The sequence below is a fragment of the Roseovarius indicus genome (assembly GCF_008728195.1).
Taxonomy (GTDB): Bacteria; Pseudomonadota; Alphaproteobacteria; order Rhodobacterales; family Rhodobacteraceae; genus Roseovarius; species Roseovarius indicus.
On the sequence record NZ_CP031598.1, the window covers coordinates 445,363 to 500,502 of the forward strand.

General features: G+C 66.8%; 52 protein-coding genes, 1 tRNA gene and 1 riboswitch (1 of these 54 only partly in view). Of the genes, 22 read left to right on the forward strand and 31 right to left on the reverse strand.

All coding sequences use genetic code 11. The annotated features are described in order from the left end of the window. Positions 1 to 365: the 5' portion of a GNAT family N-acetyltransferase gene (locus tag RIdsm_RS02175; RefSeq protein ID WP_057816246.1), read on the reverse strand. Its footprint begins 94 nt before the window's first position; 365 of the gene's 459 nt are visible here — the first part of the coding sequence; the start codon lies at positions 363 to 365; its stop codon lies off the left edge, out of view. Beyond that, positions 365 to 1,423 (reverse strand): cobalamin biosynthesis protein CobW, encoded by a 1,059-nt coding sequence (gene cobW / locus RIdsm_RS02180; protein ID WP_057816245.1) that lies wholly within the window; start codon positions 1,421 to 1,423, stop codon positions 365 to 367. Before cobW ends, RIdsm_RS02175 begins: the two co-directional genes overlap by 1 nt. A 58-nt stretch (positions 1,424 to 1,481) precedes the next feature. Here cobW and RIdsm_RS02185 point away from each other — a divergent pair, with 58 nt between their 5' ends. Next, entirely contained in the window at positions 1,482 to 1,808 is a 327-nt protein-coding gene (locus RIdsm_RS02185; protein ID WP_057816244.1) for a DUF1636 family protein, read from the forward strand. A gap of 119 nt (positions 1,809 to 1,927) precedes the next feature. Here RIdsm_RS02185 and RIdsm_RS02190 read toward each other — a convergent pair whose 3' ends face one another. From RIdsm_RS02190 to RIdsm_RS02200, 3 genes are read right to left on the reverse strand one after another with little or no spacing between them, the layout of a single operon-like run. Further along, the gene (locus tag RIdsm_RS02190; RefSeq protein ID WP_057816243.1) at positions 1,928 to 2,419 is read right to left on the reverse strand and encodes a hypothetical protein; all 492 of its coding nucleotides are present in this window, start codon (positions 2,417 to 2,419) and stop codon (positions 1,928 to 1,930) included. Between the two features lie 58 nt (positions 2,420 to 2,477). Further along, entirely contained in the window at positions 2,478 to 3,170 is a 693-nt protein-coding gene (locus tag RIdsm_RS02195; protein WP_057816242.1) for a CbtA family protein, read from the reverse strand. A gap of 3 nt (positions 3,171 to 3,173) precedes the next feature. Next, positions 3,174 to 3,338, reverse strand: coding sequence for a CbtB domain-containing protein (locus RIdsm_RS02200; protein WP_074940378.1), 165 nt, complete (start codon positions 3,336 to 3,338; stop codon positions 3,174 to 3,176). 36 nt (positions 3,339 to 3,374) lie between these two features. Further along, a riboswitch (cobalamin riboswitch) is annotated at positions 3,375 to 3,598 on the reverse strand. 247 nt (positions 3,599 to 3,845) lie between these two features. On the opposite strand from RIdsm_RS02200, the gene RIdsm_RS02205 reads away from it, so the two are divergent. Beyond that, positions 3,846 to 7,301 carry a chromosome segregation SMC family protein gene (locus RIdsm_RS02205; protein ID WP_057816241.1) on the forward strand — a complete coding sequence of 1,152 codons (3,456 nt, stop codon included), beginning with the start codon at positions 3,846 to 3,848 and terminating at the stop codon, positions 7,299 to 7,301. A gap of 477 nt (positions 7,302 to 7,778) precedes the next feature. On the opposite strand, the gene RIdsm_RS02210 is transcribed toward RIdsm_RS02205, so the two are convergent. The 6 genes from RIdsm_RS02210 to RIdsm_RS02235 form a co-directional block, all read right to left on the reverse strand. Beyond that, a complete protein-coding gene (locus RIdsm_RS02210; RefSeq protein WP_057816240.1) occupies positions 7,779 to 8,888 on the reverse strand; it encodes a THUMP domain-containing class I SAM-dependent RNA methyltransferase in 1,110 nt (369 codons plus the stop codon). 78 nt (positions 8,889 to 8,966) lie between these two features. Further along, positions 8,967 to 10,136, reverse strand: coding sequence for a lytic murein transglycosylase (locus RIdsm_RS02215; RefSeq protein WP_057816239.1), 1,170 nt, complete (start codon positions 10,134 to 10,136; stop codon positions 8,967 to 8,969). Between the two features lie 72 nt (positions 10,137 to 10,208). Continuing rightward, positions 10,209 to 11,126: an adenosylcobinamide-phosphate synthase CbiB gene (cbiB, locus tag RIdsm_RS02220; RefSeq protein ID WP_057816238.1), complete on the reverse strand. Its 918-nt coding sequence runs from the start codon at positions 11,124 to 11,126 to the stop codon at positions 10,209 to 10,211. Beyond that, entirely contained in the window at positions 11,123 to 12,058 is a 936-nt protein-coding gene (locus tag RIdsm_RS02225; protein WP_057816237.1) for a threonine-phosphate decarboxylase, read from the reverse strand. The genes cbiB and RIdsm_RS02225 overlap by 4 nt, the downstream gene beginning before the upstream one ends. A 4-nt stretch (positions 12,059 to 12,062) precedes the next feature. Beyond that, positions 12,063 to 12,440, reverse strand: a complete 378-nt coding sequence (locus tag RIdsm_RS02230; protein ID WP_057816236.1) for a DUF1636 family protein — start codon at positions 12,438 to 12,440, stop codon at positions 12,063 to 12,065. A 121-nt stretch (positions 12,441 to 12,561) separates the two neighbouring features. Next, positions 12,562 to 13,770, reverse strand: coding sequence for a bifunctional alpha/beta hydrolase/OsmC family protein (locus RIdsm_RS02235; RefSeq protein ID WP_057816453.1), 1,209 nt, complete (start codon positions 13,768 to 13,770; stop codon positions 12,562 to 12,564). A gap of 44 nt (positions 13,771 to 13,814) precedes the next feature. On the opposite strand from RIdsm_RS02235, the gene RIdsm_RS02240 reads away from it, so the two are divergent. Together RIdsm_RS02240 and RIdsm_RS02245 are read left to right on the forward strand one after the other, a co-directional pair. After that, complete coding sequence (locus RIdsm_RS02240) at positions 13,815 to 14,723, forward strand: endonuclease/exonuclease/phosphatase family protein (protein ID WP_143100490.1); 909 nt, start codon at positions 13,815 to 13,817, stop codon at positions 14,721 to 14,723. Between the two features lie 137 nt (positions 14,724 to 14,860). Beyond that, on the forward strand, positions 14,861 to 15,541 hold the full coding sequence (locus RIdsm_RS02245) for a GGDEF domain-containing protein (protein ID WP_057816234.1): 681 nt from the start codon (positions 14,861 to 14,863) through the stop codon (positions 15,539 to 15,541). Between the two features lie 9 nt (positions 15,542 to 15,550). On the opposite strand, the gene dddP is transcribed toward RIdsm_RS02245, so the two are convergent. Next, positions 15,551 to 16,894 (reverse strand): dimethylsulfonioproprionate lyase DddP, encoded by a 1,344-nt coding sequence (gene dddP / locus RIdsm_RS02250; RefSeq protein ID WP_057816233.1) that lies wholly within the window; start codon positions 16,892 to 16,894, stop codon positions 15,551 to 15,553. Positions 16,895 to 17,001: 107 nt separating this feature from the next. Continuing rightward, positions 17,002 to 18,048, reverse strand: a complete 1,047-nt coding sequence (hemE, locus tag RIdsm_RS02255; protein ID WP_057816232.1) for a uroporphyrinogen decarboxylase — start codon at positions 18,046 to 18,048, stop codon at positions 17,002 to 17,004. 97 nt (positions 18,049 to 18,145) lie between these two features. On the opposite strand from hemE, the gene hemC reads away from it, so the two are divergent. After that, complete coding sequence (hemC, locus tag RIdsm_RS02260; RefSeq protein WP_057816231.1) at positions 18,146 to 19,105, forward strand: hydroxymethylbilane synthase; 960 nt, start codon at positions 18,146 to 18,148, stop codon at positions 19,103 to 19,105. Positions 19,106 to 19,170: 65 nt separating this feature from the next. Here hemC and RIdsm_RS02265 read toward each other — a convergent pair whose 3' ends face one another. Beyond that, positions 19,171 to 20,583, reverse strand: a complete 1,413-nt coding sequence (locus RIdsm_RS02265) for an FAD-binding oxidoreductase (RefSeq protein WP_057816452.1) — start codon at positions 20,581 to 20,583, stop codon at positions 19,171 to 19,173. 142 nt (positions 20,584 to 20,725) lie between these two features. Here RIdsm_RS02265 and RIdsm_RS02270 point away from each other — a divergent pair, with 142 nt between their 5' ends. Both RIdsm_RS02270 and RIdsm_RS02275 read left to right on the forward strand, forming a co-directional pair. Then, positions 20,726 to 21,232, forward strand: a complete 507-nt coding sequence (locus tag RIdsm_RS02270) for a glutathione peroxidase (protein ID WP_236553228.1) — start codon at positions 20,726 to 20,728, stop codon at positions 21,230 to 21,232. Between the two features lie 58 nt (positions 21,233 to 21,290). Continuing rightward, a tRNA-Met gene (locus tag RIdsm_RS02275) sits at positions 21,291 to 21,367 on the forward strand. A gap of 35 nt (positions 21,368 to 21,402) precedes the next feature. On the opposite strand, the gene RIdsm_RS02280 is transcribed toward RIdsm_RS02275, so the two are convergent. Then, a complete protein-coding gene (locus RIdsm_RS02280) occupies positions 21,403 to 22,881 on the reverse strand; it encodes a flavin-containing monooxygenase (RefSeq protein WP_057816229.1) in 1,479 nt (492 codons plus the stop codon). Between the two features lie 363 nt (positions 22,882 to 23,244). Between RIdsm_RS02280 and RIdsm_RS02285 the strand changes: the two genes are divergently transcribed. Further along, positions 23,245 to 25,926: a bifunctional acetate--CoA ligase family protein/GNAT family N-acetyltransferase gene (locus tag RIdsm_RS02285; protein WP_057816228.1), complete on the forward strand. Its 2,682-nt coding sequence runs from the start codon at positions 23,245 to 23,247 to the stop codon at positions 25,924 to 25,926. A gap of 10 nt (positions 25,927 to 25,936) precedes the next feature. Then, entirely contained in the window at positions 25,937 to 26,857 is a 921-nt protein-coding gene (locus tag RIdsm_RS02290) for a histone deacetylase family protein (RefSeq protein WP_057816227.1), read from the forward strand. A 4-nt stretch (positions 26,858 to 26,861) separates the two neighbouring features. Here the strand turns inward: RIdsm_RS02290 and RIdsm_RS02295 are convergent, their stop codons facing one another. Further along, positions 26,862 to 27,755: a LysR family transcriptional regulator gene (locus RIdsm_RS02295; RefSeq protein ID WP_057816226.1), complete on the reverse strand. Its 894-nt coding sequence runs from the start codon at positions 27,753 to 27,755 to the stop codon at positions 26,862 to 26,864. Positions 27,756 to 27,867: 112 nt separating this feature from the next. Between RIdsm_RS02295 and RIdsm_RS02300 the strand changes: the two genes are divergently transcribed. After that, complete coding sequence (locus tag RIdsm_RS02300; RefSeq protein ID WP_057816225.1) at positions 27,868 to 28,632, forward strand: class II aldolase and adducin N-terminal domain-containing protein; 765 nt, start codon at positions 27,868 to 27,870, stop codon at positions 28,630 to 28,632. Positions 28,633 to 28,647: 15 nt separating this feature from the next. On the opposite strand, the gene RIdsm_RS02305 is transcribed toward RIdsm_RS02300, so the two are convergent. Beyond that, positions 28,648 to 29,172 carry a YqgE/AlgH family protein gene (locus RIdsm_RS02305; RefSeq protein WP_057816451.1) on the reverse strand — a complete coding sequence of 175 codons (525 nt, stop codon included), beginning with the start codon at positions 29,170 to 29,172 and terminating at the stop codon, positions 28,648 to 28,650. A gap of 187 nt (positions 29,173 to 29,359) precedes the next feature. Here RIdsm_RS02305 and RIdsm_RS02310 point away from each other — a divergent pair, with 187 nt between their 5' ends. Continuing rightward, a complete protein-coding gene (locus RIdsm_RS02310; protein WP_057816224.1) occupies positions 29,360 to 30,175 on the forward strand; it encodes a protein-disulfide reductase DsbD domain-containing protein in 816 nt (271 codons plus the stop codon). On the opposite strand, the gene RIdsm_RS02315 is transcribed toward RIdsm_RS02310, so the two are convergent. From RIdsm_RS02315 to RIdsm_RS02350, 8 genes are all read right to left on the reverse strand, one after another. Further along, positions 30,154 to 33,561, reverse strand: a complete 3,408-nt coding sequence (locus RIdsm_RS02315) for an efflux RND transporter permease subunit (protein WP_057816450.1) — start codon at positions 33,559 to 33,561, stop codon at positions 30,154 to 30,156. The two genes, RIdsm_RS02310 and RIdsm_RS02315, sit on opposite strands and share 22 nt — an antisense overlap. Before the next feature lie 4 nt (positions 33,562 to 33,565). Then, a complete protein-coding gene (locus tag RIdsm_RS02320) occupies positions 33,566 to 35,023 on the reverse strand; it encodes an efflux RND transporter periplasmic adaptor subunit (protein WP_057816223.1) in 1,458 nt (485 codons plus the stop codon). Between the two features lie 104 nt (positions 35,024 to 35,127). Then, on the reverse strand, positions 35,128 to 35,670 hold the full coding sequence (moaB, locus tag RIdsm_RS02325; RefSeq protein WP_057816222.1) for a molybdenum cofactor biosynthesis protein B: 543 nt from the start codon (positions 35,668 to 35,670) through the stop codon (positions 35,128 to 35,130). 7 nt (positions 35,671 to 35,677) lie between these two features. After that, a complete protein-coding gene (locus RIdsm_RS02330) occupies positions 35,678 to 36,298 on the reverse strand; it encodes a LysE family translocator (RefSeq protein WP_057816221.1) in 621 nt (206 codons plus the stop codon). Continuing rightward, the gene (locus tag RIdsm_RS02335; RefSeq protein ID WP_057816220.1) at positions 36,298 to 36,891 is read right to left on the reverse strand and encodes a metallophosphoesterase family protein; all 594 of its coding nucleotides are present in this window, start codon (positions 36,889 to 36,891) and stop codon (positions 36,298 to 36,300) included. The genes RIdsm_RS02330 and RIdsm_RS02335 overlap by 1 nt, the downstream gene beginning before the upstream one ends. Then, positions 36,888 to 37,694, reverse strand: a complete 807-nt coding sequence (locus RIdsm_RS02340; RefSeq protein WP_057816219.1) for a uracil-DNA glycosylase — start codon at positions 37,692 to 37,694, stop codon at positions 36,888 to 36,890. Before RIdsm_RS02340 ends, RIdsm_RS02335 begins: the two co-directional genes overlap by 4 nt. A 48-nt stretch (positions 37,695 to 37,742) precedes the next feature. Next, complete coding sequence (locus RIdsm_RS02345) at positions 37,743 to 39,182, reverse strand: UdgX family uracil-DNA binding protein (RefSeq protein WP_057816218.1); 1,440 nt, start codon at positions 39,180 to 39,182, stop codon at positions 37,743 to 37,745. Continuing rightward, complete coding sequence (locus RIdsm_RS02350) at positions 39,182 to 40,417, reverse strand: putative DNA modification/repair radical SAM protein (protein WP_057816449.1); 1,236 nt, start codon at positions 40,415 to 40,417, stop codon at positions 39,182 to 39,184. The genes RIdsm_RS02345 and RIdsm_RS02350 overlap by 1 nt, the downstream gene beginning before the upstream one ends. A gap of 112 nt (positions 40,418 to 40,529) precedes the next feature. Between RIdsm_RS02350 and RIdsm_RS02355 the strand changes: the two genes are divergently transcribed. From RIdsm_RS02355 to RIdsm_RS02390, 8 genes are all read left to right on the forward strand, one after another. Then, complete coding sequence (locus tag RIdsm_RS02355) at positions 40,530 to 41,483, forward strand: aspartate carbamoyltransferase catalytic subunit (protein ID WP_057816217.1); 954 nt, start codon at positions 40,530 to 40,532, stop codon at positions 41,481 to 41,483. Then, positions 41,480 to 42,019: a hypothetical protein gene (locus RIdsm_RS02360; RefSeq protein ID WP_057816216.1), complete on the forward strand. Its 540-nt coding sequence runs from the start codon at positions 41,480 to 41,482 to the stop codon at positions 42,017 to 42,019. Before RIdsm_RS02355 ends, RIdsm_RS02360 begins: the two co-directional genes overlap by 4 nt. After that, complete coding sequence (locus tag RIdsm_RS02365; protein ID WP_057816215.1) at positions 42,016 to 42,456, forward strand: hypothetical protein; 441 nt, start codon at positions 42,016 to 42,018, stop codon at positions 42,454 to 42,456. Before RIdsm_RS02360 ends, RIdsm_RS02365 begins: the two co-directional genes overlap by 4 nt. Next, the gene (locus tag RIdsm_RS02370; protein WP_057816214.1) at positions 42,453 to 42,980 is read left to right on the forward strand and encodes a hypothetical protein; all 528 of its coding nucleotides are present in this window, start codon (positions 42,453 to 42,455) and stop codon (positions 42,978 to 42,980) included. Before RIdsm_RS02365 ends, RIdsm_RS02370 begins: the two co-directional genes overlap by 4 nt. After that, positions 42,977 to 44,251: a dihydroorotase gene (pyrC, locus tag RIdsm_RS02375; RefSeq protein WP_057816213.1), complete on the forward strand. Its 1,275-nt coding sequence runs from the start codon at positions 42,977 to 42,979 to the stop codon at positions 44,249 to 44,251. Before RIdsm_RS02370 ends, pyrC begins: the two co-directional genes overlap by 4 nt. After that, positions 44,251 to 44,859, forward strand: a complete 609-nt coding sequence (gene plsY / locus RIdsm_RS02380; protein ID WP_057816212.1) for a glycerol-3-phosphate 1-O-acyltransferase PlsY — start codon at positions 44,251 to 44,253, stop codon at positions 44,857 to 44,859. The genes pyrC and plsY overlap by 1 nt, the downstream gene beginning before the upstream one ends. Before the next feature lie 32 nt (positions 44,860 to 44,891). Beyond that, positions 44,892 to 45,110, forward strand: a complete 219-nt coding sequence (locus RIdsm_RS02385) for a hypothetical protein (protein WP_057816211.1) — start codon at positions 44,892 to 44,894, stop codon at positions 45,108 to 45,110. 399 nt (positions 45,111 to 45,509) lie between these two features. Beyond that, entirely contained in the window at positions 45,510 to 46,439 is a 930-nt protein-coding gene (locus RIdsm_RS02390; RefSeq protein ID WP_151175234.1) for an IS110 family RNA-guided transposase, read from the forward strand. A 95-nt stretch (positions 46,440 to 46,534) separates the two neighbouring features. Here RIdsm_RS02390 and RIdsm_RS02395 read toward each other — a convergent pair whose 3' ends face one another. The 5 genes from RIdsm_RS02395 to RIdsm_RS02415 form a co-directional block, all read right to left on the reverse strand. After that, complete coding sequence (locus RIdsm_RS02395; protein WP_057821502.1) at positions 46,535 to 47,209, reverse strand: DUF6639 family protein; 675 nt, start codon at positions 47,207 to 47,209, stop codon at positions 46,535 to 46,537. Positions 47,210 to 47,343: 134 nt separating this feature from the next. After that, positions 47,344 to 48,714, reverse strand: coding sequence for a glutamate--cysteine ligase (locus RIdsm_RS02400; RefSeq protein WP_057821500.1), 1,371 nt, complete (start codon positions 48,712 to 48,714; stop codon positions 47,344 to 47,346). 67 nt (positions 48,715 to 48,781) lie between these two features. Next, the gene (locus tag RIdsm_RS02405) at positions 48,782 to 49,312 is read right to left on the reverse strand and encodes a hypothetical protein (RefSeq protein WP_057821498.1); all 531 of its coding nucleotides are present in this window, start codon (positions 49,310 to 49,312) and stop codon (positions 48,782 to 48,784) included. Further along, complete coding sequence (locus RIdsm_RS02410; RefSeq protein ID WP_057821496.1) at positions 49,303 to 50,166, reverse strand: GNAT family N-acetyltransferase; 864 nt, start codon at positions 50,164 to 50,166, stop codon at positions 49,303 to 49,305. Before RIdsm_RS02410 ends, RIdsm_RS02405 begins: the two co-directional genes overlap by 10 nt. Continuing rightward, the gene (locus RIdsm_RS02415; RefSeq protein WP_057821494.1) at positions 50,160 to 50,891 is read right to left on the reverse strand and encodes a 16S rRNA (uracil(1498)-N(3))-methyltransferase; all 732 of its coding nucleotides are present in this window, start codon (positions 50,889 to 50,891) and stop codon (positions 50,160 to 50,162) included. Before RIdsm_RS02415 ends, RIdsm_RS02410 begins: the two co-directional genes overlap by 7 nt. A gap of 12 nt (positions 50,892 to 50,903) precedes the next feature. Here RIdsm_RS02415 and ubiA point away from each other — a divergent pair, with 12 nt between their 5' ends. The 3 genes from ubiA (at position 50,904) to RIdsm_RS02430 (ending at position 54,256) form a co-directional block, all read left to right on the forward strand. Continuing rightward, positions 50,904 to 51,869, forward strand: coding sequence for a 4-hydroxybenzoate octaprenyltransferase (gene ubiA / locus RIdsm_RS02420; RefSeq protein WP_057821492.1), 966 nt, complete (start codon positions 50,904 to 50,906; stop codon positions 51,867 to 51,869). Between the two features lie 61 nt (positions 51,870 to 51,930). Then, positions 51,931 to 53,943, forward strand: coding sequence for an OmpA family protein (locus tag RIdsm_RS02425; protein ID WP_057821491.1), 2,013 nt, complete (start codon positions 51,931 to 51,933; stop codon positions 53,941 to 53,943). Then, positions 53,930 to 54,256, forward strand: coding sequence for a hypothetical protein (locus RIdsm_RS02430; protein ID WP_057821489.1), 327 nt, complete (start codon positions 53,930 to 53,932; stop codon positions 54,254 to 54,256). Before RIdsm_RS02425 ends, RIdsm_RS02430 begins: the two co-directional genes overlap by 14 nt. Before the next feature lie 15 nt (positions 54,257 to 54,271). Here RIdsm_RS02430 and RIdsm_RS02435 read toward each other — a convergent pair whose 3' ends face one another. Then, positions 54,272 to 54,991, reverse strand: a complete 720-nt coding sequence (locus RIdsm_RS02435) for a helix-hairpin-helix domain-containing protein (protein ID WP_057821487.1) — start codon at positions 54,989 to 54,991, stop codon at positions 54,272 to 54,274. Positions 54,992 to 55,140: the final 149 nt, after the last annotated feature.

The window sequence follows — 55,140 nt, forward strand, 5'->3', positions numbered from 1 at the left end:
TAGAGTCGCACGGCGGCGTCCAGCGCCTCCGCCGTCTCCAGCCGCAGCAGCGGCAGGCCAAGCGCGCGCGCCTCGTCCTCCAGCGCACGCAGGATGGCGGCGGCCACGCCCCGGCCGCGGGCGGCATCGGCGGTGAACATGCTCTTCACCTCGCCATAGCCGTCCTTCAGCGCCAGCGCGCCGGTGCCCAGCGTTTCCGCCCCCTCGCGCGCCGCGAAGAACCGCACATCGTCGCCGCGCAGCGCCTCGAAGTCGAGGAAGTAGTTCTCCTCCGGCTCGAACATCTCGCGCATCAGCGCATGGCTCGCCTCGAGGATCGCCCTCGGCCCCGGCGCCAGCGGGTCGGCCCGCTCGACGATAAGCATCAGGCCTGCAGCGCGGCTTCGATCGCCGCCCGGTCAAGGCCCGCCTGGCCGATCACCACCAGCCGCGTCTCGCGCGCGTCCGCGCCGAAGGGCCGGTCGAAATAGGTGTCGATCCGCGGCCCCACGGCCTGCAGCGTCAGACGCATGGGCTTGCCGGTCACCGCCGCAAACCCCTTGAGCCGCAGGATGTCATGCTGCCGGATGATGCCCGCCACCTGCTCGGCAAAGGCGGCCGGGTCGGCGATCTCCTCGCGCGCCACGACGAAGCTTTCGAACTCGTCATGGTCATGCTCGTGGTGATGGTCGTGATCGTCGTCATCGTCGTGGTGATGGTGGTGATGCAGCTCGTGCCGCGCCTCCATATCCGTCTCGGCGCCGATCCCCTGGCCCAAGAGCACGTCGACCGGCAGCGCCCCCATCGTGGCCTTGACCACCTGCACGCCATCCCGGCTGTCCGACCGCAGCTTGCCCACAAGCGCGCCCGCCTCTTCCTCGCCCAGCAGGTCGGCCTTGTTCACCACGATCATGTCGGCACAGGCGATCTGGTCCTCGAACAGCTCCGACAGCGGCGTCTCGTGGTCGAGGTTCTCGTCCAGCGCCCGCTGCGCATCCACCGCCGCCACGTCATGGGCAAACCGTCCCTCGGCCACGGCCTTGCCGTCGACCACGGTCACCACGCCATCCACCGTCACCCGGGTGGAAATCTCGGGCCAGTTGAACGCCCGCACCAGCGGCTGCGGCAACGCCAGCCCCGAGGTCTCGATCACGATATGATCCGGCGCATCAGGACGATCCAGAAGCTTCTGCATCGTCGGCACGAAATCCTCGGCCACGGTGCAGCAGATACAGCCGTTCGACAGTTCCATCACGTCATCCTCGTCGCAGTTCTCGATGCCGCACCCCTTCAGGATGCCGCCATCGACGCCCAGATCGCCGAACTCGTTGATGATGAGCGCGATGCGCTTGCCGTTGGCATTCTCCAGCATGTGCCGGATCAGCGTGGTCTTCCCGGCGCCGAGGAAACCGGTCACCACGGTTGCGGGGATCTTGGCGGGCATTCGTGAAGCTCCTTCCGAAAAGCTTGTCAGCGGTGCGGCGATCGCCTAGGCGAACCCCATGCACCGGATCGTGGTCTGTTCAACATGCGAGGGAAGTGACGGCAAGGGCTTTGCCGCCACCCTGCGCGCGGCCCTGGCCGAGCGCGGAATGGATTTCGAGGTGCAGACGCATGACTGCCTGTCGAACTGCGCTCGCCCCCTGTCTATGGCCTTCACCGCGCCGGCCAAGGCCACCTATCTCTTCGGCGACATCGCCCCCGAAACCGACCTCGCCGACACGCTGGCCTTCGCCGGTCTCTACGCCGACACCCCAGACGGCTGGATCGAAGACGCCCGCCCTGCCGGCCGCCTGCGCTTCTGCCTCATCGGCCGCGTCCCGGCCTGAAACAAGGCGCCCCCCCGGGGCTTCTTCTGGCCGGAAATATCCCGGGGGAGGCGTTGAAACCCGACCGGGTTTCAACGTCGGGGGCAGCGCCCCCATTCCGACGCCGGCCAAACAGAACATCACTCGATCACCAGCGTCTCGGTCACCTCGAGCGGCTCTCCTCCGACGGCCAGTTGCGTGTGATCGTTGGCATTGAGCGTCACCCGGATCTCATGCTCCCCCACCGGCAGCGCCGACAGGTGGAACCACGGCGCATAGGCGCGGGCGATCTTCACCCCGTCGACATAGACATGCGCGTGACCGTGCCCCGGCACATGGTCGCCGTTCACCGCCTCCGGGTCGAAGGTGAAATTCTCGACGATGATCTCAAGGTTTCGGCTCTGGGCACCGTCCGGGTGAAAGGCAATCGACAGCGCCGGCGCCGGGCTTTCCGCCTCGGTCAGCGTGGCATGGGGGTCGGCCCCGTCACCGTGGTCATGGGCCGAATGGTCATGCACCGCGTCCTCATGTGCGTGCCCCTCGACCTGCGCACCGGTGGAGGCGGCCAGAAGGAACCCCGCGCCGGTTCCGAAGAACAGGCCGATGATCAGGAAAATGAACGTCTTCGGCATGCAGCATCCCCTTTGGAACAACCGGGCGGCGCGGTGGCCGCCCGGTCAGGACAACATTTCACGCGGTCGCGGTCTCGCCCTCGGCCTCGCGTTGCCAGAAATACCCGGCAAGGCCGCCCAGCACGGCCCAGACGGCAAAGCCGACCCCGAGCGCCCGGCTGGCAAACAGCGCGGCGATCTCCGGCGGCACCGGCCCTGCGAAACTCGCGGGATGCGGCGCGCCGATCACGTGCGGCGCCAGGATCAGCACCGCCGCCGCGCCCCAGGCGGGCAGCCCCCGTCCGAAACCGATCATCGCCAAGCCAGCGCCGGTGGCGGCAACCGTGCCCCACCACCAGACCTGCCGCGCGCCAAGCTCGGCCGCGGCCACGCCGGGCACCTCGGGTGGCAGCGAAAAAGCCGGTGCGAACTGGAACGCGAGGAACCCCGCGATGCCCCAGATCAGCCCGGTGCGCCCGTTGATCGTCACGCCCCGCTCATCCGCCATCGCCATCGCGGCCACGAGGATCAGCCCGTAGCCCACGTAGATCAGCGCCGAGAACAGCACGCTCATCCCGTCGCGCACCGGGTCGAAACCCGGCAGCTCGGGATGGGCCGAGACAGCCTCCGCGCCGAAATGGACAAGATCACCCCCTTCGTACAGCTCCGCATGCAGAAGCACCGGCTGGACGAACGCCAACTGCAACGCGGCCGCGATCAGCCCCGCGCAGAATCCAGCGAACAACGCGCTGGTCAGAAGTCTCTGAAACATGGCTCAGTGGCAGGGAAAGCCGGTGGCGTGGCGCACGTCATGCGCGGCGTCATGCAGGGCAGCGGCCTGAACATGGCCGGCCAGCGTGACGATGCCAAAGCCCAGGACAATGGCGGTCAGGGCCGGCAGAACGATCGATTTCGAAGCGGATTGAACCAGTGCGGTCATAGTCTTTTCTCCTTCCTTGCCTCTCACCCGAGGCGTGGATTGCATCACGCAAAGGCTGGTCTCCTGGCTCGCGGGTCATAGCCGATCCTGCCGCCTTCCCAAGGCCGTTCGGCCCGGTGGCATGTGGCAGGGGGCTCACCGCTTACAGTCGCGGGGGCGGCTGACGCATGGGCTCCCGAATTGGGTCCGCCGTCACGTCATTCCCGATTTATCCCCGAGTGCTTTGCACCCATATGGGGACCCTTGCACCCTCCGGTATGAGCCTCGCCCGCCGTTGCGTCAAGGCAATTTGCGACATGTCGGCACAGGGCGGCGCCATCACGCGGCACGCGTCGCCATGGGCCGAACCCCGCCGATTTTGCCGCGCAACGCGCAATATCTTGTGGATAAGACGCCCTGATAGCCCATATCCGGGGCAAATCCCGTTGACAGGTCGCCCTTGCCTCTCTCTCATTGGTCCCCAAGACCGGAATCACCGGCGCGTCACCGGGCACAAGGGGCAAACCAGTGCAGTTCTCGAAACTCAGGCTGACGGGCTTCAAAAGCTTCGTCGACCCGACCGACCTCTACATCCAGAACGGCCTCACCGGCGTGGTGGGCCCGAACGGCTGTGGCAAGTCGAACCTGCTCGAAGCCCTCCGCTGGGTCATGGGCGAGAACCGGCCCACCTCGATGCGCGGCTCGGGCATGGAAGACGTGATCTTCGCCGGCGCCGCCTCCCGCTCGGCCCGCAACTTCGCCGAGGTCTCGATCCATATCGACAATTCCGACCGCCTCGCGCCCGCCGGCTTCAACGAAACCGACCATCTCGAAATCATCCGCCGCATCACCCGCGACGTGGGCTCGGCCTACAAGGTCAACGGCAAGGATGTCCGGGCCCGCGACGTGCAGATGCTCTTCGCCGACGCTTCCACCGGCGCCCATTCCCCGGCGCTTGTGCGCCAGGGGCAGATCTCCGAGTTGATCAACGCCAAGCCCAAGGCCCGCCGCCGCATCCTCGAAGAGGCCGCCGGCATCTCCGGCCTCTACCAGCGCCGCCACGAGGCCGAGCTGAAGCTGAACGGCGCCGAACAGAACCTCACCCGCGTCGACGACGTCATCGAACAGCTCGCCACCCAGCTGGCCCAGCTCGAACGCCAGGCCCGCCAGGCCGCCCGCTACCGCAAGATCGGCGAAGACCTGCGCCATGCCGAGGGCCTCCTCCTCTACCGCCGCTGGAAAGAGGCCGACGAGGCCCGCGCCGCGGCCGAGGAACAGCTCCGCGAACGCACCTCCGACGCCTCCCGCGCCGAGGCCGCCGCCCGCGAGGCCGACCGCATCCGCACCGCCGCCGAGGCCGCCCTGCCGCCCCTGCGCGAGGAAGAGGCCATCGCCGCCGCCATCATGCAGCGGGTACAGGTCGCCATCGATTCGCTCGACGAGCAGGAGGCCAACGCCCGCGCGCGCATCGAAACGCTGGAATCCCGCATCACCCAGCTCGCCCGAGATATCGAGCGCGAGGAAAGCCTCAACCGCGACGCCGGCGAAACCATCGCGCGCCTGGAAGAAGAGGCGCAGGAACTCGAAGACGCCTCGCATGGCCACGACGACAACCTGGCCGAGGCGGCACAGGAATCGCACGACGCCGCCACCATCCTGCAAGAGCGCGAAACCGACCTCAGCCAGCTGACCGAAGACGTGGCCCGCCTCTCGGCCCGCCACCAATCGGCCCAGCGGACGGTCGAGGACTACAGGAAAACCCTCGAGAGAAGCGAAGCGGAAGCCGCCCGCGCCCGCACCGCCGCCGAAACCTCCCGCGAGGCGCTGGACAAGGCGAAGGCCGATTACGACGCCGCCCAGCAGGAAGAAGCCAAGGCGGTCAAGACCGCCGAATCCGCCGAGGAAACCCTGACGCTGGCCGACGAGGCCCGCGCCGAGGCGCAATCGCGCGAGGCCGACGCCCGCGCCGAACGCTCCGAGGCCGAGGGCGAGGTCAATGCGCTCTCCGCCGAGGTCTCGGCACTCGCCCGGCTCGTCGACCGCGACACCGCCGAGGGCGGCCAGATCCTCGACGCGCTGACCGTCACGCCGGGCTACGAAAAGGCCCTCGGCGCGGCGCTCGCCGACGACCTGCGCGCGCCGGAAGTCGAGGCCGACGGCCCCTCCGGCTGGACCCGCCTGCCGGGCTACCCCGAGCCGCAGCCCTTGCCCGATGGTGTGTCGTCCCTCTCCGATCACGTCACGGTGCCGGACGTCCTGCAACGCCGGCTCAGCCAGATCGGTCTCGTCGAACCTGAATACGGCCCCCGCCTTCAGGCCGAGCTTCTCCCCGGCCAGCGTCTTGTCAGCACCGAAGGCGACCTCTGGCGCTGGGATGGCTACCGCGCCTGGGCCGAGGATGCGCCCTCGGCCGCCGCCCTTCGCCTGCAACAGCTCAACCGCCTCGAAGAACTCAAGCAGCAGCTCGCCCACGCCACCGCCCGCGCCGAGGGCGCCAGCGGCGCGCACGAGGCCCTGCGCAAGCGCCTCGCCGAGCTGACCGAGGCCGACAAACGCGCCCGCGAGGCCCGCCGCGCCGCCGATACCGCCGTCAACGACGCCAGCCGCGCCCTGTCGCGCGCCGAGGCCGACCGCAACCTCGCCCAGTCGCGCCTCGAATCCCTCGGCCTCGCCGTCACCCGCCACGAGGAAGAGGCGCTCTCCGCCCGCAAGGCCCTGAACGAGGCCGAGGCGGCGCAGAACGCGCTGGAAGACCTCGACGAGGCCCGCGCCGGCGTCGACGACGTCAAGATGACGGTCGAGGCCGCGCGCATGACCATGATGGCCAAGCGCTCCGCCCATGACGAGCTGCGCCGCGAAGGCGAGGCCCGCGCCAAGCGCGCACAGGAGGTCGCCAAGGAAGTCACCGGCTGGCGAAACCGTTTGGAAACCGCCGAGAAGCGCAGCGCCGAGCTGGCCGAGCGCAAGACCGCCTCCGAAGAGGAACTCGCCGAGGCACAGGCCAAGCCGGCCGAACTCTCTGCCCAGCGTGACGACCTCTCCGGCCAGATCGCCAGCGCCGAGAAACGCAAGGCCGAGGCCGCCGACGCCCTCTCCACCGCCGAGGGCAACCTGCGCGAGGCCGTTGCCGCCGAGCGTGACGCCGAGCGCGCCGCCTCCGACGCCCGCGAGGCCCGCGCCCGCGCCGAGGCCCGCGCCGAAGCCGCCGTCGAGGCCCGCGATCACGCCGCCGAGCGCATCGAGGAAGAGCAGGAAACCACTCCCGCCGACCTGCTCGAGCAGCTTGACGCCGACCCCGACAACATGCCCGCCGCCGACGCCATCGAGGCCGACGTCAACCGCCTCAAGCGCCAGCGCGACGCGCTGGGCGCCGTGAACCTCCGCGCCGAGGAAGACGCCAAGGAGGTGCAGGAAGAGCACGATTCCCTCACCGCCGAGAAGGCCGACCTCGAAGAGGCGATCCGCACCCTTCGCAACGGCATCGCGTCGCTCAATCGCGAGGGCCGCGAACGGCTGCTGACCGCCTTCGAGCAGGTCAATTCCAACTTCTCCATGCTCTTCCAGCACCTCTTCGGCGGTGGCGAGGCCAACCTCGTGATGGTCGAAAGCGACGACCCGCTCGACGCCGGACTCGAGATCATGTGCCAGCCCCCGGGCAAGAAACTGGCCACCCTGTCGCTCCTCTCGGGCGGCGAGCAGACGCTGACGGCATTGGCGCTGATCTTCGCCGTCTTCCTCGCCAATCCCGCCCCGATCTGTGTGCTCGACGAGGTCGACGCGCCCTTGGACGACGCCAACGTGGGCCGCTTCTGCGACTTGCTCGACGAGATGTGCCGCCGCACCGAAACCCGCTTCCTCATCATCACCCACCACGCGGTGACGATGAGCCGGATGGATCGCCTCTTCGGCGTGACCATGGGCGAAAAGGGCGTCAGCCAGCTCGTCTCGGTCGACCTCAAGAAGGCCGAGCAGATGGTGGCGTGAGGGGAGGTTTTACCTCCCTAAAATCTTAAACGTTCCTTCACTCCGCGCGGCCAAACTCCGCCTCGCTGCAATCCATTGCAGTGAGAGGAGGTGATGAACCTGAGCGAAAACGATTTCCGAAAGTGGATGGTGCTCCTCGCGGCGGCAACGCTGATCGTGACCATCATCCGCCTTTGGATTGGGGTCTGACCCCGAAACAAGGAAAGACCCTGCGGAGTCGCACCTCCGCAGGGTCGACTTTTTTGGTGATGAACCTGAAAAGCGATTTCCGGTGTCCCGTTATGATGCGATTTCTCTAACACAAAGTAAACCAAGAGACCCGGATCGTGGTTAATGCCCTGCCTGCGCAACGCGCGCAGACTTAACCGTGCCCCCCGCCGATAAAAACACCGACGTAATACCGACAAAATACCGACGTTATACCGACAGGCCGAATCCCTGAAAAATCAGCCCGTTAACCCCGATTCGCCCCGTTTTCTAAGGCAACGGCCCCGTCTGGTACAATTTCACCTTCAGCCCCCCATGCGGCACCGGCGCCCCACCCGGCTTGAACGTCAGTCCGGTCGCCTTCGCCAGGCCCCCTTCCGAGGTCACGATCCCGACCCGCCAGCCGGAAAACCGCTCCTTCAACGTCTTCCCCAGCGCGCCATACAGCGCATAAAGAAGCTTCTTGTTCCCGATCCGTCCGCCATAAGGCGGGTTGACCATCACCAGTCCCGGCGGTCCGTCCGGGGCCATCCGGTCGCTCACCGCCATCTGCTCGAACCGCGTGAACGCCGCCACGCCGGCCCGTTCCGCGTTGGCCGCTGCGGATTTCACCGCCCCCGCATCCCGATCGCTGCCGTGGAAAACCATTTCCGTTCCGACGCTTGGCACCTGTTTCATCTCTGCCCAGGCCTGCGGATCGAACCCCGCCAGGTCCTCGAACGCAAAACGCCGCGACCGCCCGGGGTGCAAGCCCGCCGCCATCTCCGCCGCCTCGATCACGAAGGTGCCCGACCCGCACATCGGATCGACCACCGTCTCCGAGCCATCATACCCGCATTGCCGCAAGAACAGCGCCGCCAGCGTCTCCCGCATCGGCGCCTTGCCGACGGCCTCCTTGTGGCCGCGCCGGTGCAGCGGCTCGCCCGACGTATCCACCGAGAAGGTGCAGAAATCATCCTCGATCCGCACCATCACGCGAAGCGACGCCTTGGCATCCACCGTCACGCCCAGCTCTTCCGCCAAGGCCCGTTCCACCCGCTGCTGCGCCGCCTTGTCGTGATAGATCCGCGACGCGTGACAGCTCGCCTCCACCTTCACCGGCACATCCGCCCGAAGCACGTCGCCCCAGGGAAACTTCCGCGCCCGCTTGTCCAGCTGCGCAAGGTGCATCGCCCGGAACCCGCCGATCCGCGCCAGCACCCGTCCCGCGCCCCGCAGCACGAGGTTGGCCCGCCACACCTCCGGCCAGCCACCCTGCACTGTCACGCCCCCCGGCACCTCTCCGGTCACGTCGAACCCGGCGGCGCGCGCCTCGTCGGCCAGCACTGCCTCCAGCCCCGGCGGCGCGGCCAGGAATATCTCGAACGCCTCTCCGCTCATCGGATGGCCCCTGCTTCTTCTTGGGTCAAGTATCCCGGGGGTCCGGGGGCAGCGCCCCCGGAATCTGTCGCGTCAGCCTTACAACCGGTTCAAAAGCGCCTGCGTCGGCCAGGCATCCGCCGGCATCCCCAATTCCTGCTGCACGTCCTGCACCGCCGACCGCGTGCCCGCGCCAAGGATGCCGTCGATCTTCCCGACATCATAGCCCCGCGCCGCCAGCTTCTGCTGCAGCACCTTCATCTGCCCGCCCGACAGCCCCGGCTCGGGGTTGCCCGCGTCGAAGACCGGCCCGCCTTCCAGCCGGTTGGCGAAATAGGCTGCGGTCAGCACGTAGGTGAACGACTGGTTCCATTCGAAATAGACGCTGAAATTCGGGTAGGCGAGGAAGGCCGGCCCCTTGTGCCCCTCGGGCAGGATCAGGCTGGCCGGCAGGTTCCGCTGGATCTGTCCATGTCGCGGCGTGACGCCAAGCCCGGCCCATTCCGCGCCGGTTTTCTGCGTGCGCAGACCCGACTGCGACCAGTCCATGCTCTGCGGCACGTCGACCTCCTGCAGCCACGGCTCGTTCGCGCGCCAGCCCAGCGATTGCAGCATCTTGCCCCCCGACATCAGCGCGTCGGGCGCCGAGGTCTTCAGGCTCACATGCCCGTCGCCGTCGCCGTCGACCCCGTTCTCGATGATGTCCTCGGGCAGCATCTGCACCATGCCGATCTCGCCTGCCCAGGCGCCGGTGGTGGTGGCCGGGTCGAAATCGCCGTGTTCGTAAAGCTCGAGCGCGGCATAGACCTGCGGCCGGAACAGCTCGGGCCGGCGGCAGTCATGGCTCAGCGTGACCAGCGCGTTGAGCGTGTTGAAGTTTCCCTGGAACCCCCCGAAATCGGTCTCGAAGGCCCAGAAGGCCAGCAGAACGCCGCGGCTGACGCCGAACTCGCGCTCCACCCTGTCGAAGACATTCGAAAACTGCTGGGCCTTGGCGCGCCCGGTGTTCAGCCGGTTCTGGCTGATCAGCTGGCGTGCGAACTCGGTAAAGGGTTTCTGGAAGAACCCCTGCCCGCGGTCGGCATTGATCACCTTCTGGTCGAACCGCGCCGAGGCGAAGAACCGGTTGACGGTGGCCGGGTCGTGCCCGCGTGAAATGGCTTCCTGTTTCATGGCGTCTACGAAACCGGCAAAAGAGCCGCCGCATTGCTGTGCCGTGGCCCCGCCCGCCGTCAGGATCAGGGCCGCGATCAGGAAAAACTTTCTCATGAGTACCTCGGTCAATAGGACAGTTCGGCCAAGCCTAGGCTATCGGCCATCCGTTGCAAACCTGTTTGCGCATCACGTCGCGCAAAGCAGCGCACCCGCCGCTACTAGGCCAAGCCCGGCACCCCAGACCCGCCAGAGCAGGCGGACCGCCTTATCGATTTCCCCGGCGCCGATCTCCCGTCGTCCGGCCGCGTTGACGAAGGGAAATTCCTGCATACGCCCGTCATAGGAGCGTGGGCCTGACAGCGCCACGCCAAGCGCCCGCGCCGCCGCCGCTTCGGGCCATCCGGCATTGGGCGAGCGGTGCTGGCGGGCCTCGGCCACGATGGCGGGCCAGTCGGCAAGGCGGCCGTGAAGGGCTGCAATCATCAGCGCCGTCAGCCGGGCGGGCACGAGGTTCAGCAGGTCGTCGAGCCGCGCCGCCGCCCAGCCGAACTCGGCATATCTGTCGTTGCGATATCCGATCATGCTGTCGGCGGTGTTGGTGATCTTGTATAGCAGCAGTCCCGGCAGTCCGAAGACCAGGAACCAGAGCGCCGGCGCAACCACCCCGTCGCTGAAGTTCTCGGCCGCCGATTCGATGGCAGCGCGGGCAACGGCCGGGTCGTCCATTTGGCTGGTATCGCGGCCGACGATCTGCGCCACAGCCACCCGCCCGTTGCCGACCGAGACGCGCAGCGCATCGGCCACTGCGCCCACGTGCTGCACCAGCGACTTTTGCGCAAGAAAGATTGCGGCGACGATCACCTCGATCAGCCAGCCCAACTCCCGAAACAGCGTGCCGAGCAATAACGCGCCCAGCCCCAGCCCCGCCATCACCAGCACGCCCTTCAGCTTGCGCCCGTTGCCGGAATTGAACCGCCGGTCGCACCATCCAACGGCCCGGCCCATCAGCACCGCCGGATGCGGCAGCCGGTCCCAAAGCCAGCGCGGCTCGCCCAACAGGGCGTCCAGCGCCATCGCCAGCGCCAGGACGGCGGCGTTGGTCATATCGCCTGTTCCAGCCTTGCCCAGCTGTCCGGCGCCGGCAGGCCAAGGCGGATCCAACTGTCGGAATAGGGGAAGATGCGGCTCCAGACATGGTGCTGCGCCAGCCGGTCCTGCCACGCGGCGGCATCATCGACCCGGTAGAGCCGGAAAAGCGAGGTGCCGCCCACCACGCCGGCCCCCGCCCGCACCATCAGCGCGTCGAGATGCGCGGCATCCTCGTTGAGCCGCGTGCGCGTGTCGGCGGCCCAACCCCTGTCACTCAGCGCCATCGTGCCGATGGCCAGCGCAGGGCCGGACACGGCCCAGGGCCCCAGCATCTCGCGCAGCCGGTCGATCAGCGCCTGCGGCCCGATGGCAAAGCCAAGGCGCAGCCCCGCCAGACCCCAGAACTTCCCGAAGCTCTTGAGGATCAGCGTGCCTTCACGGTCGGCATAGCTGACCAGCGACTGGTAGGGCGAGACATCGCAGAAGCTCTCGTCGATCACCGTGAAGGGCGCCCCGAGATCGTCGGAGGAATACCACCCGCCCGTGGGGTTGTTGGGATGCACCAGCACCCGCGCGTCGGGGGTGTCGTCACCCTCGCGCCAGCCATGGGCGGCGAAGGCGGCGGCGTGCTCGTTATAGGTCGGCGCCGGGATATGTACGCGCCCCGCCGGCGCAAGGCCGGGGATCCTGGCAATCAGGCTCGAGGCTCCCGGCGCGGCAAGGATGGCGGCATCGTCCGGCACGCCCCAGAACTCCCGTGCCGCGTCGATGAGCCCTTGCTGCGCCGCGCGGTCGGGCAGGGCGGTCCACACGCCGGCCTCCAGCGCCGGAACAGGGTAGGGCACCGGGTTGATCCCGGTCGACAGGTCGATCCAGTCCGCGCGTCGCCCGCCATACCGCGCCACCGCGTCGTCCACCCCGCCGCCGTGATCGCGCCCGCCCGCCATCGACCTAGCCCTCGTCCGTATCGGGCAGGGGCGGGTGACGGGTGATAAAGTGTCCCTTAACCTCTTGCGGCCATTCCCGGAACGGCACCCGCCCGGTGTCGCTTTGGGCATGCATCTCGGCATAGGCGACCACGGCCTCGGCCGCCGCCTCGGTCGGCTCGAACCGGCCCAGCGTATAGGCCAGCTTGCCGGGCGCCTGGATGGCGATGTTGCACCCATGTGCGCACCCCATCAGGCACGACACCCGGCGGGTGCGCACCGCGCGGCCCGCGGCGTGGCTCTCGACAAGCTCTGCCATGTCCTCGCCATGCGGCCGGTCATGGGTCTCGGCGGTCCAGTCGTCGCGCTTGCAGGTGTCGCAGATGGTGATCCACGTGGTCATGCGCCGTCCTTCCAGTTACGGGGCTTGTTGAAACGGATTTGAGACGCCCGCACAAGGCCCGCCGGAACCGGAATGACACGAAACTTTAACGATTTGTAAACACTCGCGCGCAACGCACGGTCTATTCCAGCTCTGTCACCACTTCGGAACTCCGCTCCAGCGTCCGGTGCACCGGGCACTTGTCGGCAATCTCCAGCAGCTTCTGGCGCTGCTCTTCGCTCAGATCCCCCTCCAGCCGGATCACCCGGCGAAAGCGGTCGGGCTTGGCGCCGGGCTGGCTGGCATCCTGCGCATGCACCTTGTCATGGCTGATATCCACGCTCACCCCGTCCAACGGCCACCCCTTGCGCCGGGCATACATCCGGATCGTCATCGACGTGCAGGCCCCCAGCCCCGCCGACAGGAACCCGTAGGGCGTCAGCCCCTTGTCAGTGCCGCCATAGGCCTCCGGCTCGTCCGCCAGAAGGTGGTGCTTCGGCCCGGCATTGACGTCCTGCAGAAACCCCTCCGGGTCGGCCTCGGTCACCCGCACCACGCCTTCAGGCGCGCCCGGCGGCGGGCAGGGCGCCTTGAGGTCGAGGTAATGGGCGGCCCAAGCGGCGATCACCCCGGCGGCATACTCGGCATCGTCGGGGGCGGTGATCAGGTGGTCGGCCTCGTCCAGCGTGACGAAGCTCTTCGGATGCTTCGCGGCCAGGAAAATGTCCGAGGCGTTCTCGATCCCCACCACGGCATCGCGCGGTGCGTGCAGCACCAACAGCGCCTTTTTCAAGCGCGCAATCTCACCCTCAAGCGACTCGGCGCGCACATCCTCGACAAACCCTTTCCCGATCCGAATGGGCCGCCCGCCAAGATGAACCTCGGCCGCGCCCTCCTGTTCGATCGTCTCCAGCGCCCCGCCGAAGTTGTGCGTCACGTGGCCCGGGTCGAACGGCGCGCCGATCGTCACCACCGCCCGCGAACTCTCGATCTGCCGCGCCGCCTTCAGTACCGCCGCCCCGCCAAGGCTGTGCCCGATCAGCAGCGACGGCGCCATATCCCGCGCCTTCAGCGCCTCGGCCGCGCGCACGAGATCCTCGACATTCGACGTGAACGAGGTGTTCTCGAACTCGCCCTCGGAATGGCCCAGCCCGGTGAAATCGAACCGCAACACGGCAATGCCCGCGCCCGCCAGCCGGGCAGAGATGCGCCGCGCGGCGGGAATGTCCTTGGAACAGGTGAAGCAATGCGCGAAAAGCGCGGTGGCCAGAACCGGCCCCTCGGGCAGATCGAGCCGCGCCGCCAGCTCGTCTCCCGAATGACCGGTGAAGGTGAATCGTTCGGTCGGCATCGCCATTCCTTTCCTTGGGTAGGCTCAAAGGGTAGGAAGCCCGCGTGGCCCGCACCAGACATGTAACGGCGCTGTCACGTCAAGGTGAGATGGTGAAAACACTTGTGAGGATCCTGGCGGCGCTGGCGCTGAAGGCGCTCGGGCTGAGCTTTGCGGGCGCCCTGCACCCGGTGGGCGACAGCCTCGCGGTGTTCCGCGTCGGGCTGGCCTTTCTGGCGCTCCTGCTGGTGCTGGGCACGGGCCTGCCCCGCGGCTGGCGGCTGACGGGCGTGGCGCTTTGCCTTGCCGCGTCCGGTAGCGTGTTCTGGCACAAGCTGCCCCCGGCCGAGCCGGGGCCGCTGATCCTCTACCAGAAGAACATGTTCCACCGGAATTCCGATATCGAGGGGCTGGCGCGCGATATCCTGGCCGTCTCCCCCGATATCGTCACGCTGCAGGAGGTCTCGGTCGAGAACGAAGCCCTGCTCGACCTGCTATGGGATGCCTACCCGAACCAGCATCTCTGCCGCTACACACCGCGAAGCGGCATTGCCGTGCTGACCCGGCTCGAGACGTCCGGCACGCCCTTCTGCAGCGAGAATATCGGCCTTGCCGGCGTCGAGGTGCAGACAGACAGCGGCCCGGTCTGGGCCATGGCGCTGCATTCGGCATGGCCGTACCCGGGCATCCAGCCAGGGCAGATGGCGTGGCTTTACTGGTATCTCGGGCAGGTGGATCGGACGGCGGTCATCGGTGGCGATTTCAACATGGTGCCGTGGTCGCACACCCTGCGCCGCGTCGCCGAGACCAGTGGCCTGGAACGGGCGGGGCCCTCGCGTCCGACCTTCCAACTCGGGCCGGCGCCGCTGCCCATCGACCACGTCTTCGCCCCATATGGCGGTCGCACCGAAGCGCGCGGCCTGCTTGGAAGCGACCATCGCGGCATCGTCGCGCATGTGTCCGTCACGGACTAGGTCTCGCAACTCTTCCGAAAATGCACGGCAGTTTCCCCGGCTTCGGCCCGGCGGCCTTTCAGATTTCTTAACTGGCCTGCGCCATTCCTTACCCGGTCGGCGAAGTGGAGTGCGCTGTGCAATTACGTCTGAAACATATGCGCGATGTGCGGGTCTTTGCCGCCGCGATCACGGCGGTGGCGCTTGCGGGCAATTTTGCCCTGCAAAGCCTGATGTATCCGGCCGATGTCGTGGGTGGCCTGCGGTTTTCCGGGTCAATCATCACCGTCGCGCTGGCCCTGCCGATCTCGTTTTTCGTCGGTCTGCGGCTGCGGGATATCTACCGCCTGACCGTCAGCCTCGAAGCCGCGCGCGACCGGGATCCGCTGACCGGCGCCCTCACCCGCCCGGCCTTCCACCGCTGCGCGGCAGAGATGGGCGGCGTTCCGGCGACCCTGATCGTGGCCGATATCGATCATTTCAAGGGGTTCAACGACCGCCTCGGTCACTTGGCCGGGGATGCGGCCCTGCGCCACGTGGTCGAGGTCCTCGGCCGCAACAGCCGCAAGGAAGATCTGCTCGCCCGCTTCGGGGGCGAGGAATTCCTGATGCTCCTGCCGGGTACCACACCCGGCGAAGGGCAGCGCGTGGCCGAGCGCCTTTGCGCACGGTTGCGGAACAACCCGGTCCTGATCGACGGGGCCGAGCACCCCGTCACCGCCAGCTTCGGCGTCACCGAAGTCAAGACGGCGCAAGATCTGGGGGCTGCCATAGGCCGCGCCGACGCGGCGCTCTACGCCGCCAAGCGTGGCGGGCGCGACCGGGTCTGCAAGGGGTAATGCCGGCCCTTACCGTTCGCCCATCAGCGCCGGATCGAACGGGTATTTCGTCAGGTTCTCGTAGCCGTCCTCGGTGATCAGCACCTGGTCTTCCAGCTTGATCGAGAAATCCCCGCCGACTTCTCCCACCAGCGCCTCGACGCAAAGCGTCATGCCCGGCACCAGCGGATAGTCGAACGCCCCGTCGACGGCCTTGTCCGGGTAACAGACCAGCGGCCATTCATCACACAGCCCCACGCCATGCATCAGGCAGCCGTATTTCTGCGCCTGGTACTTGTCGTCGAGCACATGGGTGTTCGCGGTCAACTCCGGAATGGTGACACCCGGTTTGAGCATTTCCATGTTGGTCATGATGTGCTCATGCGCGTGCTGCATGGCATAGACCATGTCGGGCCGGGGCTTTTCATCGCCGATCCACCAGCTGCGCGAGATGTCGACACAGATGCCGTAGCTGCCGATCAGGTCGGTGTCGAACGATATGATCTCGTTATTCTGCGCCAGACGCGGCCCGCATTCCTGGAACCACGGATTCGAGCGGGGGCCCGAAGCCAGAAGCCGGGTCTCGATCCACTCGCCGCCGCGCTTGATGTTCTCGGCATGCAGCACGGCCCAGATCTCGTCTTCCGAGGTCTGCCCGGCGGGGACGTTGGTGCGGGCATAGGCCTCCATCGAGGCGACGGCGACCTCGCAGGCGTGGCTGGCACAGCGCATGGCGAGAATTTCGTCCGGCCCTTTGACCGACCGGCATTTCTCGGTCAGCTCCTCGCCCTCCATGATCTCGAACCCCTGCGCCTCGAGCGCGCGCAGCCCGTGCAGCATGATCTTGTCGACGCCAAGCCGCTTGTTCCCCGGCGCGTGCTGCTCCAGCAGGATCCGCACCTCGTTCGAGAAGATATCGGCGGCCACGTTCACCTTGTCGCCCCGGTCGAAATAGAACAGGTCCGCCCCGCTGCGCTGTTCCCGCACCAGCGGGTTGAAGGTGCTCAGGAAGGGCGAGTTCTTGTAATCCCACATCACCATGTAGCCATCGGCACAAAGCAGCAGCGCCCGGAACGGGTTATGCGTGTTCCACAGCTGCATGTTGGTCGAGTCGCTGGCATAGCGGATGTTCAGCGGATCGAAGACCAGAAGCCCGGCATAGCCGCGCTCGACGATATGCTGCGTCAGCCGCTCCCACCGGTAACGCCGCATCGCCTGCAGGTCGGGCAGTTGCAGCCCCGCCATCTCCCATTCGCGAAAGGCCAGCTGCGTCGGCCCGATCTCGATCCGGTCCGCATCGTTTGGGGTGTTGTCGCCCAGAACGGCGCCCTTGGTCGGGTCGATCTTGCGGGTGTCGCGGTAATGGGTGTTCATCTGGCCGGTCTCCTTGGTGAGACCAGCCTGCCTTGAAAAACGTCACATGCGCGCGACTGAATGCGACGCGAAAAATGTCGGATTAAGGCAGCCGTTGAGGGTCGGTTTCAGCCGCCACGCCCCATGCCCCGCACCGTGTCGATCATCAGTTGCACATTATCGGGGTCCGCATCCGGCGTGATCCCGTGACCGAGGTTGAAGATATGCGGCCCGCCCCGGAACGCCTCGACGATATGCCGGGTCTCGCGCACCAGATCGTCGCCGCCGGTGACCATGTGCGACGACTTGAGGTTGCCCTGGACGCAGCCCGAAACCTGCACGTTCTCGGCCGCCCATTCCGGTGTCACGGAATCGTCGACCGCCACACAGTCGGCGCCGGTGGCGGCGTGGAAGCCGATGTATTTCTCGCCCGCCTGCCGGGGGAAGGCGATAACGGGAATGTCGTTATGCCGCGCCTTCAACTCGGCAACGATGCGCTTGGCCGGGGCAGTGGCGTATTTGTCAAAATCCTCGCCGCTCAGCGACCCTGCCCAGCTGTCGAACAGCTTGACGCATTCCGCGCCGGCCTCGATCTGTGCCGAAAGATATTCGATCGTCGCCTCGGTCAGCCGGTCGATGATCGCCTCGAAGAGCGGCCGGTTCTCGGCCTTCAGCGCATGCGCCGGCCCCTGGTCGGGCGTGCCGCGCCCGGCGATCATGTAGGTCGCCACGGTCCATGGCGCCCCGGCAAAGCCAATGAGCGTGGTCTCGGAGGGCAGGGCGCCCGACAGGTTGCGCACCGTCTGGTAGATCGGCGACAGCGTCTCATGAATGTCCGAGGCCGGTTTCAGCGCGTCGAACTCGGCCTGCTGCGTGATCGTCGACAGCCGCGGCCCTTCGCCCGTGACGAACCACAGATCGGCCCCTAACGCCTGCGGCACCAGAAGGATATCGGCAAACAGGATCGCCCCGTCGAAGCCGTAACGGCGAATGGGTTGCAGCGTGACCTCGGTCGCCAGGTCGCTGTTATAGCACAGCGAAAGGAAATCCCCCGCTTCGGCCCGGGTGGCGCGGTATTCGGGCAGGTACCGCCCGGCCTGCCGCATCATCCAGATCGGCGGTACATCCTGCGCCTCGCCCGCCAGCGCCTTCAGGATCGTCTTCGTCGCAGCCATCTGGAGCCTCCCTTTCGGCCACGTGGTCACCCCCCGGCGTCACAATGTCAAGCACCCCGCGCTTGTCAGGCGCGGTTTACAGGTCTAGACCGGCGCCATGACACAGGATTTGCCCTCTCCGACCCGTCCCCTGAAACTCGGCACGCGCGGCTCGCCGCTGGCGCTGGCGCAGGCGCACGAGACGCGCGACAGGCTGGCCGCGGCGCATGACCTGTCGCCCGAGGCGTTCGAGATCGTCGTCATCAAGACGACGGGCGACAACCGCGCGATGATCGCCTCGGACACGCCGTTGAAGGAACTGGGCGGCAAGGGGCTTTTCACCCGCGAGATCGAAGAAGCGCTCCTGTCGGGCGAGATCGACATCGCAATCCATTCGATGAAGGACATGCCGGTGGAGCAGCCCGGCGGGCTGCTGCTCGACACCTACCTGCCGCGCGAGGATGTGCGCGATGCCTTCGTCTCGCCTGGCGCGGCGGGGCTCAAGGATCTGCCGGAAGGCGCCAAGGTCGGCACTTCGTCGCTGCGCCGGCGGGCGCAGGTGCTGGTGCGCTATCCGCATCTGGACGTGGTGCAGTTTCGCGGCAACGTGCAAACCCGGCTGAAAAAGCTCGACGATGGCGTGGCGGCCTGCACATTTCTCGCCATGGCGGGGCTGAACCGGCTGGGCCGGCCTGAGGTGGCACGGGCGGCGATCGCTCCGGAAGAGATGCTGCCTGCCGTGGCGCAGGGCGCCATCGGGATCGAGCGGCGCAGCGATGACATACGCGTGGCCGACATGCTGGCGGCGATCCACGACGGGGTGACGGGCCAGCGGCTGGCGGCGGAACGGGCCTTCCTCGCCGCGCTCGACGGGTCCTGCGAGACGCCGATTGCGGGGCTTGCGGAACTGGATGGCGGCACGCTGCGGCTGCGCGGTGAAATCCTGCGGCCCGATGGCAGCGAATGCCTCTCGGACGACGCCAGCGCGCCCATCGAGGACGGCCCGGCGCTGGGCGCCGAAATGGCGCGCAAGCTGCTGGAACAGGCGGGACCGGGTTTCTTCGACTGGCGCGAGTGACGGCTCATCGCGCCCTTGCAGGCGCGCCTCGCGAGACCGCCCGAAAGGGCGGATGAGCGGCCCTGTCAGGGCAGCACTTTGCCCGGGTTCATGATCCCATTGGGGTCGAGCGCCCGCTTGATGGTGCGCATCACCTCCATCGCCACCGGATCCTTGTAGCGCCCCATTGCCGGCAGCTTCGACAACCCGATCCCGTGCTCGGCCGAGAACGACCCGCCCAACGCGATGGTCTCTTCCTCCACCGCCTCGCCCATGGCGCGGTGAATATCGGTGTCCGTGGTTTCCGGCCACGCCGCGAAATGCAGGTTGCCGTCGCCCATATGCGCCACGTGCAGGAAGTCGACCCCGGGGTCGAGCGCCCTGGCCCGCGCCTTGGTCCGTTCCAGCAGCTCCTGCATCCGGTCGAGCGGCACGGCAATGTCGTTGTCGACGATCGGATCACGCAGGCGCGAGACCTCCGCCGCCGCCTCGCGGCGCGCCCACATCTCGGCCCGCTGCGCATCCGATTTGGCGACCACGGCATCGACCACCGCCCCGCTTTCGTACAAACGCCCCAGCACGTCTTCGAGATGCGCGGCAATCGGCACTTCGCCATCCGGTCCCGGTTCGGCATCCCGGGCGGCCAGCGCACCGACCTCGACAAGGATGTTCACCTCGTGACGTTCCTCGAAGGGCGGGCGGGCATCGGGAAAGCGCTTGAGATGCGCGTCGATATAAGCGCCCGGCATGTATTCGAACGCCTCCACCGCGCCGCCGGTCTCGGCCTGCAGGATATGCAACAGCTCCAGCCCCCGCGTCACATCCGGCGCCGCGACCATCGCGGTCGCATAGGCGCGGGGCTTCGGGAAAAGCTTCACGACCGCGGCAGTGATCACCCCCAGCGTCCCTTCCGCCCCGATCAGCAGGTCGCGCAGGTCATAACCCGAGTTGTCCTTGTGCAGCGCGCTCATCAGGTTCATGACCTCGCCCGTGGGCGTCACCGCCTCGATCCCGAGGCACAGGCCCCGCGTGCTGCCATAGCGCACCACGTTCGACCCGCCCGCATTGGTCGACAGCGCCCCGCCGATCATGGCCGAGCCGCGCGCACCGAAGGTCAGCGGAAAGATCAGGTCATGCTCGGCCACGGCCTCGTGCAGCGACGACAGGATCACGCCCGCCTCCACCGTTGCGGTGCGACCCTTGGGGTTGATGTCGCGGATGGCCGACATCCGGGCAAGCGACAGCATGATCGCCCCTTCGGCATTGGTGCCCTTGACCAGCCCGGTATTGCCTGAAACCGGCACCACGGGCACACCCGCCTCGTTCGCCAGCCGGATGATGGCCGCGACCTCCTCCGTGTTGGCCGGCTTGACCACGGCCAGCGGCGTCCAGTGGTACATGTCGGCCCAGTCCTGTGACCAGGGGGCGGCGTCCTTGCCGGTCAGCACGTGGGTCGGGCCGGTGATGGCGGCGAGATCTTCGAGGATGCGGTCTGTCATGGCGGCAATCTGCTTCAGTGTCCGGCCAAGGGCAAGCGGGGAGTGGACAGGCGCTGCCGCCGCGTTATCTTCCCGCTCAAACCTGCCTTCGGAGACCGTCATGATTGCCGCCATTGCCCCCCGTTCGATACTTGTTCTGCTCATGTCCCTGCTTCTGAGCGCCACCGCCGCGCTGTCGGCGCAGCGAGACTGGCAGTTCGACTCGATCGACGGCGGCACGCTGTCGCTGGCCGACTGGGCGGGAAAACCGGTTCTGGTGGTCAACACGGCCTCGCGCTGTGGCTTCACGCCCCAGTATGACGGTCTGCAGGCGCTTTACGACACCTACCGCGAGCAAGGGCTCGTGGTGCTGGCCGTGCCCTCGCAAGATTTCAAGCAGGAGCTGGCCAGTGACGAACAGGTCAAGGATTTCTGCGCGCTCAACTTCGACCTCGACCTGCCGATGACCACGATCACCCCGGTACGGGGCGAAGGGGCGCACCCGCTCTACAAGTGGCTGGCCGACAGCGCAGGCTGGGAGCCGTCGTGGAATTTCAACAAGGTGCTGCTCGCGCCGGACGGGTCGGTGGCAGGCACCTGGGGCTCGGCCACGCTGCCGGAATCGGCGGCCATCACAAGCCGGATCGAGGCGCTTCTGCCACAGGGATAAACCGGGCCAATTCGGGCTTGACGGGACCGCCGGGCTGCCTTACCTAGCGCCACGGCTCGGCGGAGTAGCTCAGTTGGTTAGAGCAGTGGAATCATAATCCATGTGTCGGGGGTTCAAGTCCCTCCTCCGCTACCAATTCCCTGGAAACTGAACCCGATCACTGCCGCGCCTCAGCGCGTGGTGAAGTCGCGTAGATTCGGGCGTCGCGTTAGCCACCAGTACTTGAACGTGCCCGCCGACCAGTTGTTGATGATCTTGCCCGTCGCGGTCTTGTACCAGCTGGTGCACCGGCCGGCCCATGCCGTGCGGGCCAGCTCGCGCTCCTGAACCTCGCGCCGGCGGTCGAGCGCCCCCTGCGTCACTTCGATCTGACTGTCGCCGCGCCCGCGCACGCGGGCAATGGCACGCAGGACGTACCGGATCTGGCATTCCAGCATGAAGACAATCGAGTTGTGACCGAGATTGGTGTTCGGCCCATAGAGCAGGAAGAAATTGGGAAAGCCCGGCACGGCGATGCCCAGATAGGCTTCCGGTCCGCCGCTTTTCTCCCACGTCTCGGAAAGCGTTTGCCCGTCGCGGCCCTCGACCTCCATTCCCGGCAGGAAATCCCGGGCGTGGAAACCGGTGGCCAGCACGATGCAGTCGGCCTCGATGTGCTGCCCGCCCTTGGTCCGAAGCCCGTCCGGAGTGAGCGTTTCGACCTGACCGGTGACAAGGCTCACGTTGTCGCGCTGAAGCGCCGGGAAATAGTCGTCGGCCAGCAGGATGCGGCGGCAGCCCAGCGGGTAATCCGGTGTCAGCTCGGGCGCCAGGTCGCCGGCCTCGGCCGCGATATGCTTGCGGGTTTCCTCGGTCTGCCGACGTGACTGGCGCGACCCGTCGATGAATTCCGGCCAGCTGCGCTCCCACTGCCAGTAGATCGACCAGCGGTAGAGCCTTTGCAGAAGGGGAAGGGCGCGGAAGCGCCGCTTCTCGTGGGGCTCGAACGGGCGGTCCCCCTTTGCTACCAGCCAGTTGGGCGAGCGTTGCAAGACGGTCAGGTGCTTTGCCACCTGTGCGATCTGCGGAATCGCCTGGATGGCGCTGGCGGCATTGCCGATCACGATCACGCGTTTGCCAGCGAGGTCGTACTCCGGATCCCACTGCGCCGTGTGCATGAGCTTGCCGCCAAAGGCATCGCGCCCCGCGAAATCGGGAATCATCGGCTGGTTCAACTGGCCGACGGCCGAGACCACGAAGCGCGCGGTAAAGGTTGCCCCGTCCTCGGTCGTGACGGCCCATTTCCCCTGCGCGTCGTCCCAACACGCACGGGTGACCCCCGCGCCACAGCGCAGGTGGTCTGTCACCCCGAACCGCTTGGCCGTATCCCGCAGGTACGACAGGATCTCCGGCTGCGTCGCATAGATGCGCGACCAGTCGGGGTTCATGGCGAAGGAATAGCTGTAGTGGTGCGATTGCGTATCGCAGGCGCAGCCGGGATAGATGTTGTCCCGCCACGTCCCGCCAACATCGCCGGCCCGCTCCAGCACCAGCACCCGCAGCCCGGCCTTCAGCGCCTTGGCTGCCATGCCGATGCCGCCAAACCCCGCCCCGATCACGATCAGGTCGAGCGGCGGGCCTGTCATCCCGTCTGTTTCAGGTGCCTGCATTCTGCCGTTCTCCAGATACTGGCCGGCAGGCTACATGGTTTTCCCCGAGGCTCAATCACCCGGGCAGGCGAAGCGGCCCGCCTGCCGTAATTTTCAGCAGGGCATCAGGGCGGTCGCAATGGTGCGCGCCGTCAAGGACGGTTCCGACGGCAGGAAACAGGCTCGCCGCGCCGCGCCCGGTCAGGGGCTGTGATGAAATCAGCACCTTTCCGGGCTTCCGTCGCGATGGCGAGGCGCGCGCTTGACTCAGGTCAAGGCAAAGGGTCGTCTGGGGCGCGATGGCTGGCACGCCCGGCGCGTCGCGCGGTTGTCATTTCCGTGCGGTTCAACGGGCCGGCACAGCCCTTGACCGGAGACCGCGCGATGGATCGCAGCCCCCTCAGCCCGATGTTCAACCCCGAGTCCGTGGCCGTGTTCGGCGCCTCGGAAAGCAAGACCTCGGTCGGCGGCCGCGTGTTCTCGAACATCCTGCGGGCCGGCTACGAGGGCGAGTTGATCCCGGTGAACCCGAAATACGAAAGCGTTCACGGCATGACCTGCGTGCCCGACATCTCGCGGCTGGCCAGGCCGGCCGACCTTGCGGTGATCGCGACACCGGCGGCCGTGGTGCCCGAGATCATCCGCCAATGCGGCATGGCCGGCACCACCAACGCGATCGTGCTGTCGGCGGGCTTCGGCGAAGGTGGCAGCCCCGGCCAGGACAACGCCCGCAAGCTCGAGATGGCGGCGCGCAAGGCGGGGGTGCGCTACCTCGGGCCCAACTGCGTCGGCATGGTGCGGCCCTGGCTGAACCTCGACACCACCTTCCTGCGGTCCGAGACGCCCAAGGGCCGGCTGGCGCTGGTCTCGCAGTCGGGCGCGCTCATATCCGCGATTTCCGATTGGGCCGGCCCGCATCACCTTGGCTTTTCCGCGCTGGTCTCGCTGGGCAACTCGCTCGACGTGGATTTCGGCGACGTGCTGCATTTCCTCGCCACCGACCCCAAGACCTCGGCGATCCTGTTATACGTCGAAGGCATCCATGACGCGCCCTCGTTCATATCGGCCCTGCGCAACGCCGCGCGAACCAAGCCGGTGATCGTGCTCAAGGCCGGGCGCCATACACAAAGCTCGAACGCCGCGCACACCCACACCGGCGCGCTGATCGGCGACGATGCGGTGTTCGACGCCGCGCTCGCACGGGCCGGCGCCGTGCGCACGCGCACCTTCGGAGAGCTTTTCGCGGCGGCCGAAATCCTGTCGCCGGGCAAGCGGGCCAACGGGAAACGGTTGGGCATCATCACCAACGGGGGCGGTGCCGGGGTGCTGGCTGCAGACCGGGCCGGGGACCTCGGTGTCGAACTGAGTGCACCCTCGGAGGAGACGTTGAAGAAACTCGACGCCGTCCTGCCGCCCTACTGGTCGCGCGCCAACCCGATCGACATCCTGGGCGATGCCTCGCCGGAACAGTTCACCGCCGCGGTAAGCGCGGCCCTGGAGGATTCGAATTTCGACGGCGTGCTTGCCATGCTGACCCCGCAGGCGATGACCGAGGCGACAGCCGCGGCGCAGGCGGTGCTCGACGCGATCCCGGCCTCCAACCGCAAGCCGGTGCTGGCCTGTTGGATGGGCGAAACGGCGGTGACCGAGGGGCGCAAGCTGCTGTCCTCGTCCGGCATCCCCGATTTCACCACGCCGGAAAAGGCGGTCGAGGCGTTTTCCTACCTTGCCCAGCACCATCGACACCGGCGGCTCGCCAACGAGGTGCCGGGCCCGCTGCATGACGACAAGCCGCCGGATCTTGAAGGCGCGCGGATGATCGTCAACGGGGCGCTGTCGGATGGCCGGACAATGCTTTCGGATATCGAATCAAAGGCCCTGCTGCGCGCGTTCCACGTTCCGATCAACATCACCATCGAGGCCGCCACAGCCTCCGACGCGCTGATTGCCGCTGAAACGGTGGGCTACCCGGTCGCGGTCAAGATCAACTCGCCGCAGATCACCCACAAATCCGACGTCGGCGGCGTGCGCCTCGGCGTGGGCTCCGCCATCGAGGTCAAGCAGGCGGTGCGCGAGATCACCCTGGCGGCCCAGCGGCTGCGCCCCGAGGCGCGGATCAAGGGCGTCACGATCGAGGCGATGGCCCATGTCGAGGATGCGCGTGAACTCGTGATCGGCGTCAGTCGCGACCCGATCTTCGGGCCTGCCATCCTGTTCGGGGCCGGGGGCACGATGGTCGAGATCCTGCGCGACAGCGCCGTCTCGCTGCCACCGCTGAACGAGGTGCTGGCGAACCGGCTGATCAACCGCACCCGCGTGGCCCGGCTGCTGGATGCGTTCCGCGACCGGCCGGCAGTCGACCGGTCCGCGGTGATCGACGTGCTGCTGCGCGTCTCCGACATGGTCTGCGAATTGCCCCAGATCGTCGAGCTCGACATCAACCCGCTGGTGGCGGGTCCGGGCGGCGTGCTGGCCGTCGACGCCCGTATCCGGCTGGCGCGGCCGCCGTCCAAGGACGGCCCCTATGATCACGTCGCCATCCATCCCTACCCCCGGCATCTGGTCACCAGTGATTTCCTGTCCGACGGCCGGCCCCTGACCATCCGGCCGATCCGCCCCGAGGATGCGGAATCCGAAGCCGCCTTCGTGCGCGACCTGTCGGTCGAGGCCAAGCGGTTCCGCTTCATGGGCACGGTGAACGAGCTGTCCGAGGAAATGCTCGCCCGTTTCACCCAGATCGACTATCGCCGCGAAATGGCGCTGGTGGCCGTCGTGGGCGAAAACGGCAGCGGGGAACAGCATGGCGTCGCCCGCTACGTCATCAACCCCGACAACACCAGCTGCGAATTCGCCATCGTCGTGTCGGACAAGATGCAGGGCCACGGTCTTGGAACGCGTCTTATGAAGGGGCTGTTCGACGCGGCGCGCGACCATGACCTCGACAAGATCGAAGGCTCGGTCCTGCGGGAGAACACACCGATGCTGCACCTGATGGAGGAGCTTGGCTTCACCGTCACACCCGACCCCGACGACCGGGATGTCGTGATCGTCGAACGCTGGCTCTGAGGAGGGCGCCATGCTCGGATTCATTTCTCATCCGTCGTGCCACCACCATGATGCGGGGCCGATGCACCCGGATACGCCGGAGCGGCTGGATGCCATCAACAACCAGCTGATCATGTCGGGGCTCGACTATGTCATCCGGCACTACGATGCCCCCGAGGTCACGCGCGAACAGCTCGAGGGCGCGCATGACCCCGACTACATCGCCCGGATCTTCGAATCGGCGCCGGGGCCCGGCGAAAGCGTCGAGATCGACGGCGATACGATGATGTCGCCCGGAACGCTGCCCGCCGCCCTTCATGCGGCAGGGTCCGGCGTGATGGGGGTCGACCTGATCATGAAGGACGAGGCCAACCCGGTGTTCTGTGCCATTCGGCCGCCGGGTCACCATGCCACCCATGACACCGCGATGGGGTTCTGCCTGTTCAACAACATCGCCGTCGCCGCGGCACATGCCTTGAAGACATATGGGTTCAAGCGGATCGCCATCCTCGATTTCGACGTGCACCACGGCAATGGAACCGAGGAGATCTTCCATTCCGACCCGCGCATCCTGTTCTGCTCGACCTTCCAGCACCCGTTCTACCCTTTCACCGGGCATGAAAGCGACTCGACCAATCTTGTCGACGTGCCGCTGCCCGCAGGAACCGGCGGCGAAGCCTTCCGCGAGGCAATCCGCGAGCACTGGCTTCCGGCACTGGAGACCTTCGAGCCGGAGTTCCTGTTCCTCTCGGCCGGGTTCGACGCGCATATGCTCGATGACATGTCCGGTCTGTCGCTGACCGAGAACGATTACCGCTGGCTCACGACCGAACTGGTCGGCGTGGCGGGCCGGCACGCTCAGGGCCGCATCCTGTCGATGCTGGAGGGCGGCTACGAGCCCGGCCCGCTTGCCCGCAGCGTCGTGGCCCATGTCAACGCGCTGATCGGGTAACCGCTCAGCCGGTGAAGGCATAGGGGCAGGCCGCAACTTCCTCCGACAGCCAGTCGGTAAAGGCGCGCGTCGCTGGCGTCTGCTCGTGCTGGGGGGGCGGCAGAAGGAAATAGCCCTCGGGCAGCGGGGCCGTGTCGCCGAACGGCTCGATCAGCCGGCCCGCCTCGACAAGGTCATGGGTCAGCGTCTCGTGCCCCATGGCCATACCCGCCCCGTGAAGCGCCGCCTCGATCGCCACCACGTAGGTCGAGGACAGGTTCACGCCCCGGGCCTCGTCGAACGGCCGCCCGGTATGCCGCGACCAGGATTCCCAGTTTCCCATGATGCCCGCACAGTCGAAAAGCCGCGCCCGGGCGAAGTCGGGGGCACCGCCCATGTAATCCGGGTGACACACGGGCCGGCAGACATCCCATGTCAGCCGCGTGGCGTCGCCCGACATGTCGCCCGGCCGGCCGAAGCGGATCTTTATCGCCGCATCGCGGGCGTGTATCTCGGGATCCCACAAGGCGGTGACGATGTTCAGCACCAGCCACGGATGCGCGGCGTAAAGCCGGTGCAGGCGGGGCGCCAGCCAGTACACCGAAAAAGCCATGTTGCATTGCAGGATCAGGGCGTTGTCGCGGTCGCCGCCGATGAACGACCGCGTCCCGCGGGCCAGCACGTCGAAGGCCTCGCGCACCGTGGGCAGATAGTTCGCCCCCGCCTCTGTCAGTTGAAGCGCCCGCGTGCGCCGGATGAACAATTCACGCCCGAGATGGTCCTCGAGATTGCGCACATGCTGGCTGACGGCTGACTGGGTCAGGTTCAGCTCCTGCGCTGCAACTGTAAACGACAGGTGCCGCGCCGCGGCCTCGAAGGCGCGCAGCCAGGTCAGCGGGGGAAGTGATCGGCCGGTCATGAGTGACGCACGACATATCCATTAATTTTCTTAATGGCATGCCGCCGAATCCATCGTTTGTAAAGCCCGCCCCGGGCTGGCACCTTACCGCAAAGGATAACAGGAGACCCAGATGACAAGCGCCGCCCAGACCGCCCACACCCCCAACATCTCGAATTGGCAGGAGCGCGTCGAGCTGACAGCCGCCTTCCGCTGGACCGAACGCCTCAACATGCACGAGGCCGTGGCCAACCATTTATCTCTGGCGGTGAACGAGGACGGCACGCAATTCCTGATGAACCCCAACCAGGTGCATTTCAGCCGCATCAAGGCCTCCGACCTGCTGCTCATAGATGCCAACGACCCCGAAACGCTGAACCTGCCCGGCGCACCCGACCCGACGGCATGGGGCCTGCACGGCGCGATCCACCGTCAATGCCCGCATCACCGTTGCGTCATGCACGTGCATTCCATTCATGCCACGGTGTTGGCGAGCCTCGCCGACAGCACCCTGCCGCCCATCGACCAGAACTGCGCCACCTTCTTCAACCGCTACGTGATCGACGACGGCTATGGCGGGCTGGCCTTCGAGGAAGAGGGCGACCGCTGCGCCTCGCAACTGCAGGACCCCAAGAAGACCGTCATGATCATGGGCAACCACGGCATTCTCGTGATGGGCGCCACCGTGGCCGAGACCTTCAACCGTCTGTACTATTTCGAGCGCGCCGCCGAGACCTATATCCGCGCGCTTCAGACGGGCCAGCCGCTGCGCGTTCTGTCGGACGAAATCGCCGAGAAGACGGCGCAGGAGATCGAGGATTACCCCAGCCAGGCCGACCGTCACCTTGCCGAACTGATGGCGATCCTCGACGAGGAAGGCTCGAACTACGCCAACTGATCCCGGCGCGGGGCGTTACGCGCGCCCCGCCTCCGCCGACAGGGTCAGGGCGCTGATGCCGAGTTTCTTCAGCGCCGCCTCCCATTTCATCGCGTCGGGTGTTTCGAACACCAGCTCGGCATCGGCCTCGCAGGTCAGCCAAGCGTTCTGTGCGATTTCGCCTTCAAGCTGACCGGGCCCCCAGCCGGCATATCCCAAGGTGATGATGGCATGCCCCGGCCCACGGCCCTGGGCCAGGTCCTCGAGGATGTCGAGCGTTGCGGTCATGGCGAAATCATCGGTCACGTCCAGTGTCGAGATCGACGAGTGATAGCCGTAATCGTGCAGCACGAAGCCGCGCCCGTGTTCCACCGGGCCGCCGAAATGCACCGCGATGTCCCGGGCGTCGTCGCTTTGAGAGATTTCAAGCTGTTCGAGCAGATTGGTCAGCCTCAGGTCGTCGGTCGGCTTGTTGATCACAAGCCCCATCGCGCCTTCCTCGGAATAGGCGCACATGAATATGACCGAATAGGCAAAACGCGGATCGCCCATTTCCGGCATCGCAATCAGCAGCTTTCCGTTCAGGTCAATCTCGCTCAAACTGAATCTCCACAAGTGTCTGTTCCCTCAATGATGGGGGTTGGCCTGCCCTAGTGCAAGCATGCGATAAGACACGCCGCTGGAATCCCGCGGGCGCCTCGCCGTAAAGTGACTTGGCATTTCAACGCTTTTCGCCCATTTCAGGTTCATGATGTCTAAAGCTTTCCGCTTTTTCGCTGCCGCCTTTTGCGTGGTGCTGTCGCTGGGGCCCGCGCGCGCCCAGCAGGGGTCGGACCTTGTTGAGATGCGCGTGCTGCCCGGGTGGCGCACGGCCAGCGGCGTGCACGTGGCCGGGCTCGAGGTGCGGATGCGACCGGGGTGGAAGACCTACTGGCGTGCACCCGGCGACTCGGGCATCCCCCCACAGTTCGACTGGCGCCGCTCCGGCAACCTGACCGGGGTCGAGATCGTCTGGCCCACGCCCACCGTGACGGTCGAGGACGGGCTGCGCACCATCGGTTACAAGGATTCGGTGATCCTGCCGATCCGCGTGGCGCCGGGGCAGGCGGGGCGCGACGTGAGGTTGAACGGCAAGATCGAGATGGGTGTCTGCAAGGATGTCTGCGTGCCGGTCGAACTTCAGGTGACGGGCACGCTGCCCGGAAACACCCGCAAGCCCGACCCGCGCATCGCCGCGGCCCTGGCCAGCCGGCCGTATTCCGCGAAGGAGGCCAAAGTGGCCCGCGTCTCCTGCCGCATCTCGCCCATAGAAGACGGTATCGGCCTGCGCGCCGAAATCGACATGCCCCGCACCGGCGGCAACGAGACCGCCATCGTCGAGGTCGACGACCCGCGCATCTGGGTCTCTCCGGCCAAGACGGCACGACAGGGGGGGCGGTTGGTCGCCGAGACGCGGCTTTACCACGTCGAGGGCCGGTCTTTCGCGCTGAACCGCTCTGGCATCCGGATTACCGTGGTCGGCAAGTCGCGGGCGGTGGATATTCAGGGCTGCCCGGCCGGCTGACGCTGCTTCACGAGATAGGTCAGCCCGGCCCCGATCAGCACCAGCAGCACGATAAGCATCGCCCCCGCCAGGTAGAGCCCAAGTGCCGCCACCATCGGCGACGGTCCTGCCAGCATCGGCAAGGCCTGCGTGAACAACGGCGGCAGCGCGCCGGAGACGAGCGTCACGCCCATTGTAACCGCCAGCCACGCCACGATGGCCGCAAGTGCCCCGACGACAGCGAGGCGAACCGAGGCAACCGGCACAGACAGCGCCCGGCGCAACGCCCCCGTGCGACGCTTCAGATCGTGCTGGATAGCGATCAGCGAAGGCACCAGCAGAAGCACCAGTACCATCCCGAAGCCTAGCCCGTAGACGAGGGTGATGACCGTGGGTTTCAAAAACTGCGCCTGTTGCGACCGCTCGAACAGCAGCGGCGCCAGCCCCAGCACGGTCGTCAGCGTGGTCAACATCACCGGCCGCAACCGGTCGGCCACCCCGTCGATGATCGACGGAATGACGCCGCGATCCTTGGCATATTCGTCGATTGTGGTGACCAGCACGATCGAGTCGTTGATGATGATGCCGGTCATGCCCAGCAGACCCACAACCGTGAACATCGACAATGGCACATCCCACACCCAGTGCCCATAGATTGTGCCAATCAGGCCGAAGGGAATGACCGCCATCACCACCATCGGCCGTGTCCAGCTGGCAAAGACCCAGGCGAGGACAAGATAGATGCCCGTCAACGTCAGTACCAACCCGAGGCGGGCATCGTTAAGGAAGTCGTCTTCCTGCTCCGACAGCCCCGAAAGATCCCACTCGACCTGGTGGGTGGCGGCGATCTCGGGCAGGATGTCCTCTTCCAGCGCCTCCATGATCTCCGACGCGCGCGAGGCATCGTCTTCCGAGATATCCCCGGTCACGCTGATCAGCCGCAGCCCGTTTTCGCGCCGCACGGTGGAGAACCCGGTGCGCCGGTCGACGCTGACGATATCGGCCAGCGGCACGTAGGTGCCGGACGGCGTGCGCATCTGCATCCTTTCGAGGAAATCGGCGGTCAGCTCCCCCTCGGGCAGCTCGACCCGCACCTCTGCGCTGCGCGGGCCGTCGGGGTAGGTGGCGGCTTCGATACCCGTCAGCCGGTGCCGCAACACGCGGCCCAGCTCGTCGATGGTAAAGCCAAGCGCCTGCCCCTGCGGGGTCAGCTCGAGGATCAGCTCTTCCTTGTCGTAGGCGAGGTTGTCCTCGACCGCCGAAACCTCGGGGAAGCGCGAAAGCGCCGTTTTCAAGGCTTCCGACGCATCCTTCAGCGTATCGGCGGTCGCGCCGTAGAATTCCACGTCAAGCGCATCGCCCCCAGGCCCCGAACGCCAGCCGCGGAAGCTGACCGTTTCGGCCATCGGGTGCGGTTCGACACGGTCCTGCAACTCGCCCACGAAGGCGAAGCTGGAATAGGGGCGCAGGTCGGCGTCGATCAGTTCGATGGAAATTCCGCCCAGCTGGTCGGCATCCTTCGTGTCCGACCCGGCAAGGCCCCGGCCGGTATTGCCGCCAATCTCGGCCAGCACGAAGGCCAGCGGGTTGCGGCCGTACCGTTCCTCGTATTCCGCCCCCAGCTCCTCGGTTGCGCGCTGCATCTCGCGCATCATCTCGATCGAGTCCTGGCGTGTCGCACCGGGTGCCATCATGAAGTTGCCGGTGACGCTGCTTTGCTCGGGCGCGTTGAAGAACCGCCAGGTGACGTCACCCTTGATGAAAAGGGCAGCCTGCGAGGCGAGTACCACGATGATACCGGCGCAGACGACATACCGCGCCCGGATCACCAGCCCGATGAAAGGCCGGAACAGCCGGTCCCGCACCCAGACGAACCCGCGGTTCACAACTCGGCTCGGCATGTCGTACCAATGCGCCTTGGCCGAATGGGCCAGCGCGTGCGACATGTGATTGGGCAGGATCAGGAAGCATTCCACCAGCGAGGCGAAAAGCACCACGATCACGGTGAAGGGGATGTCGATGATCAGGTCGCCGAACCGCCCGCCGATGGCAACCAGCCCGAAGAAGGCGATCAGCGTGGTCAGCGTGGCCGAGAAGACCGGAAGCGCCATGCGGTGCGCCGCCCGTTCGGCGGCCTCGGCCGGGGCTTCGCCCAGCTTCCGCACCCGCGCATCGGCATGTTCGCCCACGACGATGGCGTCGTCGACCACGATGCCCAGCGTGATGATCAGTGCGAAAAGCGAGATCATGTTGAAAGTCAGCCCGCCGATATACATCATCGCAACGGCCGCCAGCAGGGCCACCGGAATGCCGGCCGCCACCCAGAAGGCGGTGCGCGCGTTGAGGAAAAGAAACAGTAGCAGCACAACCAGCCCCAGCCCGGTCAGCCCGTTGTCGAGCAGCAGGTTCAAGCGCCCGGATATCGCCTCGGCCCGGGTACGGATCAACGACAGCTCAACCCCTTCGGGCAGCGTGTTCTCAAGCGCCGCGGCGACCTCTTCGACCCGCTCCTGAATGGCGATGGCGTCGCCCTGGGCCGACCGGTCGACCCGCACCGACATGGCCGGGTTCGGCCCGACGAAGTATTGCCGGTCCCTGTCGACACCCTCGACCCGCACGGTCGCCACGTCGCCCACGGTCAGCTTGGTCCCGTCGCGATTCGAGCGCAGGACGATGGCGGCAATCTGGTCGGCGTCTCGTTTCTCGACCCCGGTGCGCACGCGGGTGTTCGAGCCTTCCACGTCGCCCGCCGGGTTGGCGTCTACCTCCGCGCCAATGGCGGCGGCGATCTCGGCCATGGTGATGTCATAGGCGATAAGGTTCGTCGACGGCACCTCGATGATGGTCTCGGGGGCGGCTACCCCGCGGATGGTTGTGCGGGTCACACCCACGTCGAACAACCGTGTCACGAGCTCGTCGGCGAAAAGGCCAAGCTGCTCCGTGCCCACCGGCCCGGTCAGAACCACATCGGTCACCCGGTCACGCCAGGCCCCGCGCCTGACCTCTGGCTCCTCGGCGTCCTCGGGCAGGGTGGTGATGGTGTCGACGGCCGCCTGTACCTCGTCGGCGGCGCGGCTCATGTCCCATCCGGGCTCGAACTCCATGCTGATCGTGGCCGCATTCTCGCGGCTGTTGGCCTCGGTGCTCTCCACGCCTTCGACGGCGAGCAGAACCGGTTCGAGCAACTGGACGATGGCGTTGTCGACATCCTCGGCGCTCGCGCCTTCCCACATGACCGAGACGCTGACGCTGTCGATGACCACGTCGGGGAAGAACTGAGCGCGCATCTTCGGCAGAGCAGCCAGGCCCAGCACGACGAGCACGACAAGCAGCAGGTTGGCGGCGGTGCGGTGGCGCGTGAAGTACGAAAGCACGCCGGCCACGCGGGGAGAGGGGGCGCGGGCCAAGGCGTCAGCCCCCCATCCGGCGTTCAAGCCGTTCGACGACGCGGGCAGGCACGCGGGTCTGTTCCAACTGGCCCAGCAGGCGGCGCTTGACGGCGGCGCTCATGTCGCCGCTGGCCTGCACGAATTCCATCAGCCGTTCGCGGCGGGCGGCGGTCAGTTCCAGCGTGCCGGGGTCTTCCGCCTCGGCCTCTGCGCCCGGATTGAGAGGGCGAACCTTGATGCCCTCGCCCAGAAGCGGCGTGCGTTCCACCACGACACGCGCGCCGGGCAGCGCGTCGCCGCGCACGAGAATATCGTCACCCTGCCGCCGCATGACAGTGACGGCCAGGGTTTCCAGGCGGTTCTCCTCGTCCAGCACAAGCACGTTGCCATCCGGCCCCAGCGAAGAGGCCGGCAAGCGCACGACCTGCTCGAGCGGCGGCTCCTCGATACGGACGGTGACGAAATCGCCGGGTTTCATTGCCGGGGCCTCGTATAGCCGCGCGAACAGAAGCCGCCCGGTGCTGCCTTCGCCCACGGCGGCACCTTCCCGGCTGATCACGCCCTTGGCTTCGAGGTCGAGGCCGTAAACGCTGAGAAGGGCACTCACAGGCGCCTTCAGCAGGTCGCCGGAGTCGTTCAGCAAGCGGCCATATTGCGGAGTCGAGACGCGAAAGGACACTTCGAGCGCGTTGCCATCGACCAGCGTGCCGATCTGCTCGTTGGCCGAGACAAGCCCGCCCTCGACCACCGAGACATCGCTCAGCGTGCCGGAAAAGCCCGCGACAATGCGGGTATCCTCCAAACGCCGCTCGGCCTCGTCGAACGCAATCCGGGCCCGCGCCAGGCCGGTCTCGGCCTGGTCGATCCGGGCCTCGGCCACGGCCAGCGCCTGACGGCGGGCGATGACGGCCTGCCGCGCCTGCGCGGCGGCCAGTTCCGCGGTTTCCACCGCCGCCGAGGTGCCGACGCCGCGATCCTCGAGATCAACCTGCCGCTGATAGGCCTTTTCCTGCAGAGTGGCCTGTTCCTCGGCCGCGGCCAGCTCATCCTGCGCCAGTTCCAGCGCGCGCACGGCCTCTTTCTTTTCGGCCTTGGCGTCGGTCAACTCGCTCTCGGCGCGGTTCAGGGCAAACTCCGCATCCGCCGGGTCGACCTGCGCCAGAAGCTGGCCTTCCTCGACCACGCCGCCCTCTTCGAAATTGTCGGCCAGCGTCACCAGCGTGCCGGTCGTCTTGGCGCGAATTTCCAGCGTCCGGCGGCTCTGAATCTCGCCATAGGCGGTCAAAACCGGTGTAACCGTCTGTTCCCGCGCATCGACCACGTTGACGGCAAAAACCCGTTCGCGCCGCTCGGGCATGCGCGGCTCGTCCGCCATCCGTTCCTGCACGGCGGAAAAAATGATCTGGCCGGCATAAACCAGCAGACCCAGCGTCAGCGACAGCAGGAACAGGCCGGTCAGGCTTTGACGAAGAAAACGCATACGGGTGACTCAAACCCCTGAAAACTTGGCCCTTCGGGCATGACAAGACTGTAGGGAGATTGGCCGAAAAGGCCAAGCTCGCAGGGGTTTTACGTGCGTCGCGGCTATTTCCGTCGCAGATGTTCGTCAAGACGTGGCATAATTTCCACGAAATTGCAGGGGGCGTGGCGATAATCGAACTGCGGCTCGAGAATTTCGTCCCATGCATCCTTGCAGGCGCCGGGGCTGCCGGGCAGGGCGAACAGGTATGTCCCGCCCGCAACGCCGCCCGTGGCGCGCGACTGCACCGCGCTGGTGCCGATCTTCTTCATCGAGACGATGGTGAAGACCGTGCCAAAGGCGTCGATCTCCTTTTCGTAGATCTCGCGATGCGCCTCGACCGTCACGTCGCGCCCGGTCAGGCCGGTGCCGCCCGTCGAGATCACCACGTCGACACGGTCGTCATTCACCCATTCGCGCAGTTGCTCGACAATCTGGTCGCGCTCGTCGCGCACGATCATCCGATCGGCCAGGATATGCCCCGCCGCCTCGATCCGGTCGACCAGCGTGTTGCCGGATTTATCGTCGGCGGCATCGCGCGTGTCGCTCACGGTCAACACGGCGATACGGACAGGGATGAACTCCTTGCTTTCGTCGATGCGGCTCATTTTGGTGTCAGGTCCTTTCGATCAGGGCGAGGCGAAGGGCGAGGCCCGTGAAAATGGCGGCGCAGACATAGCCTATCCCACGCGAGAACGCGGGGGACTGCGTCATCTTGCGCCCGAGGCCGCCGGCGAAGATGCCGACGGCGGCATTGACGACGAACCCGCCCGCGGCAATCACCGCACCAAGGATCAGGAATTGCCCCAGAACGCTGCCCTTCGCCGGGTCGATGAACTGCGGCAGGAAGGCCAGCACGAAAAGGATGACCTTGGGGTTGGTGAGGTTCACGACCATCCCGTCGCGGAAGGCGCGGGCGGGGCGGACCTTCGGTGCGTCCCCGGCCTGCGGCGGGTGGCGCAGGGCGCTGTAGGCGAGCCAGAGCAGGTAGGCGACACCGACCCAGCGGATCACGTCGAAGAGCCATGGCAGAGTGGCCACGGCGGCACCGAGGCCAAGCCCGGCGAGCGTGACATGCACCATCCCGCCCAGCACGATGCCGGCACTGGCGGCAATTGCCGGAACCGGCCCGGCGCGCAGACCTTGCCCGAGGCAGAACATCATGTCCGCCCCCGGCGTCAGGTTCAGTGCCACGGCGGCCGGAATGAAGGCGAGAAGCGTCAGTGTGTCGATCATCACAGGTCGAACCAGTTGGGGCGCGGGCCGAGATTGACAACCTGTGTCGCGCCGATCCTGCCGGTCTGGCCCCAGCTGTCATGGATATGACCACAGAACGCCAGCCTTGGCTGGATCCGTTCGATGGCGTCATGTATCGCCGTCGAACCGACCGATTGTCCGCCCGACGTCACGTCCACCACGCCCTTGGGCGGCGAATGCAGCACAAGGATGTCGGCCGCCTCACACTTGGCCAGCATCTGACCGGCATCCTCCTCGGACAGGTCACAGCTCCAACTGCCAAAGGGCGTCACCGGCACGCCGTAGCCCAACCCGAACACCCGCAACCGGTTCACATCGACCCCGGTGCCGTGAAGCACGCGCATTCCCGGATTGGCAGCGGCCTGCAACTCTTCGACACTCTCGGCGTTGCCGGGCACCACCACGAAGGGCGCGGTAATGCCGCTCAGCAGGGCCATCGCCTCGCTCAGACCCTGCCGCATATTGCAGAAATCGCCGGCGCCGATCACGAGATCGGCGTCACTGCTTGCCGCGACAAGGTCCGCCGCACGGGCCCGGGCGAGATGCAGGTCGGAAAAGGCAAGTATCCTCATGTCTCTCCCTCGAGCCGCGCTTGCACTTCCAGCAGATCGGCCCAGGCAAAGCGCTTGTTGTGCGGATTGCGCAAAAGACCCGCCGGGTGGAACATCGGCATGGCGGGGCGGCCATAGGCTTGCGTCCAGGTGCCGCGCAGCCGGGTGATACCCCGCCGGCCCAGCCCCGCCTGACAGCTTGTATTGCCCATCAGCACGACCAGCTCCGGATCGACCAGTTCGACATGGCGCTGCAGGAAGGGCAGCAGCATGGCGATCTCTTCCGGTTTCGGGTCGCGGTTCTGCGGCGGGCGCCACGGCAGGACGTTGGTGATATAAACTGACTTGGCCGGATCTTGCGAATGGCGGGCCATGCCGATCGCCGCCAGCATCCGGTCCAACAACTGCCCCGCACGCCCGACGAAGGGCTTGCCCTGCATGTCCTCGTCGCGCCCGGGCGCCTCGCCGATGATCATCACGCGGGCGGCGGGGTTGCCGTCGAAGAAGACGAGGTTTCGGGCGCCCATCTTGAGGTCGCAATGGGGATAATCGGCCATCGCGGCTTCGAGCGCCTTGAGGTCGGCGGCACCGGCGGCGGCGGCGCGGGCCACGTCGACCGGGTCGACCTCGGGCGCGGCTTGCGGCAACGGCGGCGTGGCGCGCGCCGCCGCGGCGTCCGGTGTGGGCGCAGGCTTGGGCGCCAGCGCCGCAGCGGGGATTTCATAGCGGTTGACCGGCAGATCGCCGATCGCCTCGGTCGCGCCGAGTTCGATATGCCATTCCAGCAGGGCGCGGGCGGCGTGATATGAAAGCTCCGATTCCACGGGCGCAGCGTATCGCAAGGGCGGGCGGGCCTGAACCGGAAAAGCGGGTCAGGCCACCATCGCGGCGGCCGTGCGCAGATCGTCGCGGAAGCGGGCTCGTTCCTCGGACTTTTGCGCCGGGTCGGGCAGGCGCAGAAGGAAGCTGGGATGGACGGTGATGAAGACGGGCGTGCCATCGTCGGCCGCCTCGACCGTGCCGCGACGCTTCAGCAGGTTCTTCCGGCTGCCTGTCAGGCTTTCCAGCGCCGTGGCGCCGAGGGCCACGATCAGGCCGGGCTGCACGCGCTCGCGCTCGATATCCAGCCACCAGCGGCAATGCTGGATCTCATGCGAATTGGGTGGCTCATGCAGGCGGCGCTTGCCGCGGGGCTTGAACTTGAAATGCTTGACGGCGTTGGTGACGTAGGTCTCCGACCGATCAATCCCGGCCTCGCCCAGCACCTCGTCGAAGAGCCGCCCGGCCGGGCCGACGAAAGGCCGACCGGTCAGGTCTTCCTGATCGCCGGGCTGTTCGCCCACGAACATCAGTTTCGCATCAAGCGGCCCTTCGCCGGGTACCGGCTGGGTGGCGTTTTCCCAAAGCGGGCAGCGACGGCAGCCCTGAAGCGCGGCGCGGAACTCGGCATCGCTGTCGATTGGTGGCGGTTCGGCCCGGTCGTTGTGCAAACGGTGAAGGATGCGCCCCGCGCGCGCCGGCGCCAGCGTTGGCGCGGCTTCGGCCATGTCGGCGGCGCGGGCGCGGGCGGTGGCGACCATTTCGGGGATCAGGTCGGCCTCGGGCAGGTTCTTCCAGTATTTCTTGGGCATCTCGGCCTGCATCGCCTTGAGCTTCACCCGGGCGGGGTTGAAGATCGACCGGAAATAGGTGCGCCAGAGGGTTTCGGTGTCATCCTCGGCCAGTGGTGGCTTGGGCGCGCCGGGGCCGAAGCGCAGCTTGCCATCCTCGAAATGCGCGGTCAGGTCGGGGCTGAAGATCGTCCAGTCCATGTCGCCGAAGCGCTTGGCGAAGAAGGGCGCGGTGGGTTCGGTGATGAAATGCGACGGTTCGAACCACGCGGCGAAGCGGCGGCGCGGGGCGTCAGGCTCTCCGATCTCGCGGAAGCGGACGAAGGCGGTCATCTTGTGCTTGTCGCGGCCCACCTCCTTGGCCATGGCGTTGAGCTTGGCGACACGCGGATCGCCCCGGTCGTGGATCAGCCGGGGATTGTCCTGAAGGGCGCAGAGCAGGGCATAGGCCCGCGCGAACCGCTCGGGGTCGCGGTGCCAGAGAGCAAGACGAGTAAGCGTCAGGAAGCCCTTGGGGACGGTGATTTGTCGCGTGGAGTCGGGTTTGGGCTGAGGGGCGTTGGCATCACCGAAAAGATCGCCGGACGACTCGCCGTGCTGCCACAACACCTCTTCCGGCGGCACGTTCGCCAACACCAGCCCCCGCGCCGCGTCGCGCCAGGCGTCGAAGGTTCCGATAGTGGGAAGGTCGACCCTGTGCATCAGAAGAGCGATAGCTGTTCCGGCGGCGGGGCGAAGCGGGCCCGCAGGTCGGCGGCGTCGAGCGTGTTGCGCGGGCTCCAGCCGGGGAGGGTGATGAAGGGTCGCGCATTTTTCAGGTTGGCGCCCATGCGTTGAAGGTCTTCGTAGCGCAGGCTGCGGTGGCGCCGGGTGTTGAGGATGCGCGTCACCGTGCGGGTGCCAAAGCCGGGCACGCGCAACAGGGTCTCTCGGTCGGCCCGGTTCACGTCGACCGGGAAGACATGGCGGTTGGCCAGAGCCCAGGCGAGCTTTGGGTCGACCTCAAGGTCGAGATTGCCGCCCTGCGTCGCTCCGGTGATTTCATCCAGTTCGAACCCGTAGAACCGCAATAGCCAGTCGGCCTGGTAAAGGCGGTGCTCACGCATGAGCGGCGGCTTGATCAGCGGAAGCGTGGCCGAAGCATCGGGGATGGGCGAGAAGGCCGAGTAATAGACCCGCTTCAGCCGGTAACTGCTGTAAAGCCGGGTCGAGGTGTGCAGAATCGTGGCATCGTTCGCCCCGTCGGCGCCGACGATCATCTGGGTCGACTGGCCGGCTGGCGCAAACTTCGGAGGCCGCTTGCCGCTGAAGCTTCTCTCCTTCCGCTCCTCTTTCAGGATCCGCACATCGGCCATCGCCTTGCGGATCTGGTCGGGTGACTTTTCGGGCGCGTAGGATTTCACGGCGGTGTCGGTCGGCAGCTCGACGTTGATCGACAGCCGGTCGGCGTAAAGCCCGGCCTCCTCGATCAGCTTGGGGTCGGCGTCGGGGATGGTCTTGAGGTGGATATATCCGCGAAAGCGATGCTCCTGCCGCAGCGTTCGGGCGATGCGCACCATGTCTGCCATCGTGTCGTCGGGCGACCGGATGATGCCGGAGCTGAGGAAAAGCCCCTCGATATAGTTGCGCCGGTAAAATTCGAGCGTGAGGTGAATCACCTCTTCGGGACTGAACCGCGCGCGTTTGACGTTGGAACTGACCCGGTTGATGCAATAGGCGCAGTCGTAGATGCAGAAATTCGTCATCAGGATCTTGAGCAGGCTGATGCAGCGGCCATCCGGAGCATAGGCGTGGCAGATGCCCGACCCTGTGACGGAGCCCAGCCCCTTGCCATCGCGGCTGTCACGCTTGGCACCCCCGCTCGAGGCGCAGGAGGCATCGTACTTGGCGGCGTCCGACAGGATCGCGAGTTTCTGATCGAGGCTCAGGACTGACATGATGTTCACTATATGTTCGCAAAGGATGTCCGGCAAGCCAACGTCTTCGTGATCCGCTAGACTCCGCAGGGCTGCGTTCCTATAACCCGGCTAGCAAACGAGAGAGCGGCGGATGAGCTTTTCACAATCCCATCTCCTGGGGATCGAGCCCCTCGCGGCCCCGGAAATCAGCACCATTCTCGACCTGTCCGAGCGGTATGTGGATCTCAACCGGTCCAACATGAAGCACGGCGATGCGCTGGCGGGCCTGACCCAGATCAACATGTTCTTCGAGAACTCGACCCGGACGCAGGCCAGTTTCGAGCTGGCGGGCAAGCGGCTGGGCGCGGACGTGATGAACATGGGGATGCAGGCCAGCTCGATCAAAAAGGGCGAGACGCTGATCGACACGGCGCTGACGCTGAACGCCATGCACCCCGACCTTCTGGTGGTGCGGCATCCGCATTCCGGGGCGGTGGACCTGCTGGCGCAGAAGGTGAACTGTGCCGTGCTGAACGCGGGCGACGGGCGGCATGAGCATCCGACGCAGGCGCTTCTGGACGCGCTGACCATTCGCCGCGCCAAGGGTCGGCTGCATCGGCTGAGCATCGCGATCTGCGGCGATATCGCCCATTCGCGGGTGGCGCGGTCGAACATCCTTTTGCTGCACAAGATGGAGAATCGCGTGCGGCTGATCGGGCCGCCGACCCTGATGCCGTCGGGCATTTCCGATTTCGGGGTCGAGGTGTTCGAGGACATGGAAGAAGGCCTGCGCGACGTCGATGTCGTGATGATGCTGCGGCTGCAGAAGGAGCGGATGGACGGCGGGTTCATTCCTTCGGAAAGGGAGTATTATTTCCGTTACGGTCTGGATGCCGAGAAGCTGGCCTATGCCAAGGACGACGCGATCGTCATGCATCCCGGCCCGATGAACCGTGGGGTCGAGATCGACGGCGAGATCGCCGACGACATCAACCGAAGCGTCATCCAGGACCAGGTTGAGATGGGCGTCGCCGTGCGCATGGCCGCAATGGATCTTCTGGCGCGCAACCTGCGGGCCAACCGAACCAAAGAGGTGATGGTATGAGTGACAAGATCAACGTGAAATCGGGCGATCGGGGCCTTGTGTGGGTCTTTGCCGTCGATCTGGAGGGCGGCGAGGCCGCCAATTTCAACCGTCGCAATGGCGAGTGGCCGGCGCAAAAGGCGCTGGGGGCCGAGACGCTCGACCCCGAGCATGTCGAGGTGTTCCCGGTGAGCGATCTCGAAGGGGTGGGCCTTGCCGGCTATCTCGAAGACGGGATGGGCGTGCCGGCGGACCAGCTCGAGGACATGCGCGCGCGGCTCGACGCTCAGTCCGGCTGGGTGATGGTGGTCACGTCGAAAGCCCTTGATGGCAAGGCGCAGACGCTGACGCCGCGCGCACCGTTGCGCCTGATCGGCAGCTTCTCGGAGGAACGCCCGGCTGTGTCGTTCAAGACGTTGCCGTCGGAATCGGCCAAGGGCACGGTGTCGGGCGGGTCGGACAAGACCGATGTGCCGCGGCAGCGCGGCTGGCTGTGGGCCGTGGTGGGCGTTGTCGCGCTGGCGATCGTGCTGACCCTTGTGCTGGTGGCCAAATGAGCGACCCGTCGCCCGGGCGGCCGGTGCTGGCCGAGGGCGAGACCGTTCTGGCCGAATTCGCACCGGACAAGGCAACCTACTGGCGCGATCAGGCGTGGATGGCCGCGCTTGGGATGGCGGGCGGCATGGCGGTTCTGTGGGCGATCGGCAACCCGCATGTCTGGACAGGGGCCGTGGGCGGGCTGGCGGCCGTTGCAATTCGCTCGTGGTATCTTCAATCCGAGGAAATGGCGGTGCGCTGGGTGCTGACGCAAGACCGGCTTCTGGGCCCGAACGGGCGCAAGATGCGGATTGCAGAGATCGACAGGCTGCGCAGCCTGGGCTCGGCCGTACAGGTGATCACCGCCTCGGGCGACAAGCACCTGCTGAAGTACCAGGCCGACCGGGACGCCACGTTGACACAGCTGCGCCGCGCCGGGGCAGGGAGGGGCGCATGAGCGAGGCCGACAGCTGGGAAGGCATCCTCGACAAGGATGAGAAGATCCTCTGGCAGGGCATGCCTGACGGGCGGGTCACCATACGTGCCAAGAACATCGTGACAGTTCTGTTCGGCCTTGGTTTTGCGGGGTTTGCCGTATTCTGGATGGTCACGGCCGCGCGGGCGGGCGGCCAGTTCTGGATGTTCGGGCTTATACATTTCGGCGTGGGGCTCGCGCTGGCCTTCGGGGGCGCCTTTGGCAGCGCGTGGCGGCGGCGGCATACATGGTACACGCTGACCAGCAAGCGGGCCTTCATCGCCACCGACCTTCCGTTTCGCGGACGTACCCTGAAGAGTTATCCGATCACCTCGTCCACGGTGCTGGACTACGATGCGGGACCCCCGGCCTCGATCATGTTCAACCACGAGATGCGGCGCCGGAAGAACGGCCATTACCGCGTTGACGTCGGCTTTGAACGGATCGAGAACGGGGCCGAGGTGTACCGGATGATGCGCGAGATTCAGAAAGGGCAGGCGGCATGAGAACCCTTTTTTGCAACGCCCGGCTGATCGACCCTGAGGCCGGGACAGATACGCCCGGATGGCTTCTGGTCGAGGGTGGCCGCGTGCTGGGCAGCGGCAGCGGCGAGGCGCCGAAGGCGGAGACCGTGATCGATTGCGGGGGCAAGTGCCTGGCGCCGGGGATCGTCGATATCGGGGTGAAGGTCTGCGAACCCGGCGAGCGGCACAAGGAAAGCTATCGCTCGGCCGGGCTGGCTGCGGCGGCGGGCGGGGTCACGACGATGGTGACGCGCCCCGACACGGCGCCCGCGATCGACAGCCCGGAGACGCTGGAATTCGTGGCGCGGCGGGCGCAGGAGGCGGCAGATGTGACCGTGCTGGCCATGGCCGCGCTGACCAAGGGCCGCGAGGGCCGGGAGATGACCGAGATCAGCTTCCTGATGGATGCCGGTGCCGTGGCCTTTACCGATTGCGATCACGTGGTGACCGATACCAAGGTGCTGACGCGTGCGCTGAGCTATGCGCGCAGCCTGGGCGCGCTGGTGATCGCCCATCCGCAGGAGCCGGTGCTGTCGGCAGGCGCCTCGGCCACGAGTGGAAAATTCTCTTCTCTCAAGGGGTTGCCTGCCGTGTCGCCGATGGCCGAGCGGATGGGGCTCGACCGGGACATCGCGCTGATCGAGATGACGAAGGCGCGGTATCATGCCGACCAAATCACCGCGTCGCGGGCGTTGCCGGCACTGGAGCGGGCCAAGAATAACGGGTTCGACGTGACCGCCGGGACGTCGATCCACCACCTGACGCTGAACGAGCTGGACGTGGCCGACTATCGGACCTTCTTCAAGGTCAAGCCGCCGCTGCGGTCGGAAGAGGACCGGATGGCGGTGGTCGAGGCGGTGCGCGAGGGGCTGATCGACACGATCTCTTCGATGCACACGCCGCAGGACGAGGAAAGCAAGCGCCTGCCCTTCGAGGAGGCGGCGAGCGGGGCGGTGGCGCTGGAGACATTGCTGCCGGCCGCGATGCGGCTTTATCATTCGGGCGACCTGACTTTGCCCCAGCTTTTCAAGGCCTTGGCGCTGAACCCGGCCAAGCGGCTGGGGCTGGAAAGCGGGCGTCTGGCCAAGGGGGCGCCGGCCGATCTGGTGCTGTTCGACCCCGACAAGCCCTTCATCATGGACCGCGAAACGCTGCGGTCGAAATCAAAGAACACGCCCTTTGACGGCCAGCGCATGCAGGGGCGCGTGCTGGCCACTTACGTGGGCGGCGAACCGGTATACGAGGCCAACTGATGCCCTTGATGGACACACCAATCATGCTTCTCCTGCTGTGGGCCGTGATCGGCTATCTGCTGGGGTCTATTCCGTTTGGAATCGTTGTGACTCAACGGCTTAAGCTGGGGAACCTGCGCGAGATCGGGTCGGGGAACATCGGGGCGACCAATGTTCTGCGGACCGGGAACAAGGGGGCGGCGGCGGCGACGTTGGTGCTCGATGGGGCCAAGGGCGCGGTGGCGGTGCTGCTGGCAAGGATGGTCAGCGGGGAGGATGCCGCGCAACTTGCTGGTTTGGCAGCATTTTTGGGGCATTGCTACCCGGTCTGGCTGGGCTTCAAGGGGGGCAAGGGGGTGGCGACCTTCCTGGGCATTCTGCTGGCGCTGGCGCCGCCGGTGGGGCTGGCGGCCTGTGCGACCTGGGCCGTAACTGTCGCTGTCACAAGGATTTCCTCGATGGGGGCGCTGATGGCGGCGGCGTTGTCGACGCTGTGGGTCTTTGCGCTGGGCCATCCGCGGGTGTTCGTGCTCGGCGTGATATTGACGGTGCTGGTGTTCGTGCGGCACCGGGAGAATATCTGGCGGATCAAGGCCGGGACCGAGCCGAAGATCGGCGAAAAGAAATAGACGATTTTCTGAACGCTTTCAACGCGTTGCCCATGGGGCATTTCACCGGCCGGGCCGGGGGGAAGCGCTATGGCGTGGTGCGGCAGGCCTTTGCGGGCGGCCGGGCCGAAAAGCTGGTGGCGGAGGAGCTGGGCGGGGCGGATTACGTGAGCCTGAACCTGTACCGGCTTGGCAGCGGGGCGCGGCTGAAACCCTGCGAGATGCCCGAGGAGAAGGTGATGCGCTTCGTGCTGGAGCTGGTGCCCGAGTAAGCGGCGATTCTGCGGTGCGGCGCGAAAATTGGTTAACGGCCCTTGTTTTGCTGGAAAATCGACGTCGGTATCACGTCGGTATTTGGTCGGTATTGCGTCGGTGCGGGGGTCGGTAAGGCCGGGTGTTAATGTGCCGGGCGGTGCGCAACACGCGAGATTTGGTGGGTGGCGCAACAGGGCGAACATGCGGGGAGCGGGGGCGTGGTGGGTTTCACCCACCCTTGTCTCTTTGATCTGTGCGATATTGTGTATCGGCAGGCGAGACCCCGTCCCACCCTTGGTCCTTGAGACCGTCGCGTAGCCCGGGGCTCGTCTGCCGACCGTTGTCAAACCTGAACAGTTGCCAGGGAGGGCTGTGCAACCAGCCGATCCCGCAGATCAAGGACAGGCCCCATGACTTTGCCACAAGATGTCATCGGCGTCGATATCGCCAAGGACTGGATCGACGTCTTCTTTCTTTCCACCGGTCGGGCGGAGCGGGTGCCGATGGCGACCGCCGAGCTTCGGGCTTTCGCCGCCCGGGCCCGGGGGGCGCTGGTGGTGTTCGAGGCCTCGGGCGGGTACGAGCACCCGCTGGCCGAGGCGCTCGGCGCGGCGGATGTCACCTACGCCCGGGTCAACCCGCGGCAGGCGCGGGAGTTCGCCCGCGCCACGGGCCGGCTGGCCAAGACCGACCGGGTCGATGCCCGGGTGCTGGCGGAGATGGGTCGGGCGCTGGCTTTGCGCCCGACGCCGCCGGCCGATCCCGGGCGGGCGCGGCTGGCCGGCCTGATGGGCCGCCGGGACGATCTCGGCGCGATGCTGCGGGCCGAGATGGCGCGCCTGCGTCAGGCCCGCGATGCCTCTGTCCGCCGCGATATCGGCAGCATGATCGCGCTGCTGCGCCGCCGGATCGGCAAGCTCGAGGCCGAGATCGCCGCGGTGATCGGGGCGGATGAGGCGCTGTCGGACCGGTCGCGCCTCTTGCGGACGATGCCGGGGGTGGGGCCGCTGCTGGCGGCAAGCCTGCTGGCCCGGCTGCCCGAGCTGGGCCGTCTCGACCGCCGGGCGATCGCCAGCCTCGCCGGTCTGGCGCCGCATGCCTGCGACAGCGGCCGGTTCCGGGGGAAGCGGCGGATCTGGGGCGGCCGCGCGGAGGTGCGGCGCACGCTCTACCTCGCGGGGTTCATCGCCAGCCGGTATGACCCGGCGCTAAGGGCCTTCCGGCGCAAGCTGCAGGAGGCGGGAAAACCGGTCAAACTCGCCATCGTCGCCTGCGCCCGCAAGCTGCTCACCGTCCTCAACGCAATGCTGCGGGATCAAAGAGAGCACCGGCCAGCGGCAGGATAAGAAAGACAGTTGCTACGGCGGGCCGACGGGCGGTGATCGGGTGGAGGTGGGTTGGCACCCACCCTACCGCGATCGTGGGCGCGTGAGACCCCGGGTCAGGGGTGTTCGGAATCGAAGAAGATCCGGCCGTCGAGGATGAGCCGGAGATAGGCGCATCGGTCGGGCCGCTGGTTGAGATGCGCCCAGGCGAGGCCGGCGAAGCGGCCGGGGGCCATCATCGCGACGACGGCGCTGAAACGGTCGCGGGAGACCTTGCCCTCGATCGCCGTCGCGCGTTCGAAGCTGCGTTGCTCGGCCTCGGGGAGCGAGGCGATCTGGGTGGTGTAGGCGAAATATTCCGCCGTGCCGACGCAGGCCGAGAAGGGGCATTTGACCGTATCGTAGGCGGCGTGGGCGATTTCGTGGACGATGATGCTGGCCCAGTAGGCGGCGCGGTCGAGCGCGGCGAAGGGGCCATCCTTGACGTGATGCGAGAGGGCGGAGGGTGTGAGAACCTCGATCCGGTCCTCGCCGCAATGGTAGAGGCCGAGGCAGTTCTCGGTGCTGAGCGTGTCGCGGATCTCGATGGCGACGGGGCGGTCGATGGTGACGCCGCAGGTGCCGAGGGTGGACTGGGCATGACCGGCCGCCATGCAGGCGCGGGTGGCGATGGCGGGGTCGTCGGCGGTGACGGTGAAGGTCGGGTCGGGGCAGGTGAGCGGCGCGGGCAAGGCGGGGCCGGCCCATGCGAGCCATGCGAGTGCCAGGGGCCAGGGGGTCTTGGCTGGCATTGTCTCCTCCCGATGGGGAGGGAGTTTAGGCGGTTGGGGAGGTGTTCGGCAAGATGGTTGGGCGCCCGGCGGGGGAAGGTGGAGGCCGGGCGGAGGTGGGTTGGCACCCACCCTACGGCGGTCGTGGGCCGGGGTCAGTAGCTGTATTCGGCGTAGATGGGGCTGAGGGTCTCGTTCCATTCGCCGTTATACTTGGCCAGCAGCTCGTCGGCCGGGACCTGGCCGGTTTCGATGCTTTCCTTGAGCGCGTTGAGGAAATGCGTCTCGTCGGCGATCATGCCGCCGGCGCCGGGGCGGGCGCGGGCCTTGAGGCCGGCTTCGGAGATGGCGACGGCCTCGCGGGCGAGCTCGTGCATGTCGAGGCCGTTGACCTTGGCATCGAGCGCCTGTTCGCTGGCCGCGACGCGGAGCGCCTCGCGGGTGTCGGCATCCCAGCCCTTGACCATGTCCCAGGCGGCGTCGAGCGAGGACTGGTCGTACATCAGCCCGACCCAGAAGGCCGGCAGCGCGCAGAGGCGGCGCCACGGGCCGCCATCGGCGCCGCGCATCTCCATGAATTTCTTGATCCGGGCCTCGGGGAAGATGGTGGTGAGGTGGTCGGCCCAGTCGGACAGCGTGGGCGTCTCGCCGGGCAGGGCGGGCAGTTCGCCCTTGAGGAAATCGCGGAAGGACTGGCCCAACGCGTCGATATACTTGCCGTCGCGGTAGACGAAATACATCGGCACATCGAGCGCGTATTGCGCCCAGGCCTCGAACCCAAAGCCGTCTTCGAAAACGAAGGGGAGCATGCCGGTGCGGTCGGGGTCGAGGTCGCGCCAGACGCGGGAGCGCCAGGATTTGTGGCCGTTGGGCTTGCCCTCGAAGAAGGGCGAATTGGCGAAGAGGGCGGTGGCGACGGGCTGGAGGGCGAGCGCCACGCGGAGTTTCTGGACCATGTCGGCCTCGGAGGAGAAGTCGAGATTCACCTGCACGGTGCAGGTGCGGTACATCATCGATTTGCCCATCGAGCCGACGCGATCCATGTACTCGGTCATCAGCTTGTAGCGGCCCTTGGGCATCATCGGCATGTCTTCGTAGGACCATTCCGGCGCGGCGCCGAGGCCGATGAAGCCGACGCCGACCTTGTCGGCGATGGATTTGACGTCGGCCAGGTGGGCGTTCACCTCGTCGCAGGTTTCGTGGATGGATTCCAGCGGTGCGCCGGAGAGTTCCAGTTGCCCGCCCGGTTCGAGGCTGACATTGGCGCCGTCTTTTTCCAGCCCGATGAGGTTGCCGTTCTCTTCGACGGGGGCCCAGCCATGAAGGTCGCGCAGCCCTTCCAGCACGGCGAGGATCGAGCGTTCGCCGGCATAGGGGAGGGGTTTGTGGGTGTCCTTGCAGTAGCCGAACTTCTCGTGCTCGGTGCCGATGCGCCAGTCTTCGCGCGGTTTGCACCCGGATTCGAGGTATTCGGCCAGCTGGTTTTCGGACGTGATCGGCCCGCCGCCGGACTGGGGAATGGACATGTCGGGGGCCTCCTGCTTCGGCGTGCGGTCAATTGGTTCAGAGAAGTGGCGCCAAACGCCGGGAGTGTCAATGCAGGCGGGCGAGCCTCTCGCGTGTGTGACCCTGGCGCTGCCAGACGAGCACGGGGGCCGTGGCTTTTGCCCGCATTTGCGCCAGCATGCGTTCGGTGCGGATGCCGGGGAGGCTGGCGAAGACGTCGAAGAGGGTGTCGGCGCCCTCGGCGTTCAGGGGGATGAAGAGGTCGGGCTGGCCGGGCTGGGAGAGCACCCAGTGGGGCGGTTTGGCGGTGGGGTCGAGGGAGAGCGAGGAAATTTCGGAGAGCGCGACGACGCCGCCGGTGAGGGGGCCGAAATAGGCGATCTGGCCTTCGTCGACCTGCACGACGCCCGGCCCGCCCGTGCCGCCGCGGAAGCGGGCGCGTTGCAGGCCGGCGAGGAGGAGGGCGGCGCCGGCCAGCGCGATGGCGGCGCCGATATAGGGCAGGAGGCCATGCGAGCCCAGCAGCCACCAGAGGCCGAGCGCGAGGGCGGCGGCCCCTGTCAGGGCCTCGCGGAAGCGGTGGAGGGTGGCGCGGGCCTCGGGGCGGATCAGGGGCATGGGGCGATCTCCTGCGGGGTGGCCAGCTTGACGATGCGGGCGGTGGCGATGTGGCGGAAGCCGATGCGTTCATAGGCGCGGGCGGCGGCGGCGTTATGGGCGAAGAGGACGGCGGAGGTGACGCCGGAGCGGTCGCGCAGGTCGGCGAGGTGGGCGGCGACGACGGTGCCGGCGCGGCCGGCGTTGCGGTGTTCGGGTGGGACGTAGACGGTGCCGACCTGCACGGTATCGCCCGCGCGGGAGAGGACGGCGGCCATGGCGCAGGGCGTGTCGTCTTCGATGAGGAGGCGCGTGTCGGCGGTGTGGACGGCGCGGTGGGCGGCGGTCAGGGCCTCTTCGGCGATCTGGCAGGCGGGGCGGTCGGGTTCTGTGTCGGCGATGTAGCCGCGGAACCAGGATTCGAGGAGGGGCAGGTCGTCGGAGGTGGCCGCGCGGATGGCGGGCTCGGGCGTGACGGTGAGGATGCGCAGGTCGAGGGCGAGGATGGGGGCGTGGTGGTCGAGGGTGAAATCTTGGGTTTGGAGACCGAGGGCGTCGAGCGTGTGGCCGACCTGCTCGGTGAGGCCGGTCATGCCGGTCACGCGGCGGCCCGAAAGGGCGGCGGGGAGCGCCGACCAAAGGTCGGGCGGGGCGTCGGGGGCCTGGCACATCAGGTAGCCGCCGTTGGAGCAGCCGAAGACCGCGCGGATGGCGCCCCGGTCTTCCCAGAGGAAATAGGCGGTGCCGTGCGGGTGGCTGCTGTCGGAGAGGCCGTGGCGGGCGAGGTTGCCGCGCAGGAAGAGCGAGGTTTCCGTCATCGGCGCGAGGAAGGCGTCGATCGCGGGGGCGTCGGCCTCGGCGGCCTGTCTCAGCACGTCCAGTCTCCGAGCGCCTGTTGCCAGACGGTGAGGGCCGCGACGGCGGCGGTGTCGGCGCGCAGGATGCGGGGGCCGAGGGCGATAGGATGGGCCGAGGGGTGGTTGGCGAGGCGGGTGCGCTCGGGCTCGGAGAAGCCGCCCTCGGGGCCGATGAGGATGGCCCAGGGCCGGCCGGAGAGGTCGGTGGGCAGGGCGGAGGAGCCGCCGGCCAGCGCCTCGTCGCAGAACATCAGGTGGCGGTCGGCGGGCCAGTCGGCGAGGAGGTCGGAGAGCTTGTGGAGGCCGGTCACCTCCGGCACGAAGGTGCCGCCGCATTGCTCGGCCGCTTCGACCGCGTGGGCTTGCAGCCGGTCCTGGCGGATGCGCTCGGCGTTGGTGAAGTCTGTCTGTACGGGCAGGATGCGCGCTGCGCCCATCTCGGCGGCCTTCTCGACGATGAAATCGGTGCGGGCCTTCTTGATGGGGGCGAAGAGCAGCCAGAGGTCGGGCGGGTTACGCTGGGGGGATGTCTGCTCGTCGGCCTTTAACAGGCCGCCTCGCTTGTTGGCCTCGGCGACCGTGGCGCGCCATTCGCCGTCTTGCCCGTTGAAGAGCAGCACCGGGTCGCCCGGATTGAGCCGCATCACGCCAAAAAGGTAATGCGCCTGGTCGCGGGTGAGGGGAATGGTTTGCCCTTCCCCCAGCGGGTGCTCTACAAAAAGCCTGATCTTCGCAATCGCCATGAGGGCAGATATATGACCCCGACGAATGAGACGCCAGAGCCGCATGGGTCTGTGGCCGACGCGGTGAAGGGCAACTGGGTCGACCGGCTGGCGCCGGCGCCCTTGCGGCCCTATCTGCGGCTTTCCCGCGCCGACCGGCCGATCGGGACATGGCTGTTGCTGCTGCCCTGCTGGTGGGGGCTTCTGCTGGCGATGCTGCAAGACGGGCGTGCGGGCTGGCATGACCTGTGGATCTTCGTGGGCTGCGGGATCGGGGCCTTCCTGATGCGGGGGGCGGGCTGCACGTGGAACGACATCACCGACCGCAACATCGACGGCTCGGTCAGCCGCACGGCCTCGCGCCCGATCCCCTCGGGGGCGGTGACGGTGACACAGGCGATGGCGTGGCTGGTGCTGCAGGCGCTGATCGCCTTCTGCATCCTGCTGACCTTCAACTGGGCGGCGATCCTGATGGGGATCATCTCGCTGCTGCCGGTGTGCATCTACCCGTTTGCCAAGCGCTTCACGTGGTGGCCGCAGATCTTCCTGGGGCTTGCGTTCAACTGGGGCGCGCTGCTGGCATGGGTGGCGCATACGGGCCGGCTGGAGTGGCCGGCGGTGGTGCTTTACATCGGCGGTATCTGCTGGACGCTGTTCTACGACACGATCTATGCCCACCAGGATGCCGAGGACGACGCGCTGATCGGTGTGAAGTCGACCGCGCGACTGTTCGGCACGGAAAGCCCGAAATGGCTGCGCCGGTTCCTTGTCCTGGCGGTGCTGTTGCAGATGGTGGCGGTGATCGGGGCGGTGGTCGGGGCCTCGCCCGTGGCGCTGCTGGTGGCGCTTCTGGGGACATGGGCGTTCGGCTGGCACATGCACTGGCAACTGAGCCGGTTCGACCTCGAGGATGACGCGCGGCAGCTGATGCTGTTCCGGTCGAACCGGGATGCCGGGCTGCTGCCTTTGCCGTTTTTCGCCGTCGCGCTGTTCGTCTGATTGATCTCGGGCGCGGCTGGCCTTAGAAACGCACGACGAATTGGATAAACAGTACAGGCCCATGCGTCTTTCATCGGTATTCGCTATCGGCGGAGTGTTCCTGACAGCGGCGATCCTGTGCCTTGTCTGCGCACGATTCGCCGTTTCGGTCGTCGAGGACACCTCGCGCCATTCCGTCCGCAACACGCTTGACGAAAACGGCATGACGTGGACGGAGGTCGACGCCAACGGCCTGCACGTCTTCCTTGCCGGCACCGCGCCGTCGGAGGCGACGCGGTTCAAGGCGCTGTCGATCGCCGGGTCGGTGGTGGATGCCGCGCGGGTGATCGACCAGATGCTGGTGCAGGATACCGGCCAGATCGCGGCGCCACGCTTTTCCATGGAGATCCTGCGGAATGACAGCGGCGTGTCGCTGATCGGGCTGGTGCCCGCCTCGATGGACCGCGACGGGTTCGTCGAGCAGGTCGAAGCCGCGGTGGAAAGCGAGCCGGTGGCCGATTTCCTCGAATCCGCGGATTACCCGGCGCCCGAGACCTGGGAGGCGGCGACGGCCTATGCGCTGCGGTCGCTGAAGGATCTCAAGCGGACGAAGATATCGCTCGATGCCGAGCAGATTTCGGTGACGGCGATGACCGAGAGCGCGGCGGTGAAGGCGGATATGGAGACGCGGCTGGCGCGGCGGCTGCCGGATGGCGTGAAGCTGGCGCTGAACATCTCGGCGCCGCGGCCGGTGATCACGCCCTTTACCCTACGGTTCGTGATCGGCGAGGAGGGCGCGCGGTTCGACGCCTGTTCCGCCGATACCGAGGCCGCGCGGGAGCGGATCGTCAAGGCGGCGCGCGCGGCCGGGCTGACGGGCAAGGCGAACTGCCTGATCGGGCTTGGGGTGCCGTCGCCCAACTGGGCCGTGGCCGCCGAGCAGGCGATCAAGGCGGTGGATGACCTTGGCGGCGGGGTGGTGACGTTCTCGGACGCCGATATCTCGCTGGTGGCGCTGGAGGGCACGCCGCAGGGCGAGTTCGACAACGTGGTGGGCACGCTGGAAAGCGCGCTGCCGGAGGTGTTCGCGCTGCATGCCGTGCTGCCCGAGCCGCCGGACGAGACGACGCCCGAGACGCCGGAATTCACCGCGACGCTGTCGCCCGAGGGGATGGTTCAGATCCGGGGCCGGATTGCGACCGCCGCCGAGCGCAAGCTGGTGGAAAGCTTTGCGCGGGCCAGGTTCACCTCGGACGGGGTGCATATGAGCGCGCGGGTGGCCGAGGGGCTGCCCGAGGGGTGGACCTTCAAGGTGCTAACCGCGCTCGATGCGCTGTCGTACCTGTCGAACGGTGTGGTGCGGGTGTCGCCGGACGAGATGCAGATCACCGGCCAGACGGGCCAGGCCGATGCCGGGTCGATCATTTCGGGCATGTTGTCGGAGAAGCTGGGCGAGGGCGCGCAGTACGAGATCGACGTGCGCTATCGCGAGGAGCTGGACCCGGTGGCGAGCCTGCCGACGCCCGAGGAATGCGAGAGCCGCATCGCGCGGATCCAGGAGACGCGGAAGATCAACTTCGAGCCGGGCTCGGCCAATATCGACGCGAGCGGCTCGGAGATCATGGACGACATCGCCGAGATCCTGAAGCAATGCGGCGAGATCACCATGGAGATCGGCGGCCACACCGACAGCCAGGGCCGCGAGGTGATGAACCAGCAGCTGAGCCAGGCGCGGGCGCAGACGGTTCTGAACGAATTGCGGATGCGCCGGGTGCTGACCGCGTCGATCACCGCCGTGGGGTATGGCGAGACCCAGCCCATCGAGGATAACGGCACGGAAGAGGGCCGGGAGGCAAACCGGCGGATCGAATTCCGGGTGATCAAGCCCGTCGAGATCGTCGAAGAGCAAACAACGCTTGAATCTCTGGAAGGATCGTCAGAAGAACAGTCGGACACGGAAGAAGCCGACGGGCAGGCTGACGAAGGCGCCGAGGGCTCGGGGGACGAGGCCGGCGAGGCGGAAGAGGGGGCTGCGGACGCTGCCGACAGCGCGGACGGCGAGACGCAGGAAGACACGGCGGATGAACAGAATTGAATTCATAATCGCGACGGCCATCATTCTATTCGTGGCTTTCGCGCTGGGCTGGTTCGCCAACTGGCTGGTGCACAAGTTCATCCGGGTGTCGCAATCGGACGTGGGCGAGCTGGAGCGGCTGGCGCAGGAGCTGCACGAGGCCGAAGAGACCCGCGACCAGGCGATCACCTATCTGCAGCAGCGCGAGGCGGAGCTGACCAACCAGCTGAGCCAGACCGAGGCCGAGTTGTCGGCCACGATGGACGGGCTGCGCGAGGCGCGGCACGAGGCCGAGAGCCTGCGCAACGAGTTGGAGCGGCAGCGCGCCGGCTAGAGCGCGCGCCGGGGTTCAGAGCTTTTTCTTCAGCAGCTTGGCTTTCTTGAGCGCCTTCCTGGCGGCCTCGCTGGCCTTGTCGGCGGCCTTGCGGGCCTTCTTGGCGGCCTGGGCGGCTTTCTTTTCGGCCTTGGCGGCTTTCTCGTCGGCCTTCTGCTTGGCTTCCTTGGCCTGCTTCACCGCCTTCTTGTCAGCCTTGGATTTCGACGCCTTCTTGTCGGCGGTCTTGGCGGGCTTGGGCGCGTCTGCCTTCTTCGCGGCAGGCTTGGCCGTTTTCTTCTTGGCGGAGGATTTCGCCGGCTTCGCGGCTTTCTTCGCCGTCTTGGCCGGGGCCGCCGGTTTGGGGGCTTCGGCCGCGGCGGGTGTTGCCGGTGTTGCCGTGGCCGCTTTCGCGGGCTTGGCCGGGGCTTTCGCCTTGGCCGGCGTGGATTTCGCGGCCGTGGTTTTGGCCGGCGTGGACTTGGCGGGCGCCTTGGGTTTCGCCTGGGCCTTGGGCCTGGCCGCGGGTTTCGGTTTGGCCGCGGCGGCGGGCTTGGCCGGGTTCATCCGCGCTTCGGCCATGGCGAGGCGGGCGGATTCGATGAGGCGGGGCGCCGTGGCCGCGCCGATACCGGGCACCTCGGTCAGCTTCGTTTCGGGGGCGGATGCGAGATCCTGCGCGGTGGTGATGCCGCGCGTGGCGAGTTCCCGGGCCATGGCCGGGCCGACGCCCTTGACGTCCTTCGTTTCAGTCATGATAGCTCCCTTGCCTGAATGCGTATATCTTCTGGCGATACTATGTATATACGTGAGTTTCAACCGTTGTCATAACCCGTGAGACATGGGGTGGGTCACGCAGGCTTCAAGAGTTACGGCGGATCAGGCGGAGCCTTTATGCCCAGGGC

Bases quoted from the DNA above. Each gene is read 5' to 3' on its own strand.
- RIdsm_RS02235 (WP_057816453.1), bottom strand. From the start codon at position 13,770: ATGCCGACCGAACGATTCACCTTCACCGGTCATTCGGGAGACGAGCTG.
- RIdsm_RS02300 (WP_057816225.1), top strand. From the start codon at position 27,868: ATGACAAGCGCCGCCCAGACCGCCCACACCCCCAACATCTCGAATTGG.
- RIdsm_RS02265 (WP_057816452.1), bottom strand. From the start codon at position 20,583: ATGACAGACCGCATCCTCGAAGATCTCGCCGCCATCACCGGCCCGACC.
- RIdsm_RS02370 (WP_057816214.1), top strand. From the start codon at position 42,453: ATGAGCGAGGCCGACAGCTGGGAAGGCATCCTCGACAAGGATGAGAAG.
- RIdsm_RS02425 (WP_057821491.1), top strand. From the start codon at position 51,931: ATGCGTCTTTCATCGGTATTCGCTATCGGCGGAGTGTTCCTGACAGCG.
- RIdsm_RS02305 (WP_057816451.1), bottom strand. From the start codon at position 29,172: ATGCCGGAAATGGGCGATCCGCGTTTTGCCTATTCGGTCATATTCATG.
- RIdsm_RS02400 (WP_057821500.1), bottom strand. From the start codon at position 48,714: ATGTCCATTCCCCAGTCCGGCGGCGGGCCGATCACGTCCGAAAACCAG.
- RIdsm_RS02295 (WP_057816226.1), bottom strand. From the start codon at position 27,755: ATGACCGGCCGATCACTTCCCCCGCTGACCTGGCTGCGCGCCTTCGAG.
- RIdsm_RS02345 (WP_057816218.1), bottom strand. From the start codon at position 39,182: ATGCACAGGGTCGACCTTCCCACTATCGGAACCTTCGACGCCTGGCGC.
- RIdsm_RS02310 (WP_057816224.1), top strand. From the start codon at position 29,360: ATGATGTCTAAAGCTTTCCGCTTTTTCGCTGCCGCCTTTTGCGTGGTG.
- RIdsm_RS02270 (WP_236553228.1), top strand. From the start codon at position 20,726: ATGTCCCTGCTTCTGAGCGCCACCGCCGCGCTGTCGGCGCAGCGAGAC.
- RIdsm_RS02210 (WP_057816240.1), bottom strand. From the start codon at position 8,888: ATGAGCGGAGAGGCGTTCGAGATATTCCTGGCCGCGCCGCCGGGGCTG.
- RIdsm_RS02395 (WP_057821502.1), bottom strand. From the start codon at position 47,209: ATGCCAGCCAAGACCCCCTGGCCCCTGGCACTCGCATGGCTCGCATGG.
- dddP (WP_057816233.1), bottom strand. From the start codon at position 16,894: ATGAACACCCATTACCGCGACACCCGCAAGATCGACCCGACCAAGGGC.
- RIdsm_RS02415 (WP_057821494.1), bottom strand. From the start codon at position 50,891: ATGGCGATTGCGAAGATCAGGCTTTTTGTAGAGCACCCGCTGGGGGAA.
- RIdsm_RS02320 (WP_057816223.1), bottom strand. From the start codon at position 35,023: ATGCGTTTTCTTCGTCAAAGCCTGACCGGCCTGTTCCTGCTGTCGCTG.
- hemE (WP_057816232.1), bottom strand. From the start codon at position 18,048: ATGGCTGCGACGAAGACGATCCTGAAGGCGCTGGCGGGCGAGGCGCAG.
- RIdsm_RS02365 (WP_057816215.1), top strand. From the start codon at position 42,016: ATGAGCGACCCGTCGCCCGGGCGGCCGGTGCTGGCCGAGGGCGAGACC.
- RIdsm_RS02435 (WP_057821487.1), bottom strand. From the start codon at position 54,991: ATGACTGAAACGAAGGACGTCAAGGGCGTCGGCCCGGCCATGGCCCGG.
- plsY (WP_057816212.1), top strand. From the start codon at position 44,251: ATGCCCTTGATGGACACACCAATCATGCTTCTCCTGCTGTGGGCCGTG.
- RIdsm_RS02385 (WP_057816211.1), top strand. From the start codon at position 44,892: ATGGGGCATTTCACCGGCCGGGCCGGGGGGAAGCGCTATGGCGTGGTG.
- RIdsm_RS02350 (WP_057816449.1), bottom strand. From the start codon at position 40,417: ATGTCAGTCCTGAGCCTCGATCAGAAACTCGCGATCCTGTCGGACGCC.
- RIdsm_RS02195 (WP_057816242.1), bottom strand. From the start codon at position 3,170: ATGTTTCAGAGACTTCTGACCAGCGCGTTGTTCGCTGGATTCTGCGCG.
- RIdsm_RS02245 (WP_057816234.1), top strand. From the start codon at position 14,861: ATGCGCGATGTGCGGGTCTTTGCCGCCGCGATCACGGCGGTGGCGCTT.
- RIdsm_RS02280 (WP_057816229.1), bottom strand. From the start codon at position 22,881: ATGCAGGCACCTGAAACAGACGGGATGACAGGCCCGCCGCTCGACCTG.
- RIdsm_RS02185 (WP_057816244.1), top strand. From the start codon at position 1,482: ATGCACCGGATCGTGGTCTGTTCAACATGCGAGGGAAGTGACGGCAAG.
- cobW (WP_057816245.1), bottom strand. From the start codon at position 1,423: ATGCCCGCCAAGATCCCCGCAACCGTGGTGACCGGTTTCCTCGGCGCC.
- RIdsm_RS02200 (WP_074940378.1), bottom strand. From the start codon at position 3,338: ATGACCGCACTGGTTCAATCCGCTTCGAAATCGATCGTTCTGCCGGCC.
- RIdsm_RS02430 (WP_057821489.1), top strand. From the start codon at position 53,930: ATGAACAGAATTGAATTCATAATCGCGACGGCCATCATTCTATTCGTG.
- RIdsm_RS02360 (WP_057816216.1), top strand. From the start codon at position 41,480: ATGAGTGACAAGATCAACGTGAAATCGGGCGATCGGGGCCTTGTGTGG.
- hemC (WP_057816231.1), top strand. From the start codon at position 18,146: ATGACACAGGATTTGCCCTCTCCGACCCGTCCCCTGAAACTCGGCACG.
- RIdsm_RS02355 (WP_057816217.1), top strand. From the start codon at position 40,530: ATGAGCTTTTCACAATCCCATCTCCTGGGGATCGAGCCCCTCGCGGCC.
- ubiA (WP_057821492.1), top strand. From the start codon at position 50,904: ATGACCCCGACGAATGAGACGCCAGAGCCGCATGGGTCTGTGGCCGAC.
- RIdsm_RS02215 (WP_057816239.1), bottom strand. From the start codon at position 10,136: ATGAGAAAGTTTTTCCTGATCGCGGCCCTGATCCTGACGGCGGGCGGG.
- pyrC (WP_057816213.1), top strand. From the start codon at position 42,977: ATGAGAACCCTTTTTTGCAACGCCCGGCTGATCGACCCTGAGGCCGGG.
- RIdsm_RS02230 (WP_057816236.1), bottom strand. From the start codon at position 12,440: ATGACCACGTGGATCACCATCTGCGACACCTGCAAGCGCGACGACTGG.
- RIdsm_RS02285 (WP_057816228.1), top strand. From the start codon at position 23,245: ATGGATCGCAGCCCCCTCAGCCCGATGTTCAACCCCGAGTCCGTGGCC.
- RIdsm_RS02405 (WP_057821498.1), bottom strand. From the start codon at position 49,312: ATGCCCCTGATCCGCCCCGAGGCCCGCGCCACCCTCCACCGCTTCCGC.
- RIdsm_RS02190 (WP_057816243.1), bottom strand. From the start codon at position 2,419: ATGCCGAAGACGTTCATTTTCCTGATCATCGGCCTGTTCTTCGGAACC.
- RIdsm_RS02330 (WP_057816221.1), bottom strand. From the start codon at position 36,298: ATGATCGACACACTGACGCTTCTCGCCTTCATTCCGGCCGCCGTGGCA.
- RIdsm_RS02290 (WP_057816227.1), top strand. From the start codon at position 25,937: ATGCTCGGATTCATTTCTCATCCGTCGTGCCACCACCATGATGCGGGG.
- RIdsm_RS02225 (WP_057816237.1), bottom strand. From the start codon at position 12,058: ATGGCGGGCGGGCGCGATCACGGCGGCGGGGTGGACGACGCGGTGGCG.
- moaB (WP_057816222.1), bottom strand. From the start codon at position 35,670: ATGAGCCGCATCGACGAAAGCAAGGAGTTCATCCCTGTCCGTATCGCC.
- RIdsm_RS02335 (WP_057816220.1), bottom strand. From the start codon at position 36,891: ATGAGGATACTTGCCTTTTCCGACCTGCATCTCGCCCGGGCCCGTGCG.
- cbiB (WP_057816238.1), bottom strand. From the start codon at position 11,126: ATGACCAACGCCGCCGTCCTGGCGCTGGCGATGGCGCTGGACGCCCTG.